The following is a 55656-nucleotide window of genomic DNA, read 5'->3' as shown; positions in this document are numbered from 1 at the left end:
TGGCGAAATACGAGTACCCCCGCGAAATCGAGTTTGTCGACGAATTACCGACGACGACGACGGGGAAAATTCAACGCCGAAAACTCCGTGACCGCGAAACCCAAGAGTAGTCCGCCGAGTCTTCATTCGGTTCAAATCCTCTGAGTCGGTCACGCGATCACTGACGGAGAATGTCTGTGTCGAGAGTCAACATCTTTAGCACCACCGACTGGTCGAACACAGTCACGTCAGAGACGCGTATTGAAGGATGCAATGGCAGCCTCAGTCGTCAGTTGCCTCCGACAAATTGACGACGAGTTTGCCACGGACGTGACCCTCTGCACTCCGGTCAAGTGCGTCTTGTACCTCGGACAGTGGATACACGTCACTGACTCTGGGTGTAACTACGCCGGCCTCGACGTGGGCAGCAACCTGCTGGAGTGTCACCGGGTCAGAATCCATAATCACATCAAAAAAGCGGACGTCGGCGTTGTTTTCGTCCTGGTATCGCCTGACTGCCTCCTGTGAGGGCGGTTCCGGGAGCGTGACGACGACACCGCCCGGTTGGACGATCTCGATTGACCGTTCGAGAACATCCCCGCCGACGGCATCGAGGACAAAGTCGACACCGTCTAGTACGTCCTCAAAGCGCTCTTCCCGATAGTTGACGAACTCATCGACCCCCAAATCGCGGAGAATTTCTTCGTTGCGGCCGGAGGCGGTTCCGATCACGCGCGCCCCCGTATGTGACGCGAACTGAACAGCCATATGCCCGACACCACCGGCCGCTGCGTGCACGAACAAAGCTTCGCCTGTATTGAGGCCGCCTTCATTGTAGAGTGCGTGAAAGGCGGTCTGTCCTGCCATAGGAACGGCTGCAGCCTCCTCATGGGAGAGCGAGTCCGGCTTGGCCGTAATCTCGTCGTCCGACATCGTGGTGTACTCGGCAAACGCCCCTCCAGCACCGGGGAGGCGTGACATTCCGCAGACGGCGTCGCCGGGATCAAATTCTGTCACGTTGGTTCCGACCGACTCGATGACACCCGACACGTCCCAGCCGGGTATCCACGGGAGGTCAGTGTCAAGCAGGTGGGGAAGCATCCCTCGGCATATGAGCCAGTCGAGGGGATTGATCCCGGCCGCATGTACCCGAACGAGGTATTCGTCTCGTCCCGGCTCGGGACGAGGGACACCCTCCTGGTGGAGTGTCTCAATACCGCCAGTTTCCTGCAGTTGTATCGATTTCATCTCTCTTAGTGGTTTGCTTCACCGTCGGTTGTGATGGCGGGGACTTGTGCAGTCAGGATACTCTGCCACACCAGCGTACAGAGCAAGTTCTCGCCCGAGTCGGAGCGTCCGCTCGGCGACGTCCCGATCCTTGATCCGGTTTTCGTCCACAATCGAGTGTGAATCAGGAATTGCAACCTCGGTCGGGAGGGTCCACGCACGCAACGTTCGGCTGACCGTCCGGAGATGCATGAGGGCTGACCCGGGAAATTCACCGGCAGCGACCTCCAGCAATCCGATTGTTGTCCCCTCAAACTCGTCACGACCACAGTAATCGAGTGCGTTCTTCAACACCCCCGAGTAGGATCCGTGGTAGTTCGGAGTCCCGAGTAGGACGCTGTCAGCCCGGTTGATAGTTTCTCGTAATCTTTCGGCATCGGGCACGTTTGTCTCAACCGCGTTTAGACTCGGCAACTCGTAGTTGCGTAGATCGACGAGTTCCGTCGTCACACCGACCCCCTTCGACGCCGCCAGCGCCTCCGCCAACGCCACCCGTGTCCGACTACTGTCGCGTAGACTCCCACAGATTGCAACGACTCGTGGTTCAGTTCCGCGTGACATCACACGCAGATACGGCTCGCTGTCACAAAAGCTCTCGCAAAAATGATATTTTGTAACGACGCTTGCAAAAATTCAGTTTGGGAAATCGAACAGGATAGCAATCACCTATCGTCTCCTTTTCAAAAATTGGGTTGAGCGAGGGTTTTAGCGCGTCTGGACACAATTAGTGGGCATGAATAGGCTGGAGGCAATGGAACTCGCCCGGGAATCAGAACACTGTCTTACTCCTGCCGAGGCATTTTCACTGATCGGCAACGAGATACGGGTGGAGATTCTGGAGGCACTCTGGCACACCGACCAGCAGCCGGTCGGTTTCACGGCGCTGTACGAGAAGTCGAAAGCGAATGACAGTGCGAAGTTCAATTACCATCTCGGCCAGTTGACTGGGCACTTCATTTGTAAGACAGACGAGGGATACGAACTCCGAACGTCCGGGGAGAGTGTTGTGCGGGCAGCCGTCAAGGGGTCATTCAATGCCCATCCTGACCCTGATCCGATCGAAACGGGCGACGACTGCACGCAGTGTGGGAATCCACTAGTCGCGACGTACAGCGACGAAAAGCTGGCTATCGGATGTACGGTGTGTGGTTGTACGCATGGACAGTATTCGTTCCCACCGGGCGGGTTGATCGGTCGTAACGACGAGGAAACACTCTCTGCGTTCGATCAGCGAGTCCGCCATCTCCACAGCCTCGCCAGGGACGGTGTCCGGAGTGCAGTGGCCAGATGCAGGCCGAAATTGTCCGCGAAGAGGACTGCTGTCTGAATGCGACCCCCCGGGTCGAGTACACGTGTCTTCAGTGCCATCACGACCAGTGTTCGACCATCGGTATCGCCCTACTTGACCAGTCCCCAGTCGTTTCGTTCTACCGTGACCACGGCATTGACCTCGGGACTACACCATATTGGCGATTGGACTGGTGTGTAAGCGATGACTGCACGACCGTGAAATCAACTGATCCATGGCGAATCGAGGTCTCGATCACCGAAAACAACGACACGCTCACCGTTACCCTTGATGAGAGTCTCTCAATCGTTGCACGGACCGTGAACCCGATTGCTGAGTAGAACATCTACATTCAGCATAACCCCTTGTATCAACTTCGGAGGGTTTCACAGAGCCATCTCGCTGAAACGTAGCGGGAGGTGGATTTGAACCACGGGAAACGCTCACTCCGTTCGCGTTTCTCAGGTTCAACCACCACGACGTACGTTCGACGACGCGTAACTCGTCGCTTCGCTCCTCGTTGTAGCGTCGTCAGAAAGTAGCGGGAGGTGGATTTGAACCACCGGTCTGCGGGTTATGAGCCCGCCGGAATCTCCTAGCTATCCCATCCCGCTACTCATTCATAACTCCGGTCACTGCTTAAGGATTGTGCTTCGGCTGCCGTCTGTGAGATTCCCCCACGATCATGCCGAAAGGAACAGGACGATTCCCACCCACGACCCAGACATGTCCGACTCCAACCGCCGCTATCACTGCATCGACCCCGACGACCTCTCCCCGACCCCCGACTATCCCTGCGACCGCCGCCCGGTCGGCGACGAGGCCGGCCTCGGTCTGCTCGCCGCCGCAGTCTACGACATCGCACCCGGCGAGCAACTGCCCCGAACGTATCACTACCACGAACAGCGCGAAGAGCTATTCTCCGTCCGCGAGGGAACACTGACAGTCGAAACACCTGACGGCGAGTACGAACTCGAAGCCGGGGAAATTTTCGTCGCCCACCCGGAGAGTCCACACCGGGCGTACAACCCCGAGACGGCAGACAAATCGGTGACTGTGCTCGGCGTCGGCGCACCATCGACCGATATCGCACACCCCTACGAACCCGAGGAGTAGCTACTCGCAGGCGTCCCGAAGACTAGCCCCGTCGCTAGACGTTTAAGAGGGTCCCGTCCCGGTGTGACTGTAATGAGCGAGGTGCTTGGTATCGACGAGACAGTCCTCCGCGTTGGGAGTCTGGCTATCCTCGCCGCAGGACTCGTCATCTCCGCGTTCGTGCTGACTCGCACCGAAGACTGGACCCGACTGCTCGCCGGCCCCCGAGAGCGATTCGTCTTCGGGATTCCGTGGGGAACGCTGGTCGTCATCCTCCTCGTCGTCGCCGTCTACTATCTCCTTCAGGGGGGCGGCAAAGAAGGCGGGCCGATCGTCACTGGTTTCCGGTCGTGGTCGCTGTGGTACCCGCGAGGGATTCTCCTCTCATCGTTCGCACACTTCAGTGACGGCCATCTGACCGGGAATATGATCGGAACGGTCGCCTTCGCCCCGCTGGCGGAGTACGTCTGGCGACACTATCCTGACGATCCAGACCTGACCGGATGGCGGTCGAACCCCTACGCTCGGATCGGTCTGTTCGTGCTCGGGGTCGGCGGCGTCGGAGTTCTCGGAAGCGTCATCGTCCCGGGTGCAGTTATCGGCTTCTCCGGTGTCGTCTTCGCCTTCGCCGGCTTTACGATCATCACCGCACCAGTCGAGACTGTTTTCGCAATCGTCGGGATTCACGTCGTGCGACTGCTGTACAACGCGGTCACCGACCCCTTTGTCATCGCGCAGGCAGAGCAACAGTTCGTCCGACCGTCGTGGGCCAACATCGCAGTGCAGGGCCACCTCTACGGGTTGCTCGTCGGTGCATTGCTTGGGGTTGTCCTCCTCCGCTATCGGGGCCGAGAACGGGGTTTCTACGCGGTCTTCACCGCTGCACTCGTCTTTTCGGTCACCCGTTCGCTGCAGTCCGTCTACTGGTTTCTCGGCGAGGAGACGTACATTCTGTTCACCGCAGTCGGGGCCGCTGGCGTCTTCGTCCTCGCAGCGGTCGTTGCGGTCGCTGCTCGTCCCGTCGACGGGCCCTCGATACCGTATTCGGGTCTGAGTTCGGGGACGGCGGCGGCCGGCATCCTCCTCGCAATCGTCGTCGGTCTCGCGGTGATCGGCCTCCCGTACAACCTCGTTCCCGTCGAGGGCGGTCCCGCGACGGAGGGGGGTGAGGCCATCGAAGTTCGGGATTACACAGTCGTCTACGCCGAGGATGTCGAAGATCAGTACATCTCGGCGGTCGAACTCCCCGGTTTCGGCGGGGCGGGCGTCACCAGAAGCGGGGTGATCGTCGTCAGCGAACAGCGCAATAGCTGGGAAGTCGCGGCCTCCGAGCAACAGCTCGCGACACAGCGGTCGGCGACGATCGCTCTCGGCGACGGAACGTGGCGTGAAACGGTCGATATCCGCCGGACTGGCTGGGAAGTCGCCGGCTCGAATGCCACCTACAAAATCTTCGGGAACCACGACGACCAGTGGCGACAGTTGTACGCCGACGAGCCTGCGACCGCCCGTTTGCGAATCAACGGAACCATCCCGACGATTCGCCCGGCAACGGAGTTCTACGAAGTCGTTCTCGAACGAGACGGGGAGGTGGTGGGTGTCGAAGGAATCCCCAGGGAGGGTGAACAGATTACAGTCGAGAACATCACGTTCAGCCGCGACGGCCCGGCGCTGTTCGCCTCGCACGAGGGGACTGTCGTCCAGATCGCGGCCTTCAGGTCGTAGGCAGGCGAAGATCAGTCGTTCTCGACGACTGGATTTACCGTCATCTGCCCGCCAGTATAGGTGACAGAGAGTTCGACGACATCGGATTGGAGGCTGATTGTTCGCTCGAACTGTTCAGCCTCTGAGTCTTCCCCGTCAGTTTCGTTCCCGTCGGCCTCGGTGCCGTCAGTCTCGTTGTTCGAACCATTCGTCCCGTCTTGGCTGTCGTCGGCCCCCTGTGTCTCGAAGGTCGCAACGACCTCGAACTGGCTCGACGAACTGGGCTGGCTGAGTTCGGCGTCGTACTGATCGGTGCCCCCGACTTCGATCACGCCAGTTTCCTCGAACGCTTCGACCAGCACCTCGTAGCTGATTCCGGTGTCAGACGCATTACTCACTGTGATGTCGATATCTTCAGATTCTGACGTGTCCAGACAGCCAGCGAGAGCCCCCACCACGGCAGCGCCTGTTGCCGATAACACTCTCCGACGAGACGAGAAACTCGACATATCCCACGAACTGTTATACCAGTTATTAAATAATTCGATCTAATTGCGAGTTACCGCCAGTCACCGTAGGTGCCGCGCCGCCAGAGCCACTCTACGGGGCCGTACTCGAACCGTCGTAGCCACAGTATGGAGAGAACTGCCTGAACCAGCCAGATCACGAGTATGACCGCCATCTGTTCGACACGGGTAACCTGCCCGTACAGTCCGAGTCCGTATCCGTAGAATATCGTCGTCGCAGCGACTGTCTGGAACAGATAGTTGCTGAGCGCAGTTCGACCGACAGCCTGACAGGCGGTGATCAGCGGTCCCGAAACTCGGTCCTTGCAGTAGTACATCACGAGACTGGCGTACGCCGGCGCGAGAAACAGCGCCCCGATGTTGTTTAGTTCCCAGTGGAGAATACCTGCGCCGCCAGCCCAGTCGTAGCTGAACACCAGCCAGACCCCCGCACCCACGAAGGCGAAGCCCACTGTTGCCCCGACGAGGATCAGCCGTCGGTACGCCTTTCGGGACCAGTCGTTTGTCAGCAGTCCGGTCTTGTACAGCGCCATCCCCCACAGCATCAGCCCCGTGTATCGCCACGCGGTCGAACTGAGAAACTGCGTCGTGTGTGCCGCGATTGCGGCGTCGCGTCGCTGGGCGAATCCATCGAGCCACGAGCCCTGGTACGCGGTAATCTCGGCCTGGATTGCCGCCTCGGAGGCTGTCCACGCGTCGTGAGTTGCCGACAGTCCGATCCGGAAAGCGGCGTCGATACTCAGAAGCGTCGGAATTGCGATGAGTACCGCACCGATAGCGAGTAGCTGTCGCGGGCTCTCCTCCCAGAACAGCACGGACCAGAAGCCACACAGCGCGTAGATGACGAGAATATCGCCGTCCCACAGCAGGTAGGCGTGTCCCAGCCCGATGAGTAGCAACACCGCAGTGCGCCGGTAATGGATCAGCATCGCCGAACCGTCGGCCTCCTGCTTCGACTGCATGAACAGGACGATACCGGCCCCGAACATCAGCGAGAACAGCGCGATGAATTTCTGCTCGAAAAAGACGTGGCTGCCGAGCCAGATCAGCTGTTCGACGCCGCTGAACTCACCGTACTGCGTCGGGTTGATCCGCACGATGGTCGGCATCGAAAACGACTGAATATTGATGACGAGAATCCCGAAAATCGCGATTCCCCGGAGCACGTCGAGGCTGACGATGCGCTCGTCGGGTGCCGTCGGTCGGGGTCCCTCGCCGTCCCCAGCGGTCTCCACTCCGTCGGCTTCGGCTGCTGTCACGTCCGACGTGTGTGTCTATACCGCAATAAATCCGTCCTCTCCCGCGTCCGCTACCACTCGATGCGGAACAGTTCCACGTCGATTGTCCGGGACTGCTCGGACTGATGTTCGAAGGTCTTCGGCAGGTCGAACTCGGCGCTGTAGGCGTGGGTCATCTCGCCACCGTGGTCAGTCGCGAAGGACTCGACGAAGTCGGCACTGCCCGCGTTGTGAATCGAATAGGAGACCTCGGCAATCTCCGCGGTCGTCTCCAGAAACGCCCGGTCGGCGTGTTCGTTGCCGTTCTGCGCGCCGAAGGGCGGATTCATCACGACCGTCACCCCATCCGACGGATCCAGTGGGATCTGGGTCGCATCGGCCTGCACCCACGACACCGAACTCGTCGCGGCGATCCGACGGCGGTTCTCCTGGGCAGTCCCCAGCGCGGCATCGTCGATATCCACGCCGACGACTCGCCGCGGTCCCCGCAGCGTCGCCGCCAGTCCCAGCATCCCCGTCCCACAGCCGAGATCGATCACCGTCCGATCTTCGATATCTCCCTGTAGATCGGCCACGTGGACGAGATACGAGGCTAGCTCCGGCGGCGTGCGGTACTGCTCCAGATCGACCCGGGGATCGTCGAACCCCGCGACGACCCCGAGTTGCTGGGTCAGTTGACTCCGTGTCGACATCTCCAGAGAATACTACTGTTAATACTAAAAGTGTTATGGATAACTGTAAGTAATTACTCTGGTTGGCAGAAGAACTGTTCTAACGTTACCGCGGCGAGATAAACACCCAGGCCCGGTATAATTTAAGTGATACAAAGAATTAAATCAAATCTGCATGAATGTTCGTGCTAATGACAGACATACCGAGGCCTGACGAGACGATCCCGGAGTTCCTGGTCGAGGGCTTCGAGACCGAATCACCGCGGACGCTAAAAGCGATCGCAGAGTGTGCGGAAGACCGGACGAAGACGCGGGGAGTCCCCGAATACGTTCGGGACGGGTTCGCACTACAGGACGACGAGACGAAGGCGGCTTCGGCCGAGTACGCGCGCAACCTCGCGGCGTTTCTCGAAGCCGAGGGATACGACACACTCGAAGCGGTACCCAGGGAGGCGTACCGCGATCCCTCGGAGGTCTCGTCGGGATCGATCGGTGTCGGCGATCTGGGGCCAGAACGGCGGGCGTACCGTGATGCAGATACCGCCTCAGGAGGAGACTCGGATGATGACGGGGGCAGATTTTTCGGCCTCTTCTGAACGGCTCACCACGTCCCGTGGAAGGTATCGAATTCGAGGCTATCGAGCGGTTTCTCGCCGATTGCAATCTCGTACTCGCCAGGGGTGAGCATCGGCTTGTGGAACTGCGGCCCGTCGTCGGTCGTGATCCGGGGACAGCCAGTGTTCACGTAGGCGTCGAGTCCGAAGTTCCGCAGTCGGTCCGGGGTGACTTCGTCCATCGTGATGAGGTAAGCGTCGTCGTTGTTCTCGACGATTTCCTGGGCCTGATCCCAGCGGCCCTGTCCGATCTTCGTACAGAAGATCACGCCCCAGCTATCGGCGTCCATTGCCTTGTGGACGGTCGCGTACCGCTGTTTCATGAACTTCTCTGTGTCCGCGACAGAGACCGTGTTGTTGACCGGGTCGGCGATGACGACGTGTTTCTCGGGGTGTTCCATCGCCAGTCCGAGGGGGTGGAACTTGCCGCCGCCGACGTAGAGCATCTGCTCGGCGTCGACATCCGCGGAGGCGTAGTTACAACCGAGTACCTGTCCCTCGTGGGTGAGGCGCTCGTCACCGCGACGGACGTGAACGGTGTAGCCCTCGTCTTCGAGATACTCCCGCATCTCGTCGAACTTGTTCATGTGCTGGGCGGTGGTGACGAGGCCCACGTCCGGGTCTTCCTCGGGCGGGGCGAGTTCCTCGTCGAGTGCGCGGTCGACAATCGGGAACACGTCGACGTTGGAAAAGAGAGGGACGTAGATGATCCGGTCGGAGTCTTTCATCGGCGAGTGGCCGAAGTGGACGAACACGTCGGTCCGTTTCATCATGTAGGTGTCCAGATCGCAGGCGCCGTAGCAGGGCTGGCCGGAGATCATCACGGAGACATCGTCGGGAAGCAGTTCGCGGAGGTCGTCGGCAACGCCCGGGCCGCGGCGTTTCAGTCCTTCGGGGAACTGCAGGCCGACAGTCTCGGCGTCGCGTTCGTCGACGGCCTCGGCGATGCGGTCGAGTTCGTAATCCCACTCGCGGTCGTGGCGCAGGGACATACCAGTGTTCCGCAGGTCGCCGTCAGGTCGCTCGCTCGAATCGTGGCTCATTACACTCATATATCCGCTCAGTCCGTAAAACGACGGCGTTTGTTCGCTGCCGCGACCGGGGGGTTTACGACTGTTCCGTCCGTACCCCCGTTTATGTCAGCGCTGCGCGATGCGTTGCGTGATCTGCCAGAGGCCGTGTTCGCCGATATCCTGGAGGACGAGGAGGGGTATCTCCTCGTGATCGATCTTCCGGGAGCGACTGCCGAGACCATCGACATCAGCGCCGAGAGCAACCGACTGCGGATCGAGGCTCGACGCAGCAAGGACGCCTCCCGCGAGTTCCGGTTTCTCTCAGAGGAACGGTCGCTGTTTCTCGATGTCGACCTGCCACTTCCGCCGGATGCCGATCCGACGGCAGCCGAAGCGACCGTCGAGCGTGGCGTCCTCGAACTCCGCGTGCCCAAACACGCCGCCACTGCCGAAACGTCGATTCCCGTCAACGAGGGCTGACACTGAGGTGTCGCCGTGGTGAATCCCCGTGCATACTGGCGGTTCGTTATCGTCATCTGGCAGTTTTTCCCCCTGATCGTCGCCTACCTGCGGGACCGTCGACGCTTTCTGATCGTCGGTGGCCCTCGCGAGGTATCCAGCGCCCAGCGCCGCACTCGCGCGAAGAAACTGCTCAACTCACTGCTCACACTCGGGCCGACGTTCATCAAACTCGGACAACTGCTCTCGACGCGACCAGACGTACTTCCGCCGGAGTACATCGCTGAATTCTCGAAACTGCAGGACGAAGTGCCGCCGGCGGAGTGGTCCGAGGCCGAACAGGTGCTCGAAGAAGAACTCGGGCCACTCTCGGAGGCTTTCGCCGAGTTCGACCGGGCTCCGATCAGCGGAGCGAGTCTTGGACAGGTCTACCGCGCCCAGATCGACGGTCAGGATGTCGCCGTCAAAGTCCGACGACCCGGTATCGAGGAGTTAGTCGAGGCCGACCTCCGGGTAATACGGTGGAGCCTTCCGATCCTCATGCGGTTCGTCGAGGACGCTCGGTCGTTCTCACTCAAAACGCTCGCCGACGAATTCGACAAGACGATCCACCAAGAGATGGACTACGAGCGCGAAGGCGAGATGCTCGAACGCATCCGCGAGAACTTCGCCGACAACGACAGTGTCCGAATCCCACAGTTGATCGAGTCGCACTCGACTGGGCGGGTGCTCACGATGGAGTACGTCGGCGGGACGAAGATCAACGATCTGGAGGAACTGGACGCCAAGCGACTCGACCGCTCGGAACTCGCGACGACGCTGCAGGAGACCTACCTCCAGATGATCGTCGAGGACGGTATCTTCCACGCAGACCCCCACCCCGGGAATCTGGCCGTCGCCGACGACGGGACACTCATTTTCTACGACTTCGGGATGAGCGGCTTCGTTGATCCGTTCGTACAGGACAGGATCGTCGACTTCTACACCGCTGTTGCCCGGCAAGATATCGACGCCATTCTCGATACGCTCGTCGAGATGGGGACGCTCTCGCCAGAGGCCGACCGCGACGTGATGGCAGACGTGATGGAAATCGCCATCGCCGACGTTCGCGGCGAGGAGGTCGAACAGTACCGTGTCCAGCAGATCATCGAGCAGGTCGAGGACACCATCTACGAGTTCCCGCTGCGGCTTCCCTCGAATCTCGCGCTCGTCCTCCGGGTCGCGACGGTTGTCGAGGGCGTCTGTGTCACGCTGGATCCCGAGTTCGATTTTATCTCGGTGGCCACGGACTACCTCCGCAAGCAGGGCTATCTCGAACGGGGTGCCCGGGAGTTCGTCACCGACCGCGTGCAGGAGGTCGGCGACGCGGCCACGTCGGCGGTCAGAGTCCCGCCGAAACTCGAATCCACGCTGGATCGGATGCAGCGCAACGACCTGCGTGTGAAGGCCGAACTCGAAGACGACAACGACTACCTCGACCGACTGGCCAAACGGATGATCTTCGGGATGTTGTTCACCGCCGGCACAGTCTCGGCAACACTGCTGTACATCTTCGAGAGCGTCCCGGCGGCACTCGCTGCCGTCGTCCCGACTGCAGTCGTCGGCTTTCTGCTCTATCGCTCCTTCACGAAAGACCGCGGGTTCAGCGGCCAGCCACAGTTTACCAGACAGCGGATGCGCGAACGCGAGGGCGAGAGCGACAGCGACGCTGTTGGACTGGGTGAAGCCCTCGGCGGCTCAGGGGCTGGTGGCGCTGACGGACCATCTCCAACCGGGACACCAGGGGCCGAAAGCGGCTCTCAGTCCGGAGCCAGTGGGAGTACGATCCCAGTCGAGGAACGTGAAAATTCCGAGAGTGACGAACGCTGAGTCCCGAACCCGCTCGCCTCGATTCCAAACCGTTTATACTCACAGGTAGACAACAGCGGGACATGGCAAAGCAGCAGACCGAGGTCCGCGAACTCGACGAAGGAAGTTACGTACTTATCGAAGAGACACCGTGTAAGATCACCTCCTACAGTACGGCAAAGCCGGGCAAACACGGCAGCGCCAAGGCCCGAATCGACGCCGAGGGTGTTTTCGACGGGCAGAAACGCTCGCTCTCCCAGCCAGTCGACGCGAAGGTCTGGGTCCCGATCATCAACCGCAAGCAGGGGCAGGTCATCGACGTTCGCTCCGACGAGATTCAGGTGATGGATCTGGAAACGTACGACAACTTCGTCATGAAAGCCGGTGACGAGGACCTGGCCGCCGACGACGAGATCGAATTCCTCGAATTCGAGGGCCAGCGCAAGATCGTCTGATGTTTCCGGGGGCCGTGGCCGACCGCGACGAGGCCTCGTTTGCGATCGTGGGGGCCCCGCTCGATGCGAGCACGAGTTTCCAGCCGGGAACTCGGTTCGGTCCGCGGGAGTTGCGCCACGCTGCCCGACCCTTCGAGGATTACGACCAGTCGACGGACACTCGTTTTACCGATTGTGCAGTCTACGACCACGGTGACGTCCATCCGACCGACGATACCAGTGAGTATCTCGACTTTCTCTCCGGCACACTCGCCGATTTCGACGACGAGGGAGCGACACCCCTCCTGCTGGGCGGCGAACACACGGTGACGATCGCTGCACTGCGCGCGCTCGACCCCGATGTCTACGTCTGTCTCGACGCCCATCTCGACCTCCGAGAATCCTACGCCGGCAATCCGCTCAGCCACGCCACCGTGAGCCACCACGCACTCGACACCGTCGACGAAGTCGTCGTCCTCGGCGCTCGTTCGGGATCGGAAGCCGAGTGGGAGCGGGCCGACAGCGAAGACGTGACCGTCGTCGAACCGGAGCGGGTTCCATCGTGGGAACTCGACCGCTCGGGTGAAGTCTATCTCAGCATCGACATCGACGCGGCCGATCCGGGATTCGCACCGGGGACCGGGACGCCGGAGCCGTTCGGGCTCGAACCACGGACGATGCGGGAGGTCGTCCGTGACGTTGCCCCGCAGGCGGTCGGCTGTGATCTCGTCGAAGTGAACGACCGAGACCACGGGCAGGCGGCGGCGCTCGGGGCAAAACTGCTCCGAGCGTTCGTGTACGCGAGCCAATAAAAACAGTCGCTGGCTTTTTGCCCTGATGGCACCCTCGTAGCCACATGGACCATCTCTCATCGTGTTACTTCTGTGGGGCCGCCCTCGACGAGCCACTGGGCGCGTACACCATCGAGCCCTCCGATGGGGCACAATCTGTCACGCTCTGTGCGAGTTGTCGACACAAACTGGATCGGCTGCTCGACGCGACCGGGATCGGTGAAACGGTCCCGGCCGAAGCATCATCGGACGAGGCCGGGGCGGGCGACGGGGGCCACGACGACGAGACCGGAGAGCCCGAAGTCGGTAACAAAGAACCGTCGGAGTTGCTCGAAGACGAGAGCAACGAGCAGCCACCACAGGTCGACGAAGAGCCATCTGCCGAAGCCGACGGGGAGTCGGACTCTGCGGACGAGGACGCCGACACACAGGAACTGGACGATCAAGCCAACGCGACGACAGCAGCAGCCCAAGAAGAGCCAGCCGACGAGTGGGATCCGGATCCCGGAGAGTGGGGCGAGCAAGCCGAGGGCACCACGACACCGGCCGATCGTGAGGATGATCTGAGCCCCGAACCGATCACAACTGATCCCGAGGAACTGCCGGACGACGAGGATGTCAACGAAGTACCGGGGATCGCTGCCGACGCCGACGAATCGGCCTCCGGCGGCTGGGAAACCGACATTCAAGACGAAATGCAACCGAACGTCCCCGACGAATTTGCGGAGAGTGAGCCAGAGACGGACCAATCTTCGGGGGCTGCGGACTCCGACGCGGACCAGCCGGAAGCGACAGCAGCCGAACGTGAGTCTGAACCGGAGGATTCAGCAACACTCGAAGACGAGCCAACGGCTGAACCCGAAGGGCTGGCCGACGACGAACCGATCGCAGCCGATGCTGAGGATCCTGCCGAAGGCGACCTGGAGCCGGAGATTCCATCGGAGGACGAGCCAGAACCAGCCACCGGTGACGAAGGCGAGGACACCGAGCGCGCGACGCAGGCGGACTCGGACGAAGAGCCCGAACCGGAGCCGGTCGGTGACGACGACCCACTGTCCTCGTCAGACGATTCCGTTAGTGGCGACGAGCACGTCGAGCCGTCGGATCGGAGTGAGGACTCACCGGCCGACGAGGATGGCATCGATCCGAGTATCCTGCAGGCCGACGAAATCGCGACCGGGGATGCCGACATCGAAGAGGTCCTCGACGGCGAAATCGAGATTCCCGACGAACTCGCAGCTAGCGAAGCAGACGATCTAGCCAGCGGTGACGACGACCACTCCAGCGACGACCAGCCACCGGTAGAGCCGGAGACGAACGGCGAGGAAGCTGTCGATCCCGACGCGATGGATACCGAGGACCCGTTCGATCTCGACACCGATACGGACGATCCGGGAACGACCGAGTCAATCGAACAAGACTACGAAGCATCCGACTACACGGACGACGAATCAGACGACAGCGAAGACGACGGCGGCTTCGACTTCGAGAACGATCCCGGGACGCCGCCGGACGACGACGACGATCTTCAGTCGGAGATGGAGGCGGACATCCCCGAGGAATTACGCCCCGATTCCGGAACGGCGGCCGAGGAGCCAGCAGAAGAGGTCAAGGATGATCTCGAAGCGATCGATGCGATGAGTTCCGGAGCAGACTCCGACGAGACGACCGAACCGGGCGCGCAAGACGAGGAAATCGCCTTCGATGACGACTCCTCTGAGGAAGCCGAGTCGGACGAGAGTGCGGCGACTGGCCCCGGAGTCTCCGAATCAGCAGGTGACAATCACACCGATTCCGACTCTGCCGGCGAACCCAGTTCGGCCGGGAACGGAGCAGACGATCCGGCGCCCACCGAGAGCGGAGCCGACGATCCGACGACTACCGAAAGCGACGACGCCGACCAGCAGCGCCGGTCGATCTCGGCACTGGAGTACAACAAGGTCATGCGGCTGCTGCAAAACCGGGAATTCCCCGTCGACCGAACGGAACTGATGGCGGTCGCAGCGAGTACCTACGACCTTTCAGAAGCCGACTGCGCGGAGGTTCTCGATATCGCTATCGACCGTGGGCTGCTCGCCGAGGACGGCAACAAGCTCGTCAAACCCGATTAGAGTTCGTCGATGATCGCCTCGGTCATCTCGTCGGTCGAGGCAGAGCCGCCGAGGTCGGGCGTCCGCGGCCCCGAGTCGAGGACGCTCTCGACGGCCGAGCGGACGGCACCGGCTTCCTCGGAATATTCGAGGTGATCGAGCATCATCGCTGCCGAGAGAATCATCGCCGACGGGTTGGCGACGCCTTCGCCGGCAATGTCCGGCGCGGAGCCGTGGACTGGCTCGAACAGCGCGTTCTCCTCGCCGATGTTCGCCGAGGGAAGCAGACCGAGTCCGCCGACTAGCCCGGCGGCCAGATCCGAGAGCATATCGCCGGCCAGATTCGGACAGATGACGACACCGTAGTCTTCGGGCGTCATCGCGAGGTGCATCGCCAGGGCGTCCATCAGCGCGGTGTCGTACTCTGCGCCGCGCTCCTCCGCGACGCGCTCTGCGACATCGAGAAAGAGGCCGTCAGTCTCGCGCATCACGTTCGCTTTGTGGGCGATGGTCACGTCGTCGTAGTCGTTTCGCTTGGCGTACTGGAAGCCGTACTCGGCAATCTCTTCGGAGGCGTCTTCGGTGATAACTCGGGTCAGCGTCCGGACACCGTCGGTAATCTCGTCTTCGATGCCGGAGTACACTCCTTCAGTATTCTCCCGGATGAAGACCAGATCCGTGTCGGGCTGGAGTGCGTCGAGGCCCGGGTAGGCGCGGGCAGGACGGACGTTCGCGAACGAGCCAACGATGGAGCGCAGCGGCAGGATTACGTCCGCGGCCGTCTCGCCGGCCGCGCCGAACAGCGTCGCGTCCGCATCGGCTGCAATTTCTGCCGTCTCCTCGGGCAGTGCCTCGCCGGTTTCGGCCTGTGTCTCGTCGCCAGCATCGCCGTAGACGAACTCGAAGTCGATGTTCAGTTCCTCGAGCACGTCGACAGCCGCGGGTGTGACCTCCTGTCCGATTCCGTCGCCTGGGATGACCGCAATCTCGTGAGTCATGCTCCGTTCTCCACGTGGCGCGGAAAAGAGGATGTCGATATCCCGAACGCGTCGTCGATGTGGGCAATATCGACCAAAACCGATACTGCTTAGGAGCACGGACTGTCAGGAACAATCATGGAAGACATATTCGTCGGACGACTGATGTCCTCGGACGTGGTGACAGTGCGACCAGGAACGAGCGTCGAACAGGCCGCGGAACTGCTCCGTGACAACACCATCGGCTCGGTGGTCGTAGTCGACGAGAACGACAGACTCCGCGGGATTCTCACGAGCACAGACTTCGTCCACATCGTCGCCGAGAACGATCCGAAAGACGAGAGTTCAGTGATGGATTACATGACCGAAGATGTAGTTACCGTCGGCGCGCAGGATTCGGTCCAGGAAGCCGCCGACCGACTCATCACCTACAACATTCATCACCTGCCAGTCGTCGACAACGACGACCACGTCATCGGCATGCTCTCGACGACGGACCTCGCGGCGTATCTCTCGGGGGTCGAGGATCCGACCCCGGAGTACACGGAAGCGACACGCGCTGGCTCGTCGTAACTGTTCCTGCGGACCGCTCTATTCGGCTCTCTCCGTTCGACAGTGACAGCTCTGAGAATTAGAAAGTGCCAAGCGCCGGCCGTTCAGGCTTCTTCGACGTAGGGCAGACCGGCCGCGGTCTGTTCGACTTTCGAGAGGTTCGAGTACATCAACTGGGTCGTGTCCCAGATGCCTTCGATCAGCGCCTCTTTCATCGCGTTGTCGATGTTCCCCTCGATGACGGTATCGTCGTAGGTGACCGTCTCTTCCTCCACGTCGATTTCGATGTCGCCGTCAGGATTGGCTTCGATCCACTCCTGTAGCGCGGAGACTTCTTCGTGGGAGGCCGTGATGGCCGGAATCCCCAGCGATTTGCAGTTGTCGCGGAAGATTTCCGCAAAGGACTCGCCGACGACGCCGTCGGCGCCCCAGCGCATCATCGCCTGCGGCGCGTGTTCGCGTGAGGAGCCACAGCCGAAGTTGGAGTTGACGACCGCAATCGAGGCCCCCTCGAAGCGGTTGAGCGGGTGGTCGTTGAACTCGCCGTCCTCGTCACGGCGGGCGTCGTAGAACAGGTAATCCGCCATGTTCTCGAAGGTGACCTCCTTCATGAACCGCGCCGGCAGGATCTGGTCGGTGTCCACGTCGTCGCCCGGGATGGGGACGCCGGTACCGCCGACCGCGCTGATCTGGATATCTTCAGGCATTAGTCCGCCACCTCCTCGGCGCGATTGGTCCCACTCGGCAACTCGGTATCGAAGTGGTCGCGCACGTCGACGACTTCGCCCTCGACGGCCGCGGCAGCGACCATCGCGGGACTCATCAGGACTGTGCGGCCCTCTTTCGAGCCCTGCCGACCGATGAAGTTCCGGTTCGACGAGGACGCACAGACCTCGTCTCCTTCCAGCGAATCCTGGTTCATCGCGAGACACATCGAACAACCGGCCTGCCGCCACTGGAAGCCAGCCTCGATGAACGTCTGATCGATGCCGCGTTCCTCACACTCCTGCCGGACGGTCTCGGACCCTGGCACGGCAAGTGCGCGCACGTCGGGGTCGACCTGCCGGCCTTCGAGGACTTTGGCCGCCACCTCGAAGTCCTTGACGCGGCCGTTCGTACAGGTACCCAGGAAGGCAACGTCAACGTCGTAGCCTTCCATCGTGTCGCCGGGCGAGTGGTTCATGTGGTCGAGTGCTTGCTCGGCGGCCTCGCGGTCGGTCCGAGCCTCGAAGTCGTCCGGTTCGGGGATCGGATCGTCGATTTCGATGACCTGTCCGGGGTTGATTCCCCAGGTGACCATCGGCGCGATGGTGTCGGCGTCGATTTCGACGATGTCGTCGTACTCGGCGTCGTCGTCGGAGCTGATCGAATCCCAGTACTGCTTGAGTTCCTCGAACTCCTCGCCCTCGGGGACGTACTCCCGACCTTCGAGGTACTCGTAGGTGGTCTCGTCAGGGTTGATGTAACCCGCACGAGCGCCACCCTCGATGGACATGTTACAGATCGCGAGTCGACCTTCCATGTCCAGATCGCGGATCGCAGAGCCGCCGTACTCGTAGACGTGGCCGACGCCGCCGTCGACGCCCAGTTCCTGGATGATCTTCAGGATGATGTCCTTGGCGTAGACGCCCTTGCCGAGTTCGCCGTTGACCTCGACGCGGCGGACGTTCTGCTTCTCGGCGGCGATACAGCCAGTCGAGAGCACGTCCCGGATCTGGGAGGTACCGATCCCGACGCCGATGGAGCCGAAAGCGCCGTGGGTCGCGGTGTGGGAGTCACCACAGGCGACGGTCATCCCGGGCTGGCTCAGTCCGAGCTCCGGGGCGACGACGTGGGTGATCCCCTGTTTGCCCGACTCCAGTCCAAAGAAGGTGATGCCGTTGTCGTCGACGTTCTCTTCCAGCGCGGAGAGCATCTCCTCGGCTTCGGGGTCGTTCAGCGGTCGTTCTCGGCCTTCCGGCGTCGTCGGGACGATGTGGTCGGTCGTCGCGAACGTCCGGTTCGGGTAGGCCACCTGGTGACCTTTCTCTTCCAGCATGTGGAAGGCCTGCGGACTCGTCACTTCGTGGACGAGGTGCAGCCCGATGAACAGTTGATCCTGTCCGTTCGGCAGTTCAGTTACTTTGTGCTTCTCCCAGACTTTGTCGTACAGTGTGTTTTCGCTCATTATACAGACCTCTCGCGTCCTTCTGTGCCGCGCTCGAAGGAGCGTGTTGCACCTTCACTCGGCGGCTCGTGGTCGACGTCTTCCATCGTCTCTTCGTCCTCGTCGCGGCCGCCATCTGTGGCCACCGTGCCCGAGTCGTAGTAGTTCTGTCCGAATGCTGTGCCCGTGTTTGGATGTGTGTGATCGATGTCCTGCATATTCATTCCTGTTCACCCCACTCGAACAGCTCTCGGAGGCGTTCGCCGACCTCCTCGATCTGGTGGTTCTGTTCCGCGCTGCGGTACTGCTTGTAGGCCGGCCGGTTGGCCTGGTTCTCCGAGATCCACTCGCGGGCGAACTCGCCGTTCTGGACGCCTTCGAGGATCTCTTCCATCCCCTCGCGGTCGATGACCTCCTCGCCGCGGGTCAGGCCACCGTACTCGGCGGTGTCAGAGACGGAGTTCCACATCTCCATGTGGCCGCCCTCGTACATCAGGTCGACAATCAGCTTGAGTTCGTTCAGACACTCGAAGTAGGCCATCTCCGGTGAGTAGCCCGCGTCGACGAGCGTCTCGAAGCCGGCTTTGACCATCTCGGTCACACCGCCACAGAGGACGGCCTGCTCGCCGAACAGGTCAGTCTCGGTCTCCTCGCGGAAGGTCGTCTCGATGACGCCCGCCCGGGTGCAGCCGATTGCCTCGGCGTAGGCGAGTCCTTCTTCGTGGGCCTGGCCGGTCGCGTCCTGATAGACCGCCAGCAGTCCGGGCGTGCCCTCGCCACGCTTGTAGGTTCGGCGGACCAGGTGGCCCGGCGATTTCGGCGCGACCATCGTCACGTCGACGTGTTCCGGCGGTTCGATCTGCCCGTAGTGGATGTTGAAGCCGTGTGCGAACTGGAGCGTGTCGCCCTCGTCGAGACCGTCCTTGATGGCCTCGTAGACAGCCGGCTGGACCGTGTCCGGGATCAGCATGACCACCGTGTCTGCCTGCTCGGCCGCCACGTCCGGCGTCGCAACTTCGAGGCCGTCAGCCTCGACTTCAGACCGGGAGGACGAATCCTCTCGCAGGCCGACGATCACGTCGACACCGCTGTCGTCGAGATTCTGGGCGTGGGCGTGACCCTGGCTGCCGTAGCCGAGTACCGCGACCGTTTTGTCTTCGATGTACGATTCCTCAGCGTCGTCGTCGTAGTAGACTGTCGTCGTAAACTCGTCTGTCATTGTTAGTCGTCTGCGCGCTCTTCTGTTGCGACCTGCGCTTCTGTCGGAGCCTGATTCGGCCGTGAGACCTGTGCGGTCGGTGCCTCACCGCGCGCGATGGCGGCGTAGCCCGTCCGTGCAATCTCTCGGATACCGAACTGCTCGTATGCGTCGATTGCGTCGTCGATCTTCTGCTCGTTGCCGGTGATTTCGACGGTGATCGTCCGCGGCCCGGCGTCCAGCGTCTGGCCGTCGTACATGTCGGTGATTGCGTTGACCTTGTCCGGTTCGCGGCCGTTGACTTTCACGATGACCAGTTCGCGCTGGACCGCGTCCTGGTCGAGTTCGCGCACCGAGATGACGGGAATCAGCTTTTCGAGCTGTTTTTTCGCCTGCTCGACGCCGGGTTCCGACTCCTCGATGACGATAGTCATCCGGGCCAGATCGTCGTCGACCGTCGTCCCGACGGTCAGCGACTCGATGTTGAACTGTCGGCGGCTAAAGAGGCCGGAGACCTCCGCCAGCACGCCGGGTTCGTGTTTGACCAGCGCCGAGAGGACGGCTCGCTGCGGTGGGTGTTCTGCCTCTGCCTCGGGATCGATCCTGATCCCCTGACTGTTCCGTCGTCCCTCCGGATGCATCCGCTCGTCCGGACCGGGACCGGGGAGTTCGCCTTTTGTCATAGTTGCTCCAGATGTTCTTCGTTCAGTGCGAAGCGGGCGTTGTCGCCACCGCTCGGCACCATCGGGTAGACGTTCTCTGCGGGATCGATGATCGCATCGATCACTGACGGTCCATCGTACTCACGGGCCTCCTGAATCGTCTCCTCGACGTTGTCGGGATCCTCGACACGCAGCCCCTGCGCACCGAAGGCCTCGGCGAGTTTGTCGAACTCGGGCACCCACGGATACTCCGAAGCCATCCGTCGGCCCTCGAAGAAGCCGTCCTGCCACTGTCGGACCATCCCGACAGCCTCGTTGTTCAGGACGACGATGGTGATGTTCAACTGCTCGCGGACCGCGACCGAGAGTTCCTGTGCGGTCATCAGGAAGGAGCCGTCGCCGTCGAAGGCGACGACCTCCTTGTCGGGTGCTGCGATCTTCGCGCCGATTGCCGCGGGCACTGCGTATCCCATAGTGCCGAGACCGTGGGAGGTGACCCACGTCCGGGGCTCTTTCCAGGTCCAGAACTGCCAGGCCCACATCTGGTGCTGGCCGACGCCCGCCGCGACGATCGTGTCGTCGGGGGTCAGTTCGTCGTACTTCTCGACGACGTACTGCGGTTTCAGCGGGTCGTCTTCGGGCATCTCGTAATCCAGCGGATACTCTTCTTTCCAGGTTTGGCACTGCTCACGCCACTCGTCGGCTGGTGGCATGCCGGATATCTCGTCGTCGAGTTGGTCGAGGACGATGCCCGCGTCGCCGATCAGCGGGTAGTCGGCCTCGACGTTTTTCGAGATTTCCGCCGGATCGATATCGACGTGGATGACCTCCGCGTCGGGCGCGAAGGTCTCGATATCGCCGGTCAGGCGGTCGTCGAAGCGGGTGCCGACGCCGACCAATACGTCGCAGTTCGAGATAGCCAGATTCGCGTAGCCGGTGCCGTGCATTCCAGCGATTCCCTGTGCGAGCGGATCGTCTTCGGGGAAAGCACCGGTTCCGGGCATCGTCGTGAGTACGGGAATCTCGTACTCGCGGGCGAACTCTCGCAGTTCGTCGCAGGCTTCACCCTTGATGACGCCACCACCAGCGAGGATGGCCGGTCGTTCGGCCTCGGCCAGCGTCTTCGCGGCCTCCTCGACGATGACCTTGTCGGCCGTCGTCGGCGGGTTGTACGTCTCTGGTGTCTCCGCGACGGCAGCCTCGGTGTCGGTCTCGCCGTTGGTCACGTCTTTCGGCAGGTCGACCAGCGTCGGCCCCTGTCGGCCCTCGTTGGCCAGCGCCCACGCCTCGCCGACATCCTCTCCGACCGTATCGGAGTCGTCGGCGAAGATGTTGTACTTCGTGATTGGCTGGGTGACGCCGATGGTATCGGTCTCCTGGAAGGCGTCGTTGCCGACGAAATCCGTCGGGACCTGACCCGTCAGCGCGATCAGCGGGTCCGAGTCCATGTTGGCGTCGGCGATGCCGGTGATGAGGTTGGTCGCACCGGGGCCAGAGGTGGCCATACAGACCCCGGGGTCGCCGGTGACGATCCCGTAGGCGTCGGCAGCGTGGACCGCGCCCTGCTCGTGGGCCATCGTGTAGTGGGTCATCTCCTCGTGCTCGTACAGGGCATCGTAGACGGGCATGATCGCCCCGCCCTGCACGCCGAAGAGGTTCTTCACGCCGGCGTTTTCGAGTGCGGCGACGGTCGCGTCCGCACCTGTCTCGATGTCGGTTGTCGTCGTCTGTTCTTCTTTGTCTTCTTTCGGGACTGATGCACGTTCGCTCATGTGCATCCCCCCAGTGGCTGTGTCGGTCTCATAGTCTCTGTTGTTGGAATCTCGGCTGAACGGCGATACGATCCGGAAAAGTGGTGAGTGGGGAGAAGAGGGGCTATACCGCCCCTACAATACGGCCGATGACGGGCTGGCCCCGTCGGGCGCCGCTGCTGGCAACGGTCGGCCATCGACTGCCAGCGTGCTGTCGCATCAGTACGTATCTCTGTTCGGGGTAGATAATAAACGTTCCGTGACGGAACGGCCCGCTGGCGGGGCCATTGGTGGTCGTTGCGGGAGTTGCCCGCGCCGACCACGGCTGGCGGCCCTTCTGCGGGTGCTCGTCGACTGGAAGCGAACGCCGGCGAGGTCATGGGCTCAGGCCCGAACCTCCCCTTCGCGGTTGCGGTCGACGCCGACCTCGCGGGCGAACTTCTCCAGTTCGGACATCGTCACCCGCTGGGCTTCCGCACCGAAGTCTTTGACTCGGCGCGTGACCTCGGTGACCTCCTCGTCGGTCGGGTCGAAGCCAGCCTCGATCAGTCGCTCCCGGACGGAGTGCGTGCCGGTGTGTTTCCCGAGTACGAGTTCCCGCTCGGCACCGACCATCTCGGGAGTCATCACGCCCGGCTCGAAGGTATCGGAGTTTTCGATCACGCCGGCAGCGTGGATACCGCTCTCGTGTGAGAAGGCATTCGCGCCGACGACGGGCTTGTTGCCCGGCACTGGCACGTCGGATTTCTCCTCGACGATCCGGGAGAGTTCGGTGATCTTCGTCGTATCGATCCCCGTCTCGACGTTGTACAACGACTTCAGCGCCATTACGACCTCCTCGTAGGAGGCGTTGCCGGCCCGTTCGCCGATGCCGTTGACCGACACCTGCGCCTGACTGGCACCGGCCTCGTAGCCGGCCAGGGCGTTGGCCGAGGCCAACCCGAAGTCGTCGTGCGTGTGAACGTCCACGCGCGCGTCGCCGGCGTCGGCGACCTCAACGACTTTTCCGACCATCTTCTGCAAGCGAGTCGGCGTCGCGACCCCCGTCGTGTCGGGGATGTTGATCCAGTCCGCGCCGGCGTCGACGGTCTGCTCGACGATATCGAGCAAGAATCCCTCGTCGGTGCGTGTCGCATCCATCGGGGAAAACATACACTCGACACCGGCTTCTTTCACGCGCTCGACTGACTCGACGGCACGCTCGGCCGCATCCCGGCGGGTGGCGTGCATCGAATCTTCGAGTTGGACGTCGCTGGTCGACACGAAGACGTGGACCATATCGACGCCGCTGTCAAGCGCGGCCTCTACATCTTCCTCGACAACACGCGCCAGCCCGCAGACTGTCGTCGAACTCGCCTCGACGATGTCACGGACGGCCTCGAATTCCGCGTCGCTGTTAACGGGGAAGCCAGCCTCGATGACGTGGGTTCCCATATCGTCGAGCAGCGCCGCTATCTCTCGTTTGTCCTCGTAGGAAAACGAAGTCCGTGGCGTCTGCTCTCCGTCGCGGAGCGTGGTGTCGAAAATTCGTGCGTCTGTGATTTCAGACGTACTGTCCAGTGTACCCTGGAAGAACTCGATCCGCCGGAGATTCCGACGTATCCTCGTTGTTGGACATAAGCATTCGAAGAAGAACGAGCCAGACATATATATCTGTCTACCTGTGCCCCCCGACCACTCGGAGATCGAGACTCGAACGAGCCAGAGGAGATTGGCATACAGATAATGTAATCTAAAATATAATTATGTGGGCGAACTCCGAATGTGATGGAGAACAGACAATAATTTCGAGTCTGTGAGGAGTTGGCGATAGGAACTGCTCGTCGTGGCGTCCGCGGGCCGTTGATAAACTTACAACTCGTGGGTAGTTCTCCCGGAGGAATGCGATAGTTCTTAATATGGGTCGTAGTAAACGGAGGAGCAGAGGAACTGAAAGATCAATGCCAGGTAGTGATCGAATGACACGAATCCGAGATGTGGGGTTGTCAGGCAGAACAGTTCTGCTCGTGGGTGCTCTTGTTCTCCTGATCACAGCGGGTGGTGTTGTGACCGCCGGCGACTCCGGCGATAGGACCGCACACAGCGTTGCACAGGACACCAACGAGACCCAGTTGACTTCTTTCGTCGCGGAGAGTCAGGGCGGGTACGTCTCGTTCTCGCAGGACTCCGAAGCGACTGCGGAGGAGGAAGGGACGCCGTTCCCGGCACTCGAAGACGGACAGGAACCGATCCAGATCGAAGCCGAGGTAAACGAAGACGGGACGTGGGAGTCACAGAACCTTACTTTTCCGGCACTGACCGTCAGTGAGGACCTCGGACTCGAAGCGGAAGTCGAGGTCATCGACGGCCTCGAAGGTGAGATCGATCCCGAGACAGGCGTGATGACCGCTGAAGGAGAGTTTCGCGTGACGATTCAGGACGCGTCGTTCACCTACCAGTCCGTGCAAACGACCCGAGAAAGCGGCGAGTTGACCGGCACGGCCGACTTCAGCGGCGATTCGGCCGAGGTTACTCTCGTCGACAACGAGTTCACTGTCGACGAACGGTCCGGGAGCCAGACCATCGACGGGTTCCTCGACTTACCGGCCGACCAGCAGGGCGAAAACTGGCTTGTCCTCCACATGGATGTCTCGCTCAATCAGGAGCAACTGGAAGACCGATCGACCGAGGAGGAGGAGACCCCCGAGACACAGAGCACCGAGACGCTCGTGTTGACCGTTCTCGGACAGGCCTTCGGCTTCGCCGGCCTAGGTGTTGCGGTACTCGCGATGCTCGTGACCGTCGTGGCACGAGTGACTGGCCTCGTCTCGCTCGAACCCTGACGGCGAGACCGGGCCGACCGTTCTCTCAGGCAGTCATCTGTGAACTGAGTCCGCCAGCGAAGGCACTCGCCAGCCCCGTCAATCCAGTGATCGTCACTAGATCCAGCGGGCCCGGACCGCCGCTCCCGCTGGTGGCGAGGCCGAGAACGACTGCAGCGACGGGGATCATCACAGCAGCCCCCAGCAGACAGCCGATCCCGATCCAGACGCCCTGAATCGGGTTCGACTCGCGCAGTCCCTCGAAGACGCCGACCATACCGGCGACGACCGGCGCAGCCATGATGATGATGAGCAGAGCGACCAGCGACGCCAGATTCAACAGCGCGTCGCCGGCGATCAGCGAGCCCTCGCCCGCCAACTCGGTGGACCCAACCCACCACATGAGCACCCATGATGTGATTGCCAACCCAACCCCAACCGACAACATCGTCAACGAAATCCGACCAAACAGCCTGATGTTCTGCCTCATGACAGCCTGTTGCGACAGGGTGGTAATTAAACCCACTGGTCTTCCGAATGTAATTTCCGCGTGAGAATCACTCCATCGCCCGCTTGAATTCGAACGAAAGTCGAGTTTCATCCTCGGGAAGATCGAGTCTCCCGTAGCCGTTTTCGATAATCCACTTGACCAGCCAGAGCCCGAGTCCGCTACCGTGTTGGAGTTGGGTTTCGGTTCCTCGGCGAAGCGCCTGCCGATCACTGGGCGGGATCAACGGGTCCGGCGCTTCGACGTGGACCTGGACAGTGCCGGGCGAAGTCGACTCGACGCTGAGTCCTGCTGTCGGTGGCTCACCCTCTTGGCAGCGAAGGATTGTCGTGAGCAACTCGAAAATCGCTTCACCGATGTTGGTGTCTGCGAGGATGAGATACTCCTCGTGCTCGTTGATCTGAACTGTCGCCTCCGGCAGCACCTCCGAGACTTCGTCGACGACTTCGGTGAGCAACGAATCGAGAGACACACGCTCGACGCGCATGGGATCGAGAGTCTCTTGGACGTATCGAGCCTTGTCGGCAATTGCCGAGACATCGTCGATATGCTGGAGAGCGGTTTCGAGGCGTGCTCTGTCCTCGGCGGTCAGCGCGTCGGCTTCTTGCAGGAGTTCGATGTTTCCAGAGACGACATTGAGATCGTTGCGGATGTTGTGCCGAAGTACTCGACTCACGACCTCGAGTCGTTGCTCTCTGCGTCGCAATCGCCGCCGTGACTGCGCCAGGTCGTAGGTCTGTTCGAGCATGAGTTTCGGATTCAGCCTCGTCTCGGACTGAGAGCGATACTCTTCTGGCGAGAGATAATACGGATTCTCACAGAGCGCGTACCGGTAGATGATCTGCTCGTGTGTCCACAGCGCTTTCGCGATTGATTCCTGACAGAACCGATTGAGGTCGTACTGACACAGTGCGGTCACGGGATACTCCGGACAGGTCGCGTCAAAGTCAATCTCGAAATCGAGGATATGGTCGAACGAGGTTTCGGTATGGAAACACCAGGTGTTTTCCCCGGCTACATAGAGCCCATCGTAGCCGTCTTCGAGGCTCGTTTCGACGGCGATTTCCAGCGTTTCGATCATTTCGTCCGGCTTGAATCCCGACTCCAGATAGACGGAGGAGGCATCGCTAATCTCCAGATCACCCGCGGCAATCCGTTTCTCCACGTCGATACCCATGTCCGCGAGCGCCGCTGTGAGATTTCGACGGTCGTTCGAGTCGAGCAAGTAGAGACATCGTTGGTTGGACTGCAACCCGAAGCAGATGAACGTCGCGGCCATCTCCACCTGCGTGGCGGGTTCCTCGTAGAAGAGAGCCAGATGGCGGGATAGGTCTGCTTGCCCGAGTTCAGCGAGCAAGCGCTCAGTGCGTTGTCCGGCCGCACCTGACTGGGAGGAACTTTCCAGGGACTCGATTCCAATCATTTATTCTTACACGATATTAGCGGGGAAGACAAAAATGGGTACTGGTACACATACATGCATCGACAAATCTCAAAACCAGCGGCGCTCTCCCGACCGGTTCACAGGAGATTACAACCCTGCTGATGGCAGAGTCACTTCCTCTCCATCTGCGTAGACGGTCGGTTCAGTCAGAATGCCATCGAGGTGGATCGGCACCTCGATATCGCCGCCGATGCCGTGGTCGTCACCGATTGCGATGTGGACGGTCCCGCCGGCTTTCTCGTCGAGCAGCACCGACCCGACGAGATCCGTCACGGCGATGTTCGTCCCGATGCCCAGTTCGGCGAGGTTGTAGGCGTCCTCGCCGGCCTCCTCGGCGGCGGCCTCGACTTCTCCACGGAGGCCCTCGTCTTCGATACTGGTCACCGTACCGTCCTCGACAGTGAACTCGACGGTGTGACCCTCGTCCAGTTGGCCGTGGGGCATCATCGTCCCGTCGACGACGACGGTTCCATCTGCGCTCTCGGGACTGATGAACACCTCTCCGGCGGGAAGATTCGAGAATTCGCCGGCCTCGTGGACGATTCCTGTGTCTTCCAGCCACTCCCGTTCACCCGGATAGAAGGCGATATCGGTGCCTTGCGGGGAGGTGACGCGAATCTCTTCGGCCTCCGAGACCTGTTCGAGGAGGTTCGCACACTCCTCACGAATTGCCTCGTAGTCGGCATCCAGCCCCATCAGGAAGACGCCGTCGGTGATACCGGGCAACGTCGCCATCCGGGCGCCCGCTTCGCAGGCCTCGACGCGAGCGGTCGTGTGGCTGAGACTTTTCGTCGTCGGCGCGAGCACCACGTCGCTGTGCTGGATCGCCGCAGCGACCGGCCCCGGTGGTTCCTCGCCGTGCTGGTCACCCGGCGGGTATCTGAGCAACACCGTGTCGTCGGTGATCCCCGAGGCGACGCTGTACAGCGCCTCCGCAATCGCCTTGCGCTTGTCGTCGGTGACGATGGCACAGGATTCCCCGGACTGAAGATTCATACACTGCTCGACGGCCGTCCGTGCGGGCGCATTGAGTGAGCCGTTGGTCATGGACAGCACAACGGCGGGAGCCCGGATAGTCGTTACCCCTTCGGCGACTCACGCCGGCCGAGTGCCCAATTGCCAGAGTACAGAGAGCAAAAGGCTATTTTTCTCGACGGCAAAGATCTGTGTAATGGAAGTTGCTATTATCACGGTGGGCGACGAGTTGCTGGCGGGGGATACGGTCAACAGCAACGCGACGTGGCTGGCCGACCGGGTCGAACAGCGAGGCGCGACCGTCGAGCGAATTCTCGCACTGCCCGACGACCGTGCGGTGATCGCCGAGCGCGTTCGGGCCTACAACGACGCCTTCGACGCAGTGATCGTCACCGGCGGGACGGGGGGAACGCCCGACGACGTGACGATGGAAGCCGTCGCCGACGCCTTCGACCGCGAGATGGTCGTCCGCGAACCAGTCTTGGAAACGATCGAAGAGAAGATTAGACGGTACCAGGAGGCCCGTCCCGAACTCGAACTGGACATCGATATGGAAGCGGAAGCTTCGCTGCCGGCCGAGAGCCGGCCGCTGTCGAACCCGGAGGGACTCGCCCCCGGCTGTGTCATCGAGAACGTCTACGTCATGCCCGGCATCCCAGACGAGCTGAAAGCCATGTTCGAGACGGTCGCCGAGGCCTTCGACGGCGACAGTCGGTCGATGTTCCTGTATACGGTCGAACCCGAGGGTAACATCGTCTGGGCACTCGACGATGTCCAGTCGGAGTTCGACGTGTCGGTCGGCTGTTATCCAGACCGTGACGAGGGCCACAACCGACTGAAGATCACTGCCACCGATCAGGAGGCGCTGGACGGCGCGGCGGCGTGGCTGCTCGACGAGATCGATGCCAGCGAGAGCAAAGTGTCGCGGGACTGGTCCTAGTTGAGTCACGTCTTGGATTGCAAGCTCACATCCAGTCAATACGGCTGCGGACTGCCGCTGACGAACCTGACGGATTCGGAAATACGCTCTTTATATTGCGACACTACAATCGGTAGCAGATATTTATGTCTATAAGACAACAACACAGACAATGGCTACTGAGGCAACATTTACCGTTCCGTCAGGCCAGTTCCCCTTGGGGACTGTGTTCCACCAGATGCCGGACGTGACGGTTAAACTGGATCGATTGATCCCCGCACAGGACGTGGTGATCCCCTACTTCTGGGTTCGAGGAAGCAAAGTCGACAGTATCGAGAGCGCGTTCACCGAGAGTCCGGGCGTAAAAACGATTCGGCTCGTCGACTCTGTTGAGGACGAGTACTTGTTACGCGTCGAGTGGGCGCTGGAGCACGACGACGTGCTCACCATACTGGCGGAGACAGCGGTTCCACTGATCAAGGCCACCGGGACAGGCCAACAGTGGACATTCGAGATCCGCGGTGATGATCGAAGCGATATTGCGGAGTTTCAACGACGGTGTCGAGAAGTGGACATCCCAATCACGTTGACGGAGTTGCACGCACTGACCCCGATTGAGACAGAGACCGAAGCCGCCCTCACAGAGACTCAACAAGAGGCGCTCTTACTCGCTCACGAGCGTGGGTACTTCGAGTCACCCCGTGATGTCACCTTAGAAGAACTCGGTGAGCAACTCGGCATCTCTCAACAGGCCTTCGGCTCCCGGCTCAGAGGGGGACTTGACCACGTCCTCGGGAGCACGCTCCCTACCCTCACAGTCTGAACCCGAGAGAGTACTTAAAAGACCATTGTGTATGAATAAGTCAGCGTGATGGCTGTCGGTCCACTACAGGAGTATGATGAGTACGGAACCGATTGCCTTCGACTCGATGCTCGAAATGTGTCAAAACCAGCACCGGCAAATTGTGCTTGAGGTGCTCGCAGAGGACCAGCGGTCACTAACGCTCAACGACCTTGCGGAAGCCATCTTCGAGTACAAGCATCAGACACCACCGACCGAAGCGTCTGAGAACGTATTAACAGAAATTCGCCTCTCGTTGTATCACGTTGACCTCCCGAATTTGGCCGCAGAAGGATTCATAAACTACGATCGAGAGCACGAACTCGTGGAACCGGCTGAGCAATTAGATCAGGTACGGCCGATTCTGTCTACGATCTTTGCTGCCGATCCGTCGGTCAAAGCCCCGGTGGAACTGTAGTGTCGATCCACCACACACAATCCCTGTTCAAACGCCGGCAGCGGTACAATTGAGTGGGAATACAGGCGCGAACTGGCCAGTGAGATACCTGTGGACCGGATAACGTAGCCGAAATGAGATCCGACAGATCGTTTTTATCTGATCGGACTAGCGGAGTGTCCATGTGGTAATGCAGAAATCAGATTGCGCGACTTATCTTCTGCGGGTGTCGAGCAGTGATCTGGACGATTTGAATCGAAGTGTGCTGAACGGAATCTTGCAGGGCACCCACTCAGGATCGCTTCAGCGCTTGTAGTTCACCTTCTTTCTCGTTGATCTTCCGGCGGTAGGCCTCCTTGTTCTCGAAGTTGGCAGATTTCAACTGCGCTCTGAGCGCGAGCAACTGCATCTGGAGTTCACGCGCCCGGTCGGCGTGCTCTTCGGGAATGCCATCTGGCAGGTCGTCGGGGAACTCCTCGGTCATGCCCGGGGGTTAGCGTCGACGTACCTCGGTGTTTCGCTCCCGGCATTAATCGTCGTCCGCTGGCTGTGTACTGGTCGTCTCGGCCGGCGTCGGTTCGGCGACCGCACCCATCGCCTCGTGAAAGCCTAGCACCAGCGCCGGCACGACGATCATGAAGATGTGTTCCTCGATGGGGATGCCGAACAGATCGTATCCCGAGCGCATCACAATCTCAAAGACGCCAACTTCCAGCGTGTACCAGTCCCAGACGTAGGCAATCGGATAGACGGCGGCGATAGTTCGCGCGGCCGACCGGAGCGCACCGGCGTAGGACAGCAGTCCGAACGCGACGACCCCGAAGGCAACCTCGGTGGCGAGGTAGGTGTACGGGCCGAGTACCGTAATGTCCGGGAGTGCGGTCCCCGACAGCGGTCGGAACCAGACCGCAACCAGCAGAAAGGCCAGGAAGACGTACGCACCACGAATGAGCAGCATCGTCGCAATCGTCGGTCGGGCACGGCGGGCAACGAGGACGACCGACCCGAAAGCGAGGGCGGCGACCGGCGACGCGGGCGGGAACAGGCCGCTGATCGCTCCCCAGAGCACGCCGAGGAGGCCGAGTAGCAGCAGCGTGACCGCGAGCGTCCGGGCGGGCGAACGGCCGAGCAACACCGAGACAGTTCGTTTGTCGATGGAGCGGTCGTAGTCGTAATCCTGCTCGTCGTCGATGATCTTGACTCCGGCGAGTGTCGTCAGGAAGACCAGCGCGAAGCCGACGATTGCGGGCGTGAGCGTCCCAGTTTGCACGAAAAAGCCGCCGAGGATCGACAGCGCGATGCCGGTCGGGTAGCCCAGCGTCGTCGTCACGGGATTGGTGTCAAGTTGCGGGGCGTGCATGTAGCCGATGAACCACGTCGGGAGGGTGATCAACGCCGCGCCCGGGCCGACGAGGATGCCCAGCGCGAGCGTACAGACCGCGAAGCCGACACCCGCTCCGACGAGGGCGATCCGACAGCCACGACTGGTCAGCGGATGGTCGTCGTCCTCGCCGCGCTTGTAGAAGTCGATGTAGCCGTCTTTGACGTGAGCCGTGTAGACGGCGAAAAACATCGCGACCATGTGGACAGCCCCCAGCGCCATCGTCACGTCGCCGGCGACGACCGCCCCGAACCATGACGCCGCGAGCGGCGGGAGCATAAAGACCGGATGGACCTGCGAGAGCAGGGCTGCTAACTCCGCCCGCAGCCCCGACTCGTGCCGTGCGAATGCCATGCACACGCAACGGTCTGAGGCTGATTAATAGTATCGGCGAAAAGACAGGCTACCGAACAGGAAAGCGGAGGACACAAATCCTAGCAAAAGGGATTCAGATCACTCGATGACGAACATCGGATCGCCCATGTCGACGCTGTCGCCCTCGCTTATCGCCACCTCGGCGACGGTGCCGCCGTACTCGGCGACGATGTCGTTTTCCATCTTCATCGCTTCGAGCACGCAGAGCACGTCGCCTGCGCCGACCTCGTCGCCCTCGCCGACGTTGACTTCGAGAATCGTTCCCTGCATCTCCGCCGAAACGGTCTCGCCGTCGGCGCTGACGCTCGCGGAGTCGGAGTCGTCGCCGCCGGGGCCGGCCCGATCCGGCCGTTGTGACTGGTTTCCGCCGCCGCCGCTGTTGCCCCCGCTGGGTGCCTGAATTGGCGGCGCGCCGCGCTCTTCGAGTTCGACCTCGAACCGTTTGCCGTCGACTTCGACGGTGAACTCCCGCTGGGTGACCTCCTCGTCGCCCTCGCTGGTGGCGGTTTCGGTGCCCCATTTCTCCTGGGCTTCCTCGATACGGGCGTGGTCCATATGCTCGTCGAGGTACTTCGTCGTGTGCATGCCGTCGACGAAGCGCTCGTCGTTCAACATCATCCGGTGGAAGGGGATGATCGTCACGATGCCGTCGATTTCGTACTCCGCGAGGGCCCGCTTGGCGCGGGCGATAGATTCGGTCCGGTCCTCGCCGCTGACGACCAGTTTGGCGACCATCGAGTCGTAATCGGTCACCAGATCGTCGCCCTGTCGAAGCGCGTCGTCCATCCGGACGCCGACCCCGCCCGGCGGATCGTAGGTGTCGAGCGTGCCACCCGTCGCCGGCGCGAACTCGTTTGCAGCGTTCTCGGCGTTGATCCGGAACTCGAAGGCGTGGCCGTCGATGTCCACCTCGTCCTGTGAGAAAGAGAGTTCCTCGCCCTGGGCAATCTTCAACTGCCACTTGACGATGTCGATGCCCGTGATCTCCTCGGTGACGCAGTGTTCGACCTGAATCCGGGTGTTCACTTCGAGGAAGTAGAAGTCGGTGTCAGGGCCGAGCAGGTCGTCGGGGTCGCGGTCGGTGTCCTCCTCGACGAGGAACTCGACCGTCCCAGCGTTGACGTAATCGGCCTCCTGGACGCCCTGGCGGGCAGCCTCGCCGATCTCCTCGCGCAGTTCGTCCGAAAGTGCCGGCGACGGGCCTTCCTCGATGACCTTCTGGTGACGGCGCTGGAGCGAACAGTCCCGCTCGCCGAGGTGGCGGACGTTGCCGTGGTGGTCGGCGACAATCTGGACCTCGACGTGCCGCGGGTTTTCGAGGTAGCGTTCCAGATAGACCGAGTCGTTGTCGAAGTAGGCTTCGCCCTCGCGTTTGGCGGTGTCGAGTTTGTCCTCGACTTCGTCGGGACCCTGAACGACGGTCATCCCCCGACCGCCGCCACCACCCTCGGCTTTGATCGCGACCGGGAAGCCGTACTCCTCGCCGAACTCTTTGACTTCCTCGGGTTCGGTCACCGGATCGGTCGTCCCTGGAACGATGGGGACATCCGCCTCGCTCATGATCGTCCGAGCTTTGGTCTTCTCGCCGAGTTGCTCCATCCCGTCGCTGGACGGGCCGATCCACGTGATTCCCTCGGTCTCCTCGACCTTGCCGGCGAAGACGGCGTTCTCCGCCAGGAAGCCGTAGCCGGGGTGGATCGCGCCTGCACCCGAGCGCTGGGCGGCGTCGATGATCGCATCGTGGTCGAGATAGGAGTCGGCCGCCCGCGCCGGGCCGACCTTGTAGGCTTCGTCGGCGTACCGGACGTGGCCGCCGTGTTTGTCCGCCTCGCTGTAGACAGCGACGGTGTCTATTCCGAGATCCTCGCACGCGCGCATGACGCGAACCGCGATTTCGCCGCGGTTCGCGACCAGTACCTTGTCGAATGTGTCTCCTGTCATGTGTTAGTATCTGTCCGCTCGTCCTGCTGCTGTCCACCTGTCGGTCGGTACGTCTCGCGGAACTCGCCGGCTGGCGGTCCCGATCCCTTCCAGACGGCCGGCGAAGGCGAATCGCTCGCCGTCCCAGTCGTCTTCGTCCGTGGAGTCTTCCTCACCAGCGGCCACAGCAGCCGCCTGCTGATCGCTGATGTGTGCCCCCATGGCCGCCGAGATGGCCGCGGCTTCCGACGCCGAGGCATCCAGCGGGATCCGTACCCGGTGTCCGTCGATCTGTACCGATTTCATCTGCTCACTCATACTCGGCCCCCCTATATCAAAGTGGGATGTTCCCGTGTTTCTTATCCGGTTGTGACTTCCGTTTCGACCGGAGCATCTCCAGATCGCTGATCAACTGCGGCCGCGTTTTCTCCGGTTCGATCACGGCATCGACGAAGCCGCGGTCCGCAGCAGTATAGGGGTTGGCGAACTGGTCGCGGTACTCGTCGATGAGTTCCTGCCGGCGGGCGTCGGGGTCGTCGGCGGCTTCGAGTTCGTCGCTGTACAGCACGTTAACTGCGCCTTTCGGCCCCATCACCGCCACCTCGGCGGTCGGCCACGCGTAGTTGACATCTGCGCCGATGTGTTTCGACGCCATCACGTCGTAGGCTCCGCCGTAAGCCTTCCGCGTGATGACGGTCATCAGCGGCACCGTCGCCTCGGAGAAGGCGTAGAGCAGTTTCGCGCCGTGGACGATAATCCCATTGTGCTCCTGATCGGTTCCAGGCATGAACCCTGGCACGTCGACGAAGGTCAGGATAGGGATGTTGAAGGCGTCACAGAAGCGCACGAACCGGGCGGCTTTCCGCGACGATTTGATGTCGAGCGTTCCAGCATTGACGCGAGGTTGGTTGGCGACAATGCCGACCGAGTGACCGTCAAGTCGGCCGAAGCCGGTGACGATATTGCGGGCGAAGGAGTCAGCGACCTCGAAAAAGGAGCCCTCGTCGACGATACTGTCGATCACGTCGACGATATCGTAGGGTTTTCGTGGCTCGTCCGGAACGATTTCCCGGAGCTGGTCGTCCTGCCGATCTGGGTCGTCCCACGGATCCAGCCGCGGCGGATCTTCGAGGTTGTTCTGTGGCAGATACGAGAGGAGATAGCGAATGTCGTCCAGTGCTTCCTTCTCGTCGGCGGCGGTGAACTGTGCCACGCCGGATTCGGAGGCGTGCGTGCTCGCCCCGCCGAGTTCGTCGAAGCCGACCTGTTCGCCCGTGACCGTCTCGATGACGTCCGGTCCGGTGATGAACATGTGGCTGGTGTCCTCGACCATCATGATGAAGTCCGTGATCGCCGGGGAGTAGACCGCTCCACCTGCGCAGGGACCCATGATCGCCGAGATCTGCGGGATGTAGCCACTGGCCTGCTGGTTGCGGTGGAAAATCTCCGCGTAGCCGGCCAGCGAGTCGATCCCCTCCTGAATGCGCGCGCCTGCGGAGTCGTTCAGTCCGATCACCGGCGCGCCCGTCTCCATCGCCTTGTCCATCACTTTCGTGACCTTCTCAGCGAAGACCTCACCGAGCGATCCCCCGAGAACGGTGAAGTCGTGCGCGAAGACGAAGACAGTTCGACCGTTGACGTCACCGTACCCCGTCACGACCCCGTCGCCGGAGAAGGTCTTCTCCTGCATGTCGAAGGTGTGCGTGCGGTGGGTTCGGAACTGGTCGAACTCGGTGAACGTTCCGTCGTCGAGGAAGTAATCGATGCGTTCGCGCGCGGTCAGTTTCCCCTTGTCGTGTTGAGACTCGATGCGGTCTTCGCCGCCGCCTTTGCGAGCCTGTTCCCGTTTCTCTCGTAGTTCAGTGATTCGATCTTCCATCGTCATGGCTGCGTGCTCCCGACCATCCGTTGGCCGATGAATGCACAAGCAACGGCAAAAGAATTCCGCAACACGTCGAACAGATCTGTCATCATGATCGACCACAGTAAACGAATGGAGAGTTCTTTCGGGAAAATACTCCCAGTTCGTGCACAGCGATCAGTCACGGACTGTAGGGGCTCGGAGAATCGCCTGGCATGCCATGGTTACCGTCAATGGCCGAGACGAATCCGACGTACGTTCGATTACGGTTACCACTCGCAGTTTCAAATTAGATAATCTCACACCATCCTTTTTTATACATAATTACGTGGATTCTACCAGTAGACTCATCGAACCAGTCACCGACCACCCGTGGTGGTGACGAAAGATGAGCAAGGGTGCTCAACAGATGCAATTGCCATCACTGATCGACCGGATTCGGACGCAGTATAGCCTAAAGATCGCGACCGCTCTCGGCGGGATATTTTTGTTAACGCTCGCCATGGCAGTTATATTCACCCTTCACGTCACGACCGGACCGACCGAGACGGCACCACAGCGCGGTGTCGCGGCGATTTCGGGGCTGATGGTGTTGCTGCTTTTGAATCTCGGACTCGTGGGAATCGTTCTCGGAGGCAACGTCGCCCTCTCCCTTCGCCGACTCAGCGACCGGGCCGAGCGGATCGGTGCGGGTGAGTTCGACACCGAAATCGAGACCAGCCGGTCGGACGAGATCGCAGATCTCTACGACAGCATCGGCATGATGCGGGATTCACTGGAGACGATGGTCAGCGATCTGGAGGAGACGCGCACCGAAATCGAAGACGAACGGGAGCGTGCAGAACAGGCCAAACAGGAAGCCGAACGACTCCAGCAGGAGGCCGAACAGCAAAACGAGCAGTTGCTCGCCATCGCCGAGCGATTCTCGGAGGCGATGGAAGCCTCCGCAGCGGGTGATCTCGATCAGCGACTCGACGTCGACACCGACGACGAGGCGATCCGGTCCATCGCAGATTCGTTCAACGACATGCTCGACGAACTCGGTGGTGCGGTCGCCCGCGCACAACACGTCGCCTCGACTGTCGACGAAATGTCGACCGATCTCGGCCACTCCAGCCAGGAGATCAAACGCGGGACCAACGACGTGGCCGACTCGATCCAACAGATTGCCGACGGCGCAGAGACCCAGACCGAAGAACTCAAACACGCCGCCGATCAGGTGAACCAGCTTTCGGCGACGACCGAGGAAGTCGCGTCGACCACCTCGGAGATAGCAAGTCAGTCCGACGCCGTCGCGTCACTGGCCGACGAGGGCCGAGACGCGGCCAACGAAACTGCACAGCGAATGGACAACGCCGTCGAACAGACCGAATCAGTCGTGCAGACGGTCGACGAACTGGTCGCAGAGGCCGACCAGATCGAGACGGTGATCGCCACGATCGACGACATCGCCGATCAGATCAACATGCTCGCGCTGAACGCCAACATCGAGGCAGCACGGGCGAGCGCGGACGGTGACGGGTTCGCCGTCGTCGCCGATCAGGTGAAAACACTGGCTGGCGAAGCGATGGAAGCGGTCGACGATATCGAGGCGACGCTGCAGAACGTCCGCGAGCGGGCCGAGGAGACCTCCGCCGAGATCGAAGATGTCGACAGCGCGGTGCGAGTCACCGCCGAAGACATCAAAGATGTCGAAGGAAAACTCGATTCGATCGCCGACGATATCAACGATGTCGATACAAGCATTCAACAGATCACACAGACCTCCGACGAACAGGCCGACAGCGCACAACAACTCTCACAGATCGTCGATTCGGTCGCCGAAATCTCCGAAGAGACCAACAACCAGGCGACGAAGGTTTCGGCGACTGCCGAAGAGGTGACCGCCTCGACGGAGAACGTCTCACAGACGGCCCAGGATCTCGACGAGGAGGCCCGTGAACTGCGCACGATCATGAACTCCTTCAGCGTGGAGTCAGAGGCGGTCGAACACGTTGGGATGAGCGACTGATGACCAGCGGCATGCTCGTTTCCGCGACGGTGATCTACTTCGGGACGGCGGCACTGCTGGGACTCAGCGGGGCCGTCTTCGGACTGCTGGCGCTGCGCGAGTCCGGCGACACCCGACGGATGGTGCTCGTTGGGGCCGTCCCGGCGCTGGCGATGGCCGTCGCATACGTGTTCATGGGAATGGAGTGGGTCACGGTCACGACCGGCGGCCGCGAGCAATCGGTCGCCCGGTTTGCCGGCTACTCGGTGGTTCTCGGGGCGATCGGAGTGATCGTCAGAGAAGTGCTCGGACTCGGCCGCAGGCAGTTTCTCACGATGACCGTCGTCCTCCTGTTGACGCCGTGGTTCGCGCTGGCCTCGTGGCTGCCCGATGGCGGTGTACTGGAATCAGTGCTGACGCTGTGTACGATCCTCGCCTATCTCGGAGGGGTCTATTACCTCTTTGGGCCGGTCACGCGGCGCGCTCGGGCGGTCAGCGGCCAGCGGCGGTTGCTCTACGCGAAGTTGCGGAACCTCTTTGTCCTCTGCTGGGGCGCACTCATCCTCCAGTCTGCACTCTCCGAGCAGGCGCTCGGGCTGACGAATCTCTTCGTCGGCCAACTCGGTGCCAGCTATACAGACATCATCTTCATGATCGGTATCGCTGCGCTCGTCGTCTCGGGAAAAGCAGTGTACGAAGATCGTGAGACAGCGAGCGACGAGTCGACGGCGGGGTCACCGACCGTCACGCCGTCGGCGAGCCGCGAGTCCTGAGCAGTTAGTGTTCGAGACCGGCCTGTCGGGCCGCGTCCTCCGGGACTGCGCCGTCGTGGATCACGGCCGCAATCGCTTCGGTGATCGCTTCGGGCTGGTCGTGCTGGAAAATCGACCGCCCCATGGAGACGCCGGCCGCGCCGGCATCGACTGCGCCGCGAACCATCGAAAGCGTCTCGATATTGGTTCCCTTGCTTCCGCCGGCGATTACGACCGGCAGTCGCGTCGACTCGACGACGCGCTGGAAGCTCTCGGGGTCGCCGGAGTAGCCGGTCTTGATCAGATCCGCGCCGAGTTCCTCACCGAGTCGGGTCGCGTGGGCGAGATCCTCCGCGTAGCCCTCTGGGTCGCTCTGGTCGCGGACGTCGTGGCCCCGAGCGTAGGTCATCGCGAGTACCGGTATCCCGTACTCTGCGGCCGTGCTGGTCAGGTCGGCGAGTTGAGTGATCTGGTCCGGTTCGTGCTCACTACCGACGTTGAGATGCAGAGAGACGGCGTCGGCACCGGCTCGGATAGCGTCTTTGACAGTCCCCGTCGAGCGTTTGTCCCGCTCGTCAGGTCCGATGGTGGTAGAGCCGTTGAGATGGACGATATAGCCAGCGTCGTTTTTGTTCTCGTGGACCCGTGGCGCAATGCCTTTCTGCGTGAGCACGGCGTCCGCGCCGCCGCTGGTGACGGCGTCGATTGTCGATTCGATCTCGGCCAGCCCTGTGACTGCGCCGAGTGTGATCCCGTGGTCCATCGGGACGATCAGGTGTTTCCCACCTGTCCCGATGCGGTCGAGTCGTGCGGACTTCCCTGCGGTCATCGTGTCACCCTCTGGCATAAGCGAATATGTTAGTTCCGGTTGCGGTCGGTCTCTCCTCACTGCTGGACGGCCCGGCCGGCCAGCGCGCCTTCCTTCAACTCTCTGGCCTTCGATTCGAGACGATCGGCGACTTCCTCGGTCGGATCGCCGTTCTCGTAGCCCTCCGCGACGATATCGACCAACGCGGAACCGACGATGATCCCGTCGGCACCGGCACGAATGATCCGCTCGGCGTGCTCGCCGGTCTTGATACCGAAGCCGACGGCCTTGGGCACGTCCCAGTCGGCGATGCGTGCGAGCGAGCGCTCGGTGTGATCTGAGACCTCGTCACGCGCTCCCGTCGTTCCGAGGCGGGCCTGTACGTAGACGTAGCCCGATACCTGTGCTTTCATCGTGTCGAGACGCTCTCCCTCGGTCGTTGGCGCGACGATGAAGACCAGATCCAGCCCGAACTCGTCACAGGCCGTCCGGAGCGGGCCTGCCTCCTCGGCGGGCAGGTCCGGCACGACGAAGCCTTCGATCCCCGCGTCTGCGGCGGCCTCGACGAACGACCGCGGCCCCTCGCTCTCGCCGTACTGGTAGATCAGGTTGTAGTAGGTCATGCAGACCAGCGGCACGTCCACGTCGACCTCGCGAACGAATTCGAGGTAGCGCTCGGGCGTCATGCCCGCATCGAGCGCGCGGACGATTGCCTCCTGAATGGTCGTCCCTTCGGCGATTGGCTCGGAGAACGGAAGCCCGAGTTCGATCGCATCCGCGCCGCCGCGGGCGAGCGCTTCGACGTACTCGATAGAAGCCTCGTAACTCGGGTCGCCGGCGGCGAGATACGGAACGAAGGCGGGTTCGTCTGCGAAGGCCTCTTCGAGACTCATAGCATCCCACCTCCGATTTCGCGGAAGATGCTCATGTCGGGCGCGTTGTCGAGATCGCGGTTGCCCGTCTCCTCGATGACGGTTTCCAGATCTTTGTCGCCGCGGCCGGAGACGTTGACGATCACGGTCTCGCCGAGTTCGTCATGGTGTTCCTCAAGGTATCCAAAGGCGTGGGCCGTCTCCAGCGCGGGGATGATTCCCTCGTCCTGGGAAAGTCGGTGGAACGCCTCCAGCGCGGTGTCGTCGTCGACGTTGACCGGCGTGACCCGATCCTCGTCGACGAGATGGGCCAGTTCCGGGCCGACACCGGCGTAATCCAGCCCCGCCGAGACGGAGTGTGACTCCATGATCTGGCCGTCGCTGTCCTGCAGGAGTTTGGTGCGGGCACCGTGGAGCACCCCCTCTTCGCCGGTCGACAGCGAGGCGGAGTTTGGCGCGACGCCCTCCTCTTCGTCGACAGAGAGCGAAGAGCCGCCGGCCTCGACGGCGTACAAATCCACGGAGTCGTCCTCGACGAAGTTGTGGAACATCCCCATCGTGTTCGAGCCACCGCCCGCGCAGGCGAGAACGCTGTCCGGCAAGTCGCCGGTCTTCGCCTGAATCTGCTCGCGGGCCTCTTCGGAGATGATCGACTGGAAATCCCGGACCATCGACGGGAAGGGGTGCGGGCCGACGACCGAGCCGATCACGTAGTGAGTGTTCTCGACGGTCCGCGCCCAGTCTCGCATCGTCTCCGAGATTGCCTCTTTGAGTGTCCCGCGGCCGGTCGTGACCGGGTTGACCTCCGCGCCGTTGGTCCGCATCCGGAAGACGTTGGGTCGCTGACGGGCGATATCGGTCTCGCCCATGTAGATCTCACAGGGCATATCGAGGTGGGCCGCCGCCATCGCCGTCGCGGTGCCGTGCTGACCCGCGCCAGTCTCGGCGATGATCCGCTCTTTGCCCATGTACTTCGCCAGCAATACCTGACCCAGCGCGTTGTTCAACTTGTGTGCGCCGCCGTGCAGTAGATCCTCCCGCTTCAGATAAACCTCGGTGTCGTAGCGCTCTGAGAGTTGATCCGCGCGCTGCAGTGGGAGCGGTCGGCCGCCGAAATCGGCCATTCGCTCGCGGAACTCGTCCATGAAGCCATCCTCGTTTTCGAGGACGTACCGCTCGTAGGCATCTGTGAGTTCTTCGATCGCCGGCATCAACGCCTCCGGCACGTACTGTCCGCCGTACTCGCCAAACTTGCTATCCGTACTCATTGGTTATGACTCCGTCTCTGTGGTGGTTAGCCTTCGGGTGTTCGCCGTCACATCGCCGTCCATGATCGCCGAGCCGATCAGCAGGACATCGGCTCCGGCCGCTCGCATCCGCTCGACATCGTCCATACTGGTGATCCCGCTCTCTGCGATCAGCGTCGTCTCGTCGGGGACTGCCGGCCCGACTGACTCGAACGTCGCCAAATCGACTTCCAGTTCGGCGAGGTCGCGGTTGTTGACACCGATGATCTCCGCCCCCACCTCGACTGCTGTCTCGACCTCGCTCGCAGTGTGGGTCTCGACGAGCACCTGGAAGCCGCGGTCACGCGCGGCCGTCACCAGCGCGTCCAGGTCGTCCACGAACCGAGCGATCAGGAGGATTAGATCCGCCTCGACGGTATCGAGTTGCTCCTCGCGGAGAATGAAGTCCTTCCGGAGGACCGGAACGTCCACCGCTTCCCGGACCGCTCGAAGCGTCTCGACCGATCCGCCGAAGTGTTCGGGTTCGGTCAGCACCGACAGTGCCGTCGCCCCGCCCGCGACCATCTGTTCGGCCAACTCGACTGGATCGTCCCGGCGCTCGCCGTCGGTCGTCGGCGAGGTGGGTTTGATCTCCGAGATGACTGGGACTCGCCCATCGGCCTCTGCAGCCTCAATGGCCGCCGGCAGGGACCGTGGTTCGACACTGACTCGCTCGTCGCCGCCACCGCGCTGCCGTGCCGTCGCGAGAATCGACTCGACGGCCGGCGCGACGCCATCTGTATCGGTCATTACTGAACACTAATGAACAGAGATGTACATAAGACTTGCGTACGACCGACGGAGATGTCGCTATCAGCAGCGCAGTCGAAGGGAGATTTGGGTTCAGGCTTCGGGCGAACCGTCCGGTGACTCGTCGTCAACGTCCGGCGTCGACGGTTCGGGTTCGACACCAGTGTTGTCGTAGTCCGGGCCGTCTTTCGAGCCAAACAGGCGTTCGCGAAGCGTCCGCTTGTGTCGCTTTTCGGCGAGCAGCACCGAACAGTCGACCTCTTCGAGCACGTCGAGGACCAGAGAGCCGCGGACGAGCCGCGAGAGCAGGCCCTTCTCGGTCGCGCCGATGATCAGAAGCGTCGCGTCGTCGGCCGCCGCGGCGATCCGCTTCTGGACATCGCCGGTGTCGACACGTAGCTCCGCCTCGGGGAGATTGTGCTCGACGGCCCACGACCGCAGGAACTGTCGGCCCTGCTGCTCGTCGTCGGCGACGTGAAGCAGCGTCACCTCGGCGTCAGCCTGATCTCTGAGCGCGCGGGCGACCGCCGCGGCGAGATCGGAGTCCGGGCCGCCAGCGGTCGGCAGCAGAATGCGGGAGGTATCGAAATCTCGATCCCGCAAGACGAGGAAATCACAGGGCAGCGAGTGAGCGAGTTCGTCGACGATCCCTGTCGATGGCCCCGCTGCGTGGGAGTTCTGCCCCCAACCCATCAGCGTCATGTCGGCACCGTACCGGCGGGCCGCGCCGAAAATCTCCTCGAAGGGGTCGTGCGAGAGCACGACGTGTGTCTCGACATCGGCCCCGTAGAACTGGACATCCTTCTCGGCCTGTTCGAGCAGGTGGTGGGCAGCCTCGTACTCCTGCTGGTCCCGAGCGGCTTCGAGTGAGGTCTGGTCGGGCACTTCGACGATGTTCACCGCGACGACGGTCCCTTCTCGTTCGCGGGCCAGTGCCGCCCCGAGGCGAACGAGGTCTTTCTCGTGTGCAGGATTGGCGAGCGGCACCATCACGCGGAAGTCGTTCGCTTCCGGCTGAACCGAGGTCGCCGCCGAAACGGCGGCGTCCGGCAGATCCTCCGAACGAGAGAGCACCCAGTCACCGAGCACGCCGGCGGCCTCGACGCGCTGGCGGGCGTAGAGGAAGTACCACAGTGCGGCGAAGACGACAAGCAGGGCGCAGAGCCCGATCACGAACAGTCTGATGTACGCGATCAGAGCAAAAGAGGCTACTGCACCGATGATCGGAACAACAGGATACAGCGGGATTTCGTAGTCGGGGTCGTATCCCTCGGGTTCGGCCTCACGCATCACGATCAGCGCGAGGTTGAGCAGGCCGTAGACGACCAAATGAAGGACTGAGCCGGCGGTCGCCAGCAGTTCGAGGTTGCCGAGTGCGAGGAAGACGAGGATCAAAAAGCCGGTGAGCGCAATCGAGCGATACGGCGTCCCGAATCGCGGATGGATGGTGTTCAGGCTCGGCGTGATGATCTTCTCCCGACCCATCGCGAAGTTGATCCGCGACGAGGAGAGAATCGAGGCGTTTGCCGAGGAGGCCGTCGCAAGTAGGCCGCCGAACAGGAGCATTCCGGTACCGACCACGCCGAAGGTGACGCCGAATCCGCCGTACTGCGAGAAGAGCAGTTCCGCGGACTCGACGACTGCGGTGTCGTTGCCCGAGACGAGTTCGGTCGGGACAGCCGCCAGCAACACGACCAGAAACAGCGCGTAGATAGTCGTCACGATCAGGACGCTGCCGATGACAGCGAGCGGGAGGTTCCGGCCGGGGTTTTTGATCTCCTCGGCGACGGATGTGATCTGGACGAAGCCGAGGTAGGAGACGAAGACGATAGCGGTGACGGGGAGGACTTCACCCGCAGCGCCCGGCGGCGCGAGCGGACGGAGGCTTTCGAGATCGGCGTTGAACAGGCCGACGATGGTGAACAAGGTGAGAATTGCCACCAGAATCGAGACGATGACGATCTGAAGGCCGCCGGTCTCTTTCGCGCCGAGGTAGTTGACCGCGATGAAAAACAGGGCACCGATCAGTCCGATCACCTGCGCGGCCTCGAACGTGATCGGTCCCAGCGCGAGCGGGCCGAGTCCGATCAGCGTGTTGACGTACTCGCCGAGGCCGTACATGTAGAAGGCGGAGGCGAAAGCCAGGCCGAGCCAGTTCGCCCAACCGGTAATTGTCCCAAAGAGCGGGCCGAGCGCGCGGTTGACGTAGAAGTACGCGCCGCCGGATTTCGGCATTGCCGTTCCGAGTTCGGAGGCCGACAGGGCGGTAAAGATGGCGATAACACCACCGAGGACGAAGGTCCCAGCGGCGAGCGGTCCGGCCCGAGCCACGGCGGTTCCCGGGAGCACGAAAATCCCAGCGCCGATCATCGTACCGATGCCGATGGTCAGCGCTGCGAGTAAGCCGAGGTCCTTTGCGAGTTCCTCGTCGCCACTCACAGCGGCTCACCACCGAGAGAAGACCAGATCATACCGTATTACACTCCGGAAACAGTAATCAACGTTGTGTCTCGGTTCGTGTGTGTCAAACGGATAGCACAGCCGATCAGAGTACCGTCTGTGCCAGTCCAAGAAAAATGAAGAACCCGAGCACGTCGGTCATAGTCGTGATGAAAATTGTCGCCGACGTGGCTGGATCCTTGCCGATCTTGTCGAGCGCGAGTGGAATGATCGTCCCGAAAAAGCCCGCAATGATGAGGTTCAGCACCATCGAGACACCGAGCACCAGCCCCAAGAGTGGGCTCTGGTTGAACACCGACGCAATCACGGCGACCAACACGCCCGTGATGAAGCCGTTGGCCGCGCCGGCGATCGCCTCGTTGATGATCGCCCGACCACCGGTCGCGAGGGTGATCTGATCGAGCGCAATCCCGCGAACAGTGACGGCCATCGACTGTGTTCCGGCGTTGCCGCCCATCCCGGCGACGACGGGCATGTAGACCGCGAGCAACGTAAAGGCCGCAATCGTGTCCTCGAAGAATCCGACCATCCCCGCCGCGAGAAAGGCCGTCCCGAGGTTGATGATCAGCCACCGATACCGGTATTTGACCTTCGTGAACGGCCCGTCGAGGATACTCTCCTCCTCTTTGACGCCGGTGAACTCGTAGAGTGCCCCCGTCGCCTCCTCTTCGACGACTCTGAGCAGATCCTGGGCGTAGATGACCCCGATTATAGCGCCGTCCTCGTCCAGCACGACGACCGCACTCTCGGGGTTGTCCCGGAAGACATCGGCGACAGTCGTATCCGGCGCGTTGTAGGGAACCGACGGAATTGCGCGGATGTGCTCGGCGAGATCGACCGGTTTTCCGTCGGCCATCGCCAGCACCTGGCCGGGGAGTTGCCCCGCGAGGTCACCGTTGTCCGTGACCAGAATCGTTGGGACTTCGCCGGTCTTCGCTTCGTGTTTCCTGACTCGTTCGGCGACAGTGTCGAGGCCCCGTTCGATATCGATGGTAATGTAGTTCAGCCGCATCAGCCCCGCCGCACTCTCGGCCTCGAAGCCGAGCAGATACTCGACCTTTTCGCGGCGGGTCTGATCGAGTTGCCGGAGAACCTGCTCGCGACGGTCCTCCGGTGCCAGCGCCAGTACGTCGGTGAGTTCGTCGGGATCCAGTCGACGAACGAACGATTGCAGTTGGTCGGTGTTCATCTCGGCGACCAGCGACTGCTGCAGTGACTGCGGAAACCGAAAGAACAGATCGCGTTTGCGCTCACGCGAGAGTCGATCGAACTCCTCGGCTGGCTCCGGGGAGTTCGCAATCGCCAGTTGGACATCGTCCAACTCCTCCATTGTACACAGCGGTCAGCCAGGACGCACAAGTAATTTTGGTGCGTTCATCACGGAGATTGGTCGTCCACCGGTGCGAAGTACGCAGCGGCTCGGCCCTCGGCAGTGAGTTCCGAAAGCCGGTCGCACTCACACCGACCACACTGGGAGGGTGTCTCCGGCAGCGCGTAGACAGTCCCACAGCGCTCGCAGCTAAAGTATCGGAGTCCGAGCATACCATAGTAGACGGGCCGCACGTACAAAGACTTCCCCGAGGAGAACATCTGAGCGAGCCGTTCTGAGAACCCGGCAGAGCAGCGGGGAAGGCGGTCCTTTATGCCGATCCCGTCGTAATGAGAGTCAATGACATCGTTGTCCGGAAAGACGGTTGCAGTCGTCGGCGGCGGATTCGGCGGTCTCTCGTCGGCCTGTTATCTGGCTGACGCCGGCGCTGACGTGCGGGTGCTCGAAAAGAACGACCAACTCGGCGGCCGGGCAAGTCGGCTCGAACGCGACGGCTTCAAGTTCGACATGGGACCGTCGTGGTATCTCATGCCCGACGTCTTCGAGCGGTTTTTCGCTCACTTCGACCACGAGCCGTCTGATTACTACGACCTCGAACGCCTCGATCCACACTACCGGATGTTCTTCAAAGACGGCGACACAGTCGACATCCGCGGCGACCGCGACGAAATGCGCGAGCTGTTCGAGTCCTACGAGTCGGGTGCTGGCGAGCGCTTCGAGGAGTATCTGGACACGAGCCAGACCCACTACGAGACCGCGATGGAGAAATTCGTCTACGAGGACCGCTCGCGGCTGCGCGACTGGGTCGATCCCGAGGTCATGAAAGCCGCTCCGATCGGTCTCCAGCTTACGGGTACGATGGACGATTATGTCGGTGACTACTTCGAGAACCCCAAGCTCAAGCAGATCATGCAGTACTCGTTGGTCTTCCTCGGCGGGGCGCCGAAGAACACCCCAGCACTGTACAACATCATGAGCCACGTCGATTTCAACCTCGGCGTCTACTACCCCGAGGGCGGCCTCGGCGCAGTCGTCGACGGTGTCGTCGAACTCGGCGAAGAACTCGGCGTCACCTACGAGACGGGCAACGAGGTGACCAGTCTCACGAAAGGTCGGGACGGTTTCCTGATCGACATCGAGGGCGGCGAGCGGACGGTCACCCCCGACAACGTGGTCGTCAACGCCGACTACGCACACGTCGAGCAAGACCTCATGCCGGAACACGAACGCCAGTACGACGACGAGTACTGGGAGAAGCGCACCTACGCTCCCTCGGCGTATCTCCTCTACATGGGCGTCGAGGGTGATGTCGAACCGCTCGAACACCACACGCTCGTCCTGCCGGAGGACTGGGACGGCCACTTCGAGCAGATTTTCGACGACCCCTCCTGGCCCGACGAACCGGCCTATTACATCTGTGTGCCCTCGAAGACCGACGACAGCGTCGCACCGGAGGGCCACAGCAACCTGTTCGTGCTCGTCCCGATTGCGCCGGGACTGGCCGACGGCGACGGAGTCCGCGACCAGTACCGCGAGAAGATTCTCGACGATATCGCCGAGAACACGGGCGTTGACCTCCACGACCGGATCGTCGTCGAAGAGCAGTTCTCGGTGTCGGATTTCGTCGACCGGTACAACGCCACGGAAGGGACCGCGCTCGGACTGGCCCACACGCTTCGCCAGACAGCGCTGTTGCGACCCTCGAATCGCTCGTCGGCGGTCGACGGACTGTATTTCACCGGCTCCTTTACGACGCCGGGCATCGGCGTGCCGATGTGTCTGATTAGCGGCCAGCACGCTGCGGATGCGCTGATAGAGGATCAGGCCGTCCTGACTCGGTGACAGATCGGCTGAATCGGGAAGCGTAAAGAGACTGGACGACTGACACAGTACCGTGACAGATGTCAGCGACCGACTGAGCGGGCTTGCCCCCTCCGAGCAGTCCTTCGTCGGCTACCTGTTCTGGCTCTCCCGGCCTCGTTTCTGGTTCTATCTGGCCGGACCAGTCGTGGTCGGCGTCGCGTACGGAGCCAGTTCGACGGCGGAGTATTTCACGCCGCTTTCGGTCGCGCTATTCGCGTACTTCCTCGTCCCCGCGAATGTCTTTCTGTACGGCATCAACGACATGTTCGACGCGGATATCGACGACGAGAACCCGAAAAAATCCGACGAGGGCAAAGAAGTCCGCTACCGCGGTGGCTGGTTGGTGACGGCGGTCGTGGTGGTCTCGGCGATGTTGAGCCTCGCGTTCGTTCCGATCCTCCCGCCGGCCGGAAGCGGCCCGCTCGCCGGCTTCTTGCTACTCGGGACGGCCTACAGCGCGCCGCCGATCCGGTTCAAGACGACGCCACTTCTGGATTCGGTCTCGAACGGCCTGTACATCATGCCGGGACTGGTCGCGTACGGATCGCTCACCGGCGAACTGCCGCCAGTGCTGGTGATCGCCGGCGGGTGGCTCTGGACGATGGGGATGCACACTTTCTCGGCGATCCCGGATATCGAACCGGACCGTGAGGCTGGAATCCAGACGACAGCGACGGTCCTGGGACACGGCCGGACGCTGGTGTACTGCGCTGGCTGCTGGCTCGGATCGGCGGCGCTGATGGGTGCTGTGCATCCCTTCTTTGCGGTCGTGCTGGGAGTCTATCCGGTCTTTATCGCCGGCATTGTCCTCGCATCCGTCGACATCGACCGCGCGTACTGGTGGTTCCCGATTCTCAACACGGCCGCCGGGGCGGCGCTGACGATGGCTGCAATCTGGAGGCTGGTCTATGCCTGAAACGTCCGATTCGGGCGACCGAACGACTCGGGAACTGCTTCGCCGGATGGTCTCGGACCGTCGAGCCTTCGAGCACAGCCTCGATGCCCTCGTCGCCGAAAATCGATTTACCATCGCTGTCGTCTTCCCGGTCGTCGGCGCAGTCTTGCTCCTGGCCAGCGCGGAGGGGTTGCTCCCCGCACCGCTTTCGTTTAACCCGTGGCTCGTACTCTGTGGCGTCGCAGTGATGCGGTTGCCGTTGATCGGTGGCCTCGCGCCACTCGTCGATCGTCGGGCCGGTATCGCACTGTCGACACTCGTTGCGTACACCTACGGCATCGAGTACGTGGGCGCGACAACCGGGCTCCCATACGGCGAGTTCAGCTACGAGGTGTCGCTGGGGCCGATGGTCGGCGGAACGATTCCGTGGGCACTGCCGCTGTTTTTCATTCCACTGGTGCTCAACAGCTACTTGCTCTGTGTTCTGTTGCTCGGCGAGCGAGCGAGCGCGAGAGTCGTTCGCGTCCCCGCTGTCGCCGCGATGGTCGTCGCGATCGATCTGGTGCTCGATCCGGGCGCTGTCGCGCTTGGCTTTTGGGTCTACGAGTCCGGCGCGTACTACGGCGTCCCGCTGCTCAACTACGCGGGCTGGATCCTGAGCGCGGTCGTTGCGACCGTCCTGATGGACATCGCGTTCGACGGAACGACGTTACTCGGCCGAATCCGAGACTGTGAGTACATGCTCGACGACATGGTGAGTTTCGTCCTGCTGTGGGGCTCGATCAACGCCTTCTACGGCGCGTGGATTCCGGTCGCGATTGCGGCCGGGTTCGGCTTCACACTGTACAGCCTCGACCGGTTCGACTTCCCAGTCCGGTCGGAGTTGCCGACTTTCGACTAACTGCCCTCTTGCCCGGTCTGGCGCTCCAATACCACAACGAATCCGCAGACTCTGCTGTCGAGGTGACAAACAATCACATTAGCAACATAATTATTATTTGGTTGTGATTAGCTAACATAGTATGGCGCCAACAGGGCCATATCAGTGGGGGAATCGAACGGTTGGGGAACCAACGGAGACAGAGGGCCAAACACGGCGGTCATTTCTGCGCAGGGGGGCCGGCGCTGCCCTGGGTACCGTCGCGCTCGTGGGGGCGAGCGAGACGGCAGCAGCGGGGGGGTTGACCGACGGAGAGGGCGAGAAGGCTGAGGCGCCAAGCGACTACCAGCGCGTCTCCACGCGAGATCACTTCGACAGCGACGGCAACCTGATCAACGGTGAGACAGCCTGGAGCTACGACGTCGAGGGGTCGTGGCCGTCCTCGTGGGGAGAGGACACGCTGACGCTTCTGATCCACGGGTTCAAAAGTTCTGACGAGGACGACGACGATATCGACTCCGGGTACGAGTGCCAACTCGCGCTGGAGGCGAACGGCTACACCGGCGATACGGCGGTGTTCACCTGGGACGCCGACAAGGGCGACAGCATCGACCTTGGGTGGGCAGACGGCAAGACCATCGCCGAACGAAACGGTCGGAAACTGGCCAACTTCACGCAGTGGTACACGAACACCTACGACACCAGCGTCCGGTGGATCGCACACTCACTGGGCGCGCGTGTCGTCCTGTTCGCACTCAAGTCGCTGACCGAGGACTACGGCCAGGAAAACGTCGTCGACTCTGTGTCGTTGCTCGGCGCGGCCGTCGCGGACGATTCCGTTTCGCTCGATGCCGGCTGGTTCGACGCGGAGTACGGCCAGTACATCGAGTACGCAGCAAGAGAGTGCGACAACTTCCACGACGACGGCGACGAGGTGTTAGAGTGGATCTACGAAACCCGCGAGTTCGAGGACGCCGCCGGAGAGAAGGGCTGTGACGGCCCCGAACCAGCGAACTACGCTGATCACGATGTCGGGAGTATCGTCCCGACACACTACGATTACTATATCCGGGATGTCGGCTGCATCCCGCAGGTAGTCGAGCAGTGGTAGTTAATCGAACAACTTTCGAGAGAAGTAGCCGCGCTGCGGTCACTTGATGGACGGAATCCCGTGTTCGGCGTCGCCGGAGATGGCCTCGTCGGCGGGCACCGCGCTCACCCGACGGAAAACAGTCACAGGATCCTCGTAGCGCCGCCAGTTCCACCACGTCTTGGCCACGAGATACAACTTCCGGGGCGTCGAGAGTTCGGGCCGGGTCGAGAGCACGTCGTAATCCTGCTTGCGGATGAGCCGGTGGTGTTCGGCGTAGAGGACCGCCGCGAGCACGACCGCAAACTGGCAGTCTTTCGGCAGATACTCGATGCCCGCGACACCCTCGCGGTAGAGTTGTTCGGCGCGGCGGAGTTCGGACTGGATTGCACGACGGAACTCCGGACTGGACTCTTCGCGTTCGATCTGTTCGACAGTGACGCCGTGCTGTTGTAACGTCTCCATCGGGAGGTAAACCCGGTCAAGTTCGCGAATATCCTCCCGGACATCGCGGATAAAATTCGACAACTGGAAGGCCTCACCGAGTGCCATCGCATGCGGGCGGGCTTTCTCTGGCTGGTCGATGTCCATAATCGTCGTCATCATGTTCCCGACCGCTGCCGCCGAACCCCGCATATAGCCCTCCAGATCCTCGTAGGTCTCGTACCGGTCGGTGTCGATGTCCGCACACATCGCGTCGATAAACTCGTTGACCTCCTCGTCGGCGATGCCTTCCGCTTCACGGATCTCGGAAAACGCTTCGATAACCGGCTCTTCGGCCGGCGAATTACCGAGAGCCGCCGACCTGAGCGACTCTAGGCGTTCGCGCTGCGTGTCTGGGGACTGCGCCGAACCGTCGTCGACGACTTCGTCCGCGACACGGAAGAATCCGTAGAGCACGTAGGTCTGTTCCCGAATCCGCTCGGGCAGCAGCCGTGTCGCATAATAGAAGGTCTGGCCTGTCTCGCGATGGATGGCCTTCCCTCTATCGCGCTGAGCGTTGTTCACACAATTGTATTGGGCCTGTCAAAGTTAAAGTTGGTTGTTGTATCGGAGTAAATATTTCCGGTTCAGGCACCGAGGAATCGCCGGCGTTGGGTGTCTCAGATCGGACGAAATATCCGGCAGAAAACTGTCAGATCAATCAATTGCGTAGCCTAGCGCGGAGTCGATCCGACCGAGTTCCGGACCGGTCGTCTCCGAACCGACGATGTATCCGTCGTCGTTTGCGATCAGCCCCGAGCCAACCAGCGGCCCGCCGTAGTTGATCGTTCCAATATCTGCCGGCACGTCGAGGTGTGCTTCGATCCGATCGAGCTCCTCGTCGGTCGATTTCGGGTGACAGAGCACACCGCGGCCGGTCGTCACGGCGGCCGTGCCGACGGTGTTTACGCCGGCGATATCGCCGCGTTCGACCGGGACATCGAGACCGTCTTTGATCCGCTGGATCGCCTCGCGAGGCAGGTCCGGGTGGACGTACGCGCCGTTGTCGTTTGCGAGGACGACGTTACCGGCGGCGTTGATCCGGCCGGGGAGTTCGGTGACCGGCAGATCGACTGCCTCCTCGATCCGGTCGATCTCGCGGTCGGTAGCGCGGTTGCTGACGAGCAACCCATTCGAGTTGCCGGCGACGAGCGAACCGACGGTTCCAGAGCCGCCGATCGTGGTTTCGACGACCGGCACGGAGAGTTCATCGGCGCAGTCGGCGACGAGGTCGTCGTCGATATCGGGACGGATGAGCAGACAGTCGTTCGTTGCCCGGGCGAAGACGCCGATGTACGGCGACCCGGAGAATGCCGCGCGGAGCACCGTTATTCAGCGACTTCCGCTTCGACGGCGACCTCGCCTTCCTCCTCGAACCGGGCCGCACGGAGGCGGATCGACGTCGGTGGCGAGGAGCGACCGCCCGACCAGATTTCCTCGTTGATCGAGGGGTCGAGACGGACGACATCCTCCTCGACGGAGAAATGCTGTGCGAGGTGTTCGCGGACGAGCGACATCGCCTTGTCGGCGGCGTCGGTGTTCGATCCGCGGTTGGCGTCGCGAAGCGGGACTGTGACGACCCGCTCCTCGAAATCACTCGCGCTCATTCGTCCGTGTCACTCCGCCGCCAGTGTCGTCGCTGTGGGTTGCGCATCACGTCGCGGTCGGTCTTGACCATGACCCACGCCGGGACGCGGCTGTTCTGGTTTTCCAGTTTGGCCAGTCGTTTCTTTTTGGCCTTCGATTTCTTGCTCATAGTACCCGTTCTTACCCCGTGGTTGCATAAATGTGTGTCCCTTTCGCCAGAGTGGCGTCGCTCCATCCTCGCGGACAGTGTTGTCATTATGTGGGTCTGTTGTGGGTTATTACCTGTTGCCGAGTAAGGGATGTATGGATCGCATGGATCTGGACAAGGTACACGAAGTGGCTGTTGTCAAGTGTGACGAGTGTCAGGTGATCTATCGGATCACCACGGACGACGAATGTCCGAACTGTGCGACCAAGCACGGCTCGATCGGTTCCTGACGACAGCCGGTTCACTCGGGACCGCGAACAACCAGTTCGACTGGCCAGCGAGCCACCGTTACTCTGCCCACGTGCCGAGACTCTCGAAGTTCGCGGCGAGTGAGCGAATCGCTTCAGTATCGTATTTGCCTCGTTCTGTGACGTAGCGGTCGATCAACTCCGCGGGGGTTCGTTCGAAGGTCGGGTTGACGATGTCGATGACTGCCGACCCGTCGTACAGTTCTTCACCCGGTCTGTCCTCCGCGTGGTGGGTGTCGTCTGGTGTCACCTTATCGACTGCTGAGACGACGACAACTGGAACGTCCGCCTGAGCGGCGACGGCCGCTGCGGCCCGAGTACCGACCTTGTTCCTGACAGCCCCGTCGGGCAGGATTGCATCGGCACCGACCACCAGGAAATCCGCCTCCCACGAGCACAGCAGGCCGGGGAAAGCGGCGTCGCTCGTGACCGTCACTGCCGTCTCGGCGGCGAGTGTCTCCGCCACATCGATTCCTTCCCGCCCCGGCCGCGATTCCGACAGCAAGACCGCCGCCGGGTCGGCTTCCTGCAGCGCCCGGAGAACGGTCCCGGATCGAGAGAGGGTTGCAACACGCGCGCCGTCGATCCGCGAACGGAGATTCTCGGCGGCCCGCTCGTCGGCGGACTCCGCGCGGTCGATCCCCTCGATTGCCGCCGTCTCGACGGCAGCAGGATCTGTTCCGGCCGCGTCGATGACTCGGTTGACCCGGTTTGTGAGGACGCTCATCGACGGGCGGGCATCGAGCAGTGCGCGAGCGACCGACTCGACGTTCTCGAAAGCAGCCCGATTGTCAGCCCGTGCTAGCAGGCCGGCCTCGTCACGGAGGACTTCCAGCGCGCGCACGGAGAGAAACGCCGAGCCGTGTTCGCGGTCGGTTTCGATATCCTCGACGGTCGATCGAACCCGATCGTAGGAGGTCCAGAGCCGAGGCACCGTCTCCCGGTCGAGAATGTCTGTGGGGGCAGTCCACTCGCAGACGGTGTGTTCGCTGTCGAGTTCGACCGTCCGCGTCGGGCAATCGAACAGAAAGGGATGAACCGTCCAGCGGGTGCCGAGATCAGCGTCTTCGACGGAAAACGGCTCGCCAGACCGAACGAGCGAGAGGCGATCCGGATCGATTCCCGTCTCCTCGCGAATCTCCGCTCGAATCGCGGCCAGTTTTGGGTCTTCGATCTCCGGGCCGGCGTGGTCTTCGACGTGGCCCGCGACGCCACCCCAGCAGCCACGATAGGAGCCGACGTTCTCACTCCGGCGGAGCAAGAGAATCTCGCCGCCGTTGTGCAAAAACCCCGTGACGACGGCCCGCTGGTCCATGGTTACTTCTCGCGTTCGACGACGAATTCGGCGAACTCCCGCAGGAACTGTTTCGCTTCGCTGTCCGCCACGTCGGCTGCCTGTAGTGAATCGAGCGCCTTGCTCGACTGGTCGCGGGCCCGCTGGGTCGCTTCCTCCGGCGTGAGATCGGTCACCTCGACCAACGAGGGACGCTCCATCGCCGCGTCTGTTCCTGTGGGCTTGCCGAGTTGTTCGGCGTCGGCCGTCGCATCGAGCACGTCGTCGCGCATCTGGAAGGCGACGCCGACGCGTTCGGCGTACTGGCCGAACGCCTCGACGGTGAAGGGGTCGGCGTCGGCCGCAATCGCGCCGAGCTCGGCCGCTGCGCGGAACAGCGCCCCCGTCTTGCGGCGAGCCAGTTCCATATACTCCTCCTCGCCGACGGGCTCGCTAACCAGTTCCATCGCCTCGCCCTCGCCGAGTTCGACCATCGATTCGGCGACGGCCTGCATGGCGCGTTCGTTCTCCGAAAAGAGCGCGAAGGCCTCGCCGATCAGGCCATCAGAGGCAGTGATCGCCGGACCGTAGCCGAAGGCGGTCCACGCGGCGGGCGTCCCGCGGCGCAGTTCAGATTCGTCGATGATATCGTCGATGACGAGTGAGGCGTTGTGGACGAGTTCGATCCCGACAGCGTAATCCAGTGCCTGTGTGGTGTCGCCGTCGAGCGCATCGCAGACCAGCACGGTGACCGTCGGCCGGACGCGCTTGCCGCCGGAGAGAGTGACGTGTTCCATCTCCTCTGTGAGCGTGTCCGGTTCGGTCTCGGCCAGCACCGCTTCGAGCCGTTGCTCGATGCGGTCCCGCCGTCGATTCAAATACTCCATTACTGCATTGTAGGGACGCGACGAGCAAGTACGTGACGGACCAGAGTCAGCAACGGCTCGTGCACTGAAACTGACGATCAGAGAGTACTGTTAGCACAGCAGGGAGACCAGTCACGACTGAGATGACTGCGGGACAGCCTGCGTGTAGAGATAGCGGGGACGTGTGGCACAGGAAACAGAAACATCCTGCTCAGCAATCATCGGCTAACGGTCGGGTATTCTTCCTCCTATTCACGGCGCAGTTCGAC

At 61.8% G+C, this 55656-nt stretch carries 57 protein-coding genes, 1 tRNA gene and 1 pseudogene (2 of these 59 running past the window's edge); 22 read left to right on the top strand and 37 right to left on the bottom strand.

The window, feature by feature from the left end:
* Positions 1 to 110 carry the 3' end of an acetate--CoA ligase gene (locus V8P86_RS12955; protein WP_336327695.1) on the top strand. It extends 1549 nt beyond the left edge of the window, so only the last 110 of its 1659 coding nucleotides appear in the window; the start codon falls outside the window, past its left edge; it ends in the stop codon at positions 108 to 110.
* A gap of 151 nt (positions 111 to 261) precedes the next feature.
* Here V8P86_RS12955 and V8P86_RS12950 read toward each other — a convergent pair whose 3' ends face one another.
* Positions 262 to 1227: an NADP-dependent oxidoreductase gene (locus V8P86_RS12950; protein WP_336327694.1), complete on the bottom strand. Its 966-nt coding sequence runs from the start codon at positions 1225 to 1227 to the stop codon at positions 262 to 264.
* Between the two features lie 18 nt (positions 1228 to 1245).
* Positions 1246 to 1827: an NADPH-dependent FMN reductase gene (locus V8P86_RS12945; protein WP_336327693.1), complete on the bottom strand. Its 582-nt coding sequence runs from the start codon at positions 1825 to 1827 to the stop codon at positions 1246 to 1248.
* Between the two features lie 265 nt (positions 1828 to 2092).
* On the opposite strand from V8P86_RS12945, the pseudogene V8P86_RS18935 reads away from it, so the two are divergent.
* Positions 2093 to 2895: pseudogene (locus tag V8P86_RS18935) on the top strand (DUF7351 domain-containing protein).
* A gap of 198 nt (positions 2896 to 3093) precedes the next feature.
* On the opposite strand, the gene V8P86_RS12935 reads toward V8P86_RS18935, so the two are convergent.
* Positions 3094 to 3168: transfer RNA gene (locus tag V8P86_RS12935), tRNA-Met, on the bottom strand.
* Positions 3169 to 3280: 112 nt separating this feature from the next.
* Here V8P86_RS12935 and V8P86_RS12930 point away from each other — a divergent pair.
* Together V8P86_RS12930 and V8P86_RS12925 are read left to right on the top strand one after the other, a co-directional pair.
* Positions 3281 to 3670: a cupin domain-containing protein gene (locus V8P86_RS12930; protein ID WP_336327691.1), complete on the top strand. Its 390-nt coding sequence runs from the start codon at positions 3281 to 3283 to the stop codon at positions 3668 to 3670.
* A 72-nt stretch (positions 3671 to 3742) separates the two neighbouring features.
* Positions 3743 to 5374, top strand: coding sequence for a rhomboid family intramembrane serine protease (locus tag V8P86_RS12925; protein WP_336327690.1), 1632 nt, complete (start codon positions 3743 to 3745; stop codon positions 5372 to 5374).
* 11 nt (positions 5375 to 5385) lie between these two features.
* Here the strand turns inward: V8P86_RS12925 and V8P86_RS12920 are convergent, their stop codons facing one another.
* Genes V8P86_RS12920 through V8P86_RS12910 form a run of 3 tightly spaced genes read right to left on the bottom strand, consistent with a single transcriptional unit; the run spans position 5386 to position 7810 of the window.
* Positions 5386 to 5862: a hypothetical protein gene (locus V8P86_RS12920; protein WP_336327689.1), complete on the bottom strand. Its 477-nt coding sequence runs from the start codon at positions 5860 to 5862 to the stop codon at positions 5386 to 5388.
* A 50-nt stretch (positions 5863 to 5912) separates the two neighbouring features.
* On the bottom strand, positions 5913 to 7139 hold the full coding sequence (locus tag V8P86_RS12915) for a DUF418 domain-containing protein (protein ID WP_336327688.1): 1227 nt from the start codon (positions 7137 to 7139) through the stop codon (positions 5913 to 5915).
* 50 nt (positions 7140 to 7189) lie between these two features.
* A complete protein-coding gene (locus V8P86_RS12910) occupies positions 7190 to 7810 on the bottom strand; it encodes an METTL5 family protein (protein WP_336327687.1) in 621 nt (206 codons plus the stop codon).
* 170 nt (positions 7811 to 7980) lie between these two features.
* Between V8P86_RS12910 and V8P86_RS12905 the strand changes: the two genes are divergently transcribed.
* On the top strand, positions 7981 to 8385 hold the full coding sequence (locus V8P86_RS12905; RefSeq protein ID WP_336327686.1) for a hypothetical protein: 405 nt from the start codon (positions 7981 to 7983) through the stop codon (positions 8383 to 8385).
* Positions 8386 to 8390: 5 nt separating this feature from the next.
* Here the strand turns inward: V8P86_RS12905 and dph2 are convergent, their stop codons facing one another.
* Entirely contained in the window at positions 8391 to 9446 is a 1056-nt protein-coding gene (gene dph2 / locus V8P86_RS12900; RefSeq protein ID WP_336327685.1) for a diphthamide biosynthesis enzyme Dph2, read from the bottom strand.
* A 93-nt stretch (positions 9447 to 9539) separates the two neighbouring features.
* On the opposite strand from dph2, the gene V8P86_RS12895 reads away from it, so the two are divergent.
* The 5 genes from V8P86_RS12895 to V8P86_RS12875 all read left to right on the top strand — a co-directional run bounded on the left by V8P86_RS12895 (position 9540) and on the right by V8P86_RS12875 (position 15059).
* Positions 9540 to 9896: an Hsp20/alpha crystallin family protein gene (locus V8P86_RS12895; protein WP_336327684.1), complete on the top strand. Its 357-nt coding sequence runs from the start codon at positions 9540 to 9542 to the stop codon at positions 9894 to 9896.
* A gap of 18 nt (positions 9897 to 9914) precedes the next feature.
* Positions 9915 to 11744, top strand: coding sequence for an ABC1 kinase family protein (locus tag V8P86_RS12890; RefSeq protein WP_336327683.1), 1830 nt, complete (start codon positions 9915 to 9917; stop codon positions 11742 to 11744).
* A 62-nt stretch (positions 11745 to 11806) separates the two neighbouring features.
* The gene (locus V8P86_RS12885) at positions 11807 to 12178 is read left to right on the top strand and encodes a translation initiation factor IF-5A (RefSeq protein WP_336327682.1); all 372 of its coding nucleotides are present in this window, start codon (positions 11807 to 11809) and stop codon (positions 12176 to 12178) included.
* The gene (locus V8P86_RS12880) at positions 12178 to 12969 is read left to right on the top strand and encodes an agmatinase family protein (RefSeq protein WP_336327681.1); all 792 of its coding nucleotides are present in this window, start codon (positions 12178 to 12180) and stop codon (positions 12967 to 12969) included. Before V8P86_RS12885 ends, V8P86_RS12880 begins: the two co-directional genes overlap by 1 nt.
* Positions 12970 to 13013: 44 nt before the next feature.
* Positions 13014 to 15059: a midas domain-containing protein gene (locus V8P86_RS12875; protein WP_336327680.1), complete on the top strand. Its 2046-nt coding sequence runs from the start codon at positions 13014 to 13016 to the stop codon at positions 15057 to 15059.
* Here V8P86_RS12875 and V8P86_RS12870 read toward each other — a convergent pair.
* Positions 15056 to 16036: an isocitrate/isopropylmalate family dehydrogenase gene (locus tag V8P86_RS12870; RefSeq protein WP_336327679.1), complete on the bottom strand. Its 981-nt coding sequence runs from the start codon at positions 16034 to 16036 to the stop codon at positions 15056 to 15058. The two genes, V8P86_RS12875 and V8P86_RS12870, sit on opposite strands and share 4 nt — an antisense overlap.
* Before the next feature lie 117 nt (positions 16037 to 16153).
* Here V8P86_RS12870 and V8P86_RS12865 point away from each other — a divergent pair, with 117 nt between their 5' ends.
* Positions 16154 to 16588 (top strand): CBS domain-containing protein, encoded by a 435-nt coding sequence (locus tag V8P86_RS12865; RefSeq protein WP_336327678.1) that lies wholly within the window; start codon positions 16154 to 16156, stop codon positions 16586 to 16588.
* An 83-nt stretch (positions 16589 to 16671) separates the two neighbouring features.
* Here the strand turns inward: V8P86_RS12865 and V8P86_RS12860 are convergent, their stop codons facing one another.
* The 7 genes from V8P86_RS12860 to V8P86_RS12830 all read right to left on the bottom strand — a co-directional run bounded on the left by V8P86_RS12860 (position 16672) and on the right by V8P86_RS12830 (position 23971).
* Positions 16672 to 17274, bottom strand: coding sequence for a 3-isopropylmalate dehydratase small subunit (locus V8P86_RS12860; protein WP_336327677.1), 603 nt, complete (start codon positions 17272 to 17274; stop codon positions 16672 to 16674).
* Positions 17274 to 18734 (bottom strand): 3-isopropylmalate dehydratase large subunit, encoded by a 1461-nt coding sequence (gene leuC / locus V8P86_RS12855; RefSeq protein ID WP_336327676.1) that lies wholly within the window; start codon positions 18732 to 18734, stop codon positions 17274 to 17276. The genes V8P86_RS12860 and leuC overlap by 1 nt, the downstream gene beginning before the upstream one ends.
* Complete coding sequence (locus V8P86_RS12850; RefSeq protein WP_336327675.1) at positions 18734 to 18937, bottom strand: DUF7989 family protein; 204 nt, start codon at positions 18935 to 18937, stop codon at positions 18734 to 18736. Before V8P86_RS12850 ends, leuC begins: the two co-directional genes overlap by 1 nt.
* Entirely contained in the window at positions 18934 to 19932 is a 999-nt protein-coding gene (gene ilvC, locus V8P86_RS12845) for a ketol-acid reductoisomerase (protein ID WP_336327674.1), read from the bottom strand. The genes V8P86_RS12850 and ilvC overlap by 4 nt, the downstream gene beginning before the upstream one ends.
* A gap of 2 nt (positions 19933 to 19934) precedes the next feature.
* Positions 19935 to 20594: an acetolactate synthase small subunit gene (ilvN, locus tag V8P86_RS12840; protein ID WP_336327673.1), complete on the bottom strand. Its 660-nt coding sequence runs from the start codon at positions 20592 to 20594 to the stop codon at positions 19935 to 19937.
* Positions 20591 to 22345, bottom strand: a complete 1755-nt coding sequence (ilvB, locus tag V8P86_RS12835; protein WP_336327672.1) for a biosynthetic-type acetolactate synthase large subunit — start codon at positions 22343 to 22345, stop codon at positions 20591 to 20593. Before ilvB ends, ilvN begins: the two co-directional genes overlap by 4 nt.
* Positions 22346 to 22708: 363 nt before the next feature.
* Positions 22709 to 23971, bottom strand: a complete 1263-nt coding sequence (locus tag V8P86_RS12830; RefSeq protein WP_336327671.1) for a LeuA family protein — start codon at positions 23969 to 23971, stop codon at positions 22709 to 22711.
* 311 nt (positions 23972 to 24282) lie between these two features.
* On the opposite strand from V8P86_RS12830, the gene V8P86_RS12825 reads away from it, so the two are divergent.
* A complete protein-coding gene (locus V8P86_RS12825; RefSeq protein ID WP_336327670.1) occupies positions 24283 to 25146 on the top strand; it encodes a hypothetical protein in 864 nt (287 codons plus the stop codon).
* A 25-nt stretch (positions 25147 to 25171) separates the two neighbouring features.
* Here V8P86_RS12825 and V8P86_RS12820 read toward each other — a convergent pair whose 3' ends face one another.
* From V8P86_RS12820 to V8P86_RS12810, 3 genes are all read right to left on the bottom strand, one after another.
* Positions 25172 to 25615: a hypothetical protein gene (locus V8P86_RS12820; protein WP_336327669.1), complete on the bottom strand. Its 444-nt coding sequence runs from the start codon at positions 25613 to 25615 to the stop codon at positions 25172 to 25174.
* A 67-nt stretch (positions 25616 to 25682) separates the two neighbouring features.
* On the bottom strand, positions 25683 to 27056 hold the full coding sequence (locus V8P86_RS12815; RefSeq protein WP_336327668.1) for an MEDS domain-containing protein: 1374 nt from the start codon (positions 27054 to 27056) through the stop codon (positions 25683 to 25685).
* 108 nt (positions 27057 to 27164) lie between these two features.
* The gene (locus V8P86_RS12810; protein WP_336327667.1) at positions 27165 to 28124 is read right to left on the bottom strand and encodes an aminopeptidase; all 960 of its coding nucleotides are present in this window, start codon (positions 28122 to 28124) and stop codon (positions 27165 to 27167) included.
* A gap of 124 nt (positions 28125 to 28248) precedes the next feature.
* On the opposite strand from V8P86_RS12810, the gene V8P86_RS12805 reads away from it, so the two are divergent.
* From V8P86_RS12805 to V8P86_RS12795, 3 genes are all read left to right on the top strand, one after another.
* Positions 28249 to 28992 carry a competence/damage-inducible protein A gene (locus V8P86_RS12805; RefSeq protein ID WP_336327666.1) on the top strand — a complete coding sequence of 248 codons (744 nt, stop codon included), beginning with the start codon at positions 28249 to 28251 and terminating at the stop codon, positions 28990 to 28992.
* Positions 28993 to 29143: 151 nt separating this feature from the next.
* Positions 29144 to 29794 carry a helix-turn-helix domain-containing protein gene (locus V8P86_RS12800; protein ID WP_336327665.1) on the top strand — a complete coding sequence of 217 codons (651 nt, stop codon included), beginning with the start codon at positions 29144 to 29146 and terminating at the stop codon, positions 29792 to 29794.
* A gap of 76 nt (positions 29795 to 29870) precedes the next feature.
* Entirely contained in the window at positions 29871 to 30230 is a 360-nt protein-coding gene (locus V8P86_RS12795) for a DUF7344 domain-containing protein (RefSeq protein ID WP_336327664.1), read from the top strand.
* A 271-nt stretch (positions 30231 to 30501) separates the two neighbouring features.
* On the opposite strand, the gene V8P86_RS12790 is transcribed toward V8P86_RS12795, so the two are convergent.
* The 5 genes from V8P86_RS12790 to V8P86_RS12765 form a co-directional block, all read right to left on the bottom strand.
* Entirely contained in the window at positions 30502 to 30693 is a 192-nt protein-coding gene (locus V8P86_RS12790) for a hypothetical protein (RefSeq protein WP_336327663.1), read from the bottom strand.
* Between the two features lie 45 nt (positions 30694 to 30738).
* A complete protein-coding gene (locus V8P86_RS12780; RefSeq protein ID WP_442909397.1) occupies positions 30739 to 31944 on the bottom strand; it encodes a lycopene cyclase in 1206 nt (401 codons plus the stop codon).
* Between the two features lie 99 nt (positions 31945 to 32043).
* The gene (locus tag V8P86_RS12775; protein ID WP_336327662.1) at positions 32044 to 33906 is read right to left on the bottom strand and encodes an acetyl-CoA carboxylase biotin carboxylase subunit; all 1863 of its coding nucleotides are present in this window, start codon (positions 33904 to 33906) and stop codon (positions 32044 to 32046) included.
* A 3-nt stretch (positions 33907 to 33909) separates the two neighbouring features.
* Positions 33910 to 34203: a DUF8022 family protein gene (locus tag V8P86_RS12770; protein ID WP_336327661.1), complete on the bottom strand. Its 294-nt coding sequence runs from the start codon at positions 34201 to 34203 to the stop codon at positions 33910 to 33912.
* A gap of 16 nt (positions 34204 to 34219) precedes the next feature.
* Positions 34220 to 35764, bottom strand: coding sequence for an acyl-CoA carboxylase subunit beta (locus V8P86_RS12765; protein ID WP_442909406.1), 1545 nt, complete (start codon positions 35762 to 35764; stop codon positions 34220 to 34222).
* A gap of 484 nt (positions 35765 to 36248) precedes the next feature.
* On the opposite strand from V8P86_RS12765, the gene V8P86_RS12760 reads away from it, so the two are divergent.
* The gene (locus V8P86_RS12760; RefSeq protein ID WP_336327659.1) at positions 36249 to 37757 is read left to right on the top strand and encodes a methyl-accepting chemotaxis protein; all 1509 of its coding nucleotides are present in this window, start codon (positions 36249 to 36251) and stop codon (positions 37755 to 37757) included.
* Positions 37757 to 38509, top strand: coding sequence for a bacteriorhodopsin (locus V8P86_RS12755; RefSeq protein WP_336327658.1), 753 nt, complete (start codon positions 37757 to 37759; stop codon positions 38507 to 38509). The genes V8P86_RS12760 and V8P86_RS12755 overlap by 1 nt, the downstream gene beginning before the upstream one ends.
* A 4-nt stretch (positions 38510 to 38513) precedes the next feature.
* Here V8P86_RS12755 and V8P86_RS12750 read toward each other — a convergent pair whose 3' ends face one another.
* The 7 genes from V8P86_RS12750 to V8P86_RS12720 all read right to left on the bottom strand — a co-directional run bounded on the left by V8P86_RS12750 (position 38514) and on the right by V8P86_RS12720 (position 46206).
* On the bottom strand, positions 38514 to 39317 hold the full coding sequence (locus V8P86_RS12750) for a 2-amino-3,7-dideoxy-D-threo-hept-6-ulosonate synthase (protein WP_336327657.1): 804 nt from the start codon (positions 39315 to 39317) through the stop codon (positions 38514 to 38516).
* A 56-nt stretch (positions 39318 to 39373) separates the two neighbouring features.
* Positions 39374 to 40189 carry a tryptophan synthase subunit alpha gene (gene trpA, locus V8P86_RS12745; protein WP_336327656.1) on the bottom strand — a complete coding sequence of 272 codons (816 nt, stop codon included), beginning with the start codon at positions 40187 to 40189 and terminating at the stop codon, positions 39374 to 39376.
* Positions 40186 to 41436 carry a tryptophan synthase subunit beta gene (trpB, locus tag V8P86_RS12740; protein ID WP_336327655.1) on the bottom strand — a complete coding sequence of 417 codons (1251 nt, stop codon included), beginning with the start codon at positions 41434 to 41436 and terminating at the stop codon, positions 40186 to 40188. Before trpB ends, trpA begins: the two co-directional genes overlap by 4 nt.
* A 3-nt stretch (positions 41437 to 41439) precedes the next feature.
* Positions 41440 to 42204: an indole-3-glycerol phosphate synthase gene (trpC, locus tag V8P86_RS12735; RefSeq protein ID WP_336327654.1), complete on the bottom strand. Its 765-nt coding sequence runs from the start codon at positions 42202 to 42204 to the stop codon at positions 41440 to 41442.
* A 93-nt stretch (positions 42205 to 42297) separates the two neighbouring features.
* On the bottom strand, positions 42298 to 44643 hold the full coding sequence (locus V8P86_RS12730) for an amino acid permease (RefSeq protein WP_336327653.1): 2346 nt from the start codon (positions 44641 to 44643) through the stop codon (positions 42298 to 42300).
* A 106-nt stretch (positions 44644 to 44749) separates the two neighbouring features.
* The gene (locus V8P86_RS12725) at positions 44750 to 45994 is read right to left on the bottom strand and encodes a magnesium transporter (protein ID WP_336327652.1); all 1245 of its coding nucleotides are present in this window, start codon (positions 45992 to 45994) and stop codon (positions 44750 to 44752) included.
* A 47-nt stretch (positions 45995 to 46041) separates the two neighbouring features.
* Positions 46042 to 46206, bottom strand: a complete 165-nt coding sequence (locus tag V8P86_RS12720) for a hypothetical protein (protein WP_336327651.1) — start codon at positions 46204 to 46206, stop codon at positions 46042 to 46044.
* A 127-nt stretch (positions 46207 to 46333) separates the two neighbouring features.
* Between V8P86_RS12720 and crtID the strand changes: the two genes are divergently transcribed.
* The 4 genes from crtID (at position 46334) to V8P86_RS12700 (ending at position 50743) form a co-directional block, all read left to right on the top strand.
* Complete coding sequence (crtID, locus tag V8P86_RS12715; protein WP_336327650.1) at positions 46334 to 47836, top strand: bifunctional phytoene desaturase/3,4-desaturase; 1503 nt, start codon at positions 46334 to 46336, stop codon at positions 47834 to 47836.
* A gap of 52 nt (positions 47837 to 47888) precedes the next feature.
* Positions 47889 to 48773, top strand: coding sequence for a prenyltransferase (locus V8P86_RS12710; RefSeq protein WP_336327649.1), 885 nt, complete (start codon positions 47889 to 47891; stop codon positions 48771 to 48773).
* Positions 48766 to 49653 carry a bisanhydrobacterioruberin hydratase gene (cruF, locus tag V8P86_RS12705; RefSeq protein WP_442909396.1) on the top strand — a complete coding sequence of 296 codons (888 nt, stop codon included), beginning with the start codon at positions 48766 to 48768 and terminating at the stop codon, positions 49651 to 49653. The genes V8P86_RS12710 and cruF overlap by 8 nt, the downstream gene beginning before the upstream one ends.
* A 121-nt stretch (positions 49654 to 49774) precedes the next feature.
* The gene (locus V8P86_RS12700; protein ID WP_336327648.1) at positions 49775 to 50743 is read left to right on the top strand and encodes a DUF726 domain-containing protein; all 969 of its coding nucleotides are present in this window, start codon (positions 49775 to 49777) and stop codon (positions 50741 to 50743) included.
* A 39-nt stretch (positions 50744 to 50782) separates the two neighbouring features.
* On the opposite strand, the gene V8P86_RS12695 is transcribed toward V8P86_RS12700, so the two are convergent.
* The 4 genes from V8P86_RS12695 to V8P86_RS12680 all read right to left on the bottom strand — a co-directional run bounded on the left by V8P86_RS12695 (position 50783) and on the right by V8P86_RS12680 (position 52961).
* Positions 50783 to 51730, bottom strand: a complete 948-nt coding sequence (locus tag V8P86_RS12695; RefSeq protein WP_336327647.1) for a phytoene/squalene synthase family protein — start codon at positions 51728 to 51730, stop codon at positions 50783 to 50785.
* Positions 51731 to 51862: 132 nt separating this feature from the next.
* Positions 51863 to 52531 (bottom strand): translation initiation factor IF-6, encoded by a 669-nt coding sequence (locus tag V8P86_RS12690; RefSeq protein ID WP_336327646.1) that lies wholly within the window; start codon positions 52529 to 52531, stop codon positions 51863 to 51865.
* A 2-nt stretch (positions 52532 to 52533) separates the two neighbouring features.
* The gene (locus V8P86_RS12685) at positions 52534 to 52812 is read right to left on the bottom strand and encodes a 50S ribosomal protein L31e (RefSeq protein ID WP_336327645.1); all 279 of its coding nucleotides are present in this window, start codon (positions 52810 to 52812) and stop codon (positions 52534 to 52536) included.
* A complete protein-coding gene (locus tag V8P86_RS12680) occupies positions 52809 to 52961 on the bottom strand; it encodes a 50S ribosomal protein L39e (protein WP_159764232.1) in 153 nt (50 codons plus the stop codon). Before V8P86_RS12680 ends, V8P86_RS12685 begins: the two co-directional genes overlap by 4 nt.
* A 134-nt stretch (positions 52962 to 53095) precedes the next feature.
* Here V8P86_RS12680 and V8P86_RS12675 point away from each other — a divergent pair, with 134 nt between their 5' ends.
* Complete coding sequence (locus V8P86_RS12675) at positions 53096 to 53230, top strand: hypothetical protein (RefSeq protein WP_336327644.1); 135 nt, start codon at positions 53096 to 53098, stop codon at positions 53228 to 53230.
* A gap of 58 nt (positions 53231 to 53288) precedes the next feature.
* Here the strand turns inward: V8P86_RS12675 and V8P86_RS12670 are convergent, their stop codons facing one another.
* From V8P86_RS12670 to V8P86_RS12660, 3 genes are all read right to left on the bottom strand, one after another.
* Entirely contained in the window at positions 53289 to 54563 is a 1275-nt protein-coding gene (locus V8P86_RS12670) for an eIF2B alpha/beta/delta subunit family protein (RefSeq protein WP_336327643.1), read from the bottom strand.
* 2 nt (positions 54564 to 54565) lie between these two features.
* Positions 54566 to 55408, bottom strand: a complete 843-nt coding sequence (locus V8P86_RS12665; protein WP_336327642.1) for a polyprenyl synthetase family protein — start codon at positions 55406 to 55408, stop codon at positions 54566 to 54568.
* Positions 55409 to 55635: 227 nt separating this feature from the next.
* Positions 55636 to 55656 carry the final stretch of a PAS domain-containing protein gene (locus V8P86_RS12660; protein ID WP_336327641.1) on the bottom strand. Its footprint extends 2232 nt past the window's final position, so the window shows 21 of its 2253 coding nt (coding positions 2233–2253); the start codon falls outside the window, past its right edge; the stop codon is at positions 55636 to 55638.

The sequence above is a fragment of the Halovenus anhuiensis genome (assembly GCF_037080055.1).
Taxonomy (GTDB): domain Archaea; phylum Halobacteriota; class Halobacteria; order Halobacteriales; family Haloarculaceae; genus Halovenus.
This window is presented reverse-complemented; position numbering and strand designations above follow the sequence as displayed.

Excerpts from the sequence above, each read along its gene's own strand:
- dph2 (WP_336327685.1), bottom strand. The coding sequence starts at position 9,446 with ATGAGCCACGATTCGAGCGAGCGACCTGACGGCGACCTGCGGAACACT.
- V8P86_RS12925 (WP_336327690.1), top strand. The coding sequence starts at position 3,743 with ATGAGCGAGGTGCTTGGTATCGACGAGACAGTCCTCCGCGTTGGGAGT.
- V8P86_RS12905 (WP_336327686.1), top strand. The coding sequence starts at position 7,981 with ATGACAGACATACCGAGGCCTGACGAGACGATCCCGGAGTTCCTGGTC.
- V8P86_RS12815 (WP_336327668.1), bottom strand. The coding sequence starts at position 27,056 with ATGATTGGAATCGAGTCCCTGGAAAGTTCCTCCCAGTCAGGTGCGGCC.
- V8P86_RS12680 (WP_159764232.1), bottom strand. The coding sequence starts at position 52,961 with ATGAGCAAGAAATCGAAGGCCAAAAAGAAACGACTGGCCAAACTGGAA.
- V8P86_RS12685 (WP_336327645.1), bottom strand. The coding sequence starts at position 52,812 with ATGAGCGCGAGTGATTTCGAGGAGCGGGTCGTCACAGTCCCGCTTCGC.
- leuC (WP_336327676.1), bottom strand. The coding sequence starts at position 18,734 with ATGAGCGAAAACACACTGTACGACAAAGTCTGGGAGAAGCACAAAGTA.
- V8P86_RS12830 (WP_336327671.1), bottom strand. The coding sequence starts at position 23,971 with ATGTCTGGCTCGTTCTTCTTCGAATGCTTATGTCCAACAACGAGGATA.
- cruF (WP_442909396.1), top strand. The coding sequence starts at position 48,766 with ATGCCTGAAACGTCCGATTCGGGCGACCGAACGACTCGGGAACTGCTT.
- V8P86_RS12825 (WP_336327670.1), top strand. The coding sequence starts at position 24,283 with ATGACACGAATCCGAGATGTGGGGTTGTCAGGCAGAACAGTTCTGCTC.
- V8P86_RS12725 (WP_336327652.1), bottom strand. The coding sequence starts at position 45,994 with ATGGAGGAGTTGGACGATGTCCAACTGGCGATTGCGAACTCCCCGGAG.
- V8P86_RS12860 (WP_336327677.1), bottom strand. The coding sequence starts at position 17,274 with ATGCCTGAAGATATCCAGATCAGCGCGGTCGGCGGTACCGGCGTCCCC.
- V8P86_RS12870 (WP_336327679.1), bottom strand. The coding sequence starts at position 16,036 with ATGACTCACGAGATTGCGGTCATCCCAGGCGACGGAATCGGACAGGAG.
- V8P86_RS12770 (WP_336327661.1), bottom strand. The coding sequence starts at position 34,203 with ATGAGTGAGCAGATGAAATCGGTACAGATCGACGGACACCGGGTACGG.
- crtID (WP_336327650.1), top strand. The coding sequence starts at position 46,334 with ATGACATCGTTGTCCGGAAAGACGGTTGCAGTCGTCGGCGGCGGATTC.
- ilvN (WP_336327673.1), bottom strand. The coding sequence starts at position 20,594 with ATGACAAAAGGCGAACTCCCCGGTCCCGGTCCGGACGAGCGGATGCAT.
- V8P86_RS12875 (WP_336327680.1), top strand. The coding sequence starts at position 13,014 with ATGGACCATCTCTCATCGTGTTACTTCTGTGGGGCCGCCCTCGACGAG.
- V8P86_RS12910 (WP_336327687.1), bottom strand. The coding sequence starts at position 7,810 with ATGTCGACACGGAGTCAACTGACCCAGCAACTCGGGGTCGTCGCGGGG.
- V8P86_RS12810 (WP_336327667.1), bottom strand. The coding sequence starts at position 28,124 with ATGACCAACGGCTCACTCAATGCGCCCGCACGGACGGCCGTCGAGCAG.
- V8P86_RS12720 (WP_336327651.1), bottom strand. The coding sequence starts at position 46,206 with ATGCTCGGACTCCGATACTTTAGCTGCGAGCGCTGTGGGACTGTCTAC.
- V8P86_RS12790 (WP_336327663.1), bottom strand. The coding sequence starts at position 30,693 with ATGACCGAGGAGTTCCCCGACGACCTGCCAGATGGCATTCCCGAAGAG.
- V8P86_RS12820 (WP_336327669.1), bottom strand. The coding sequence starts at position 25,615 with ATGAGGCAGAACATCAGGCTGTTTGGTCGGATTTCGTTGACGATGTTG.
- V8P86_RS12950 (WP_336327694.1), bottom strand. The coding sequence starts at position 1,227 with ATGAAATCGATACAACTGCAGGAAACTGGCGGTATTGAGACACTCCAC.
- trpC (WP_336327654.1), bottom strand. The coding sequence starts at position 42,204 with ATGACCGATACAGATGGCGTCGCGCCGGCCGTCGAGTCGATTCTCGCG.
- V8P86_RS12670 (WP_336327643.1), bottom strand. The coding sequence starts at position 54,563 with ATGGACCAGCGGGCCGTCGTCACGGGGTTTTTGCACAACGGCGGCGAG.
- V8P86_RS12700 (WP_336327648.1), top strand. The coding sequence starts at position 49,775 with ATGGCGCCAACAGGGCCATATCAGTGGGGGAATCGAACGGTTGGGGAA.
- trpB (WP_336327655.1), bottom strand. The coding sequence starts at position 41,436 with ATGAGTACGGATAGCAAGTTTGGCGAGTACGGCGGACAGTACGTGCCG.
- V8P86_RS12930 (WP_336327691.1), top strand. The coding sequence starts at position 3,281 with ATGTCCGACTCCAACCGCCGCTATCACTGCATCGACCCCGACGACCTC.
- V8P86_RS12945 (WP_336327693.1), bottom strand. The coding sequence starts at position 1,827 with ATGTCACGCGGAACTGAACCACGAGTCGTTGCAATCTGTGGGAGTCTA.
- V8P86_RS12665 (WP_336327642.1), bottom strand. The coding sequence starts at position 55,408 with ATGGAGTATTTGAATCGACGGCGGGACCGCATCGAGCAACGGCTCGAA.
- V8P86_RS12780 (WP_442909397.1), bottom strand. The coding sequence starts at position 31,944 with ATGGCATTCGCACGGCACGAGTCGGGGCTGCGGGCGGAGTTAGCAGCC.
- V8P86_RS12850 (WP_336327675.1), bottom strand. The coding sequence starts at position 18,937 with ATGAATATGCAGGACATCGATCACACACATCCAAACACGGGCACAGCA.
- V8P86_RS12800 (WP_336327665.1), top strand. The coding sequence starts at position 29,144 with ATGGCTACTGAGGCAACATTTACCGTTCCGTCAGGCCAGTTCCCCTTG.
- V8P86_RS12895 (WP_336327684.1), top strand. The coding sequence starts at position 9,540 with ATGTCAGCGCTGCGCGATGCGTTGCGTGATCTGCCAGAGGCCGTGTTC.
- V8P86_RS12795 (WP_336327664.1), top strand. The coding sequence starts at position 29,871 with ATGAGTACGGAACCGATTGCCTTCGACTCGATGCTCGAAATGTGTCAA.
- V8P86_RS12775 (WP_336327662.1), bottom strand. The coding sequence starts at position 33,906 with ATGACAGGAGACACATTCGACAAGGTACTGGTCGCGAACCGCGGCGAA.
- V8P86_RS12765 (WP_442909406.1), bottom strand. The coding sequence starts at position 35,764 with ATGGAAGATCGAATCACTGAACTACGAGAGAAACGGGAACAGGCTCGC.
- V8P86_RS12885 (WP_336327682.1), top strand. The coding sequence starts at position 11,807 with ATGGCAAAGCAGCAGACCGAGGTCCGCGAACTCGACGAAGGAAGTTAC.
- V8P86_RS12755 (WP_336327658.1), top strand. The coding sequence starts at position 37,757 with ATGACCAGCGGCATGCTCGTTTCCGCGACGGTGATCTACTTCGGGACG.
- ilvC (WP_336327674.1), bottom strand. The coding sequence starts at position 19,932 with ATGACAGACGAGTTTACGACGACAGTCTACTACGACGACGACGCTGAG.
- V8P86_RS12750 (WP_336327657.1), bottom strand. The coding sequence starts at position 39,317 with ATGACCGCAGGGAAGTCCGCACGACTCGACCGCATCGGGACAGGTGGG.
- V8P86_RS12675 (WP_336327644.1), top strand. The coding sequence starts at position 53,096 with ATGGATCGCATGGATCTGGACAAGGTACACGAAGTGGCTGTTGTCAAG.
- V8P86_RS12760 (WP_336327659.1), top strand. The coding sequence starts at position 36,249 with ATGGCAGTTATATTCACCCTTCACGTCACGACCGGACCGACCGAGACG.
- trpA (WP_336327656.1), bottom strand. The coding sequence starts at position 40,189 with ATGAGTCTCGAAGAGGCCTTCGCAGACGAACCCGCCTTCGTTCCGTAT.
- V8P86_RS12865 (WP_336327678.1), top strand. The coding sequence starts at position 16,154 with ATGGAAGACATATTCGTCGGACGACTGATGTCCTCGGACGTGGTGACA.
- V8P86_RS12880 (WP_336327681.1), top strand. The coding sequence starts at position 12,178 with ATGTTTCCGGGGGCCGTGGCCGACCGCGACGAGGCCTCGTTTGCGATC.
- ilvB (WP_336327672.1), bottom strand. The coding sequence starts at position 22,345 with ATGAGCGAACGTGCATCAGTCCCGAAAGAAGACAAAGAAGAACAGACG.
- V8P86_RS12805 (WP_336327666.1), top strand. The coding sequence starts at position 28,249 with ATGGAAGTTGCTATTATCACGGTGGGCGACGAGTTGCTGGCGGGGGAT.
- V8P86_RS12920 (WP_336327689.1), bottom strand. The coding sequence starts at position 5,862 with ATGTCGAGTTTCTCGTCTCGTCGGAGAGTGTTATCGGCAACAGGCGCT.